At 39.5% G+C, this 57,671-nt stretch carries 36 protein-coding genes (1 of these 36 running past the window's edge); 7 read left to right on the top strand and 29 right to left on the bottom strand.

The window, feature by feature from the left end; translation table 11 throughout:
• The 13 genes from ACRD69_RS19985 to ACRD69_RS19925 all read right to left on the bottom strand — a co-directional run.
• Positions 1–535: the 5' end (the start) of a DUF4407 domain-containing protein gene (locus tag ACRD69_RS19985; protein ID WP_430816908.1), read on the bottom strand. Its footprint begins 710 nt before the window's first position; only the first 535 of its 1,245 coding nucleotides appear in the window; its start codon is at positions 533–535; the stop codon falls past the left edge of the window.
• Between the two features lie 1,172 nt (positions 536–1,707).
• A complete protein-coding gene (locus ACRD69_RS19980) occupies positions 1,708–3,609 on the bottom strand; it encodes a methyl-accepting chemotaxis protein (RefSeq protein ID WP_430816907.1) in 1,902 nt (633 codons plus the stop codon).
• A 143-nt stretch (positions 3,610–3,752) separates the two neighbouring features.
• Positions 3,753–4,454, bottom strand: a complete 702-nt coding sequence (locus ACRD69_RS19975; protein ID WP_430816906.1) for a hypothetical protein — start codon at positions 4,452–4,454, stop codon at positions 3,753–3,755.
• A gap of 12 nt (positions 4,455–4,466) precedes the next feature.
• Positions 4,467–4,988 (bottom strand): chemotaxis protein CheW, encoded by a 522-nt coding sequence (locus ACRD69_RS19970; protein WP_430816905.1) that lies wholly within the window; start codon positions 4,986–4,988, stop codon positions 4,467–4,469.
• A 475-nt stretch (positions 4,989–5,463) separates the two neighbouring features.
• Positions 5,464–6,111 carry a response regulator transcription factor gene (locus ACRD69_RS19965; protein ID WP_430816904.1) on the bottom strand — a complete coding sequence of 216 codons (648 nt, stop codon included), beginning with the start codon at positions 6,109–6,111 and terminating at the stop codon, positions 5,464–5,466.
• Between the two features lie 27 nt (positions 6,112–6,138).
• Positions 6,139–8,778 carry a PAS domain-containing sensor histidine kinase gene (locus ACRD69_RS19960; protein WP_430816903.1) on the bottom strand — a complete coding sequence of 880 codons (2,640 nt, stop codon included), beginning with the start codon at positions 8,776–8,778 and terminating at the stop codon, positions 6,139–6,141.
• A gap of 180 nt (positions 8,779–8,958) precedes the next feature.
• Positions 8,959–10,068, bottom strand: a complete 1,110-nt coding sequence (locus ACRD69_RS19955) for a methyl-accepting chemotaxis protein (protein WP_430816902.1) — start codon at positions 10,066–10,068, stop codon at positions 8,959–8,961.
• A gap of 137 nt (positions 10,069–10,205) precedes the next feature.
• Complete coding sequence (locus ACRD69_RS19950) at positions 10,206–12,806, bottom strand: response regulator (protein WP_430816901.1); 2,601 nt, start codon at positions 12,804–12,806, stop codon at positions 10,206–10,208.
• A gap of 12 nt (positions 12,807–12,818) precedes the next feature.
• Complete coding sequence (locus ACRD69_RS19945) at positions 12,819–17,417, bottom strand: PAS domain-containing hybrid sensor histidine kinase/response regulator (protein WP_430816900.1); 4,599 nt, start codon at positions 17,415–17,417, stop codon at positions 12,819–12,821.
• A 144-nt stretch (positions 17,418–17,561) separates the two neighbouring features.
• Positions 17,562–18,713, bottom strand: coding sequence for a hybrid sensor histidine kinase/response regulator (locus ACRD69_RS19940; RefSeq protein WP_430816899.1), 1,152 nt, complete (start codon positions 18,711–18,713; stop codon positions 17,562–17,564).
• A 20-nt stretch (positions 18,714–18,733) separates the two neighbouring features.
• Positions 18,734–22,117, bottom strand: a complete 3,384-nt coding sequence (locus ACRD69_RS19935) for a PAS domain-containing protein (protein ID WP_430816917.1) — start codon at positions 22,115–22,117, stop codon at positions 18,734–18,736.
• Positions 22,118–22,148: 31 nt separating this feature from the next.
• Positions 22,149–22,796 (bottom strand): response regulator transcription factor, encoded by a 648-nt coding sequence (locus ACRD69_RS19930; protein WP_430816898.1) that lies wholly within the window; start codon positions 22,794–22,796, stop codon positions 22,149–22,151.
• Positions 22,797–22,813: 17 nt separating this feature from the next.
• Positions 22,814–24,238 carry a sensor histidine kinase gene (locus ACRD69_RS19925; protein WP_430816897.1) on the bottom strand — a complete coding sequence of 475 codons (1,425 nt, stop codon included), beginning with the start codon at positions 24,236–24,238 and terminating at the stop codon, positions 22,814–22,816.
• Between the two features lie 298 nt (positions 24,239–24,536).
• Here ACRD69_RS19925 and ACRD69_RS19920 point away from each other — a divergent pair, with 298 nt between their 5' ends.
• Together ACRD69_RS19920 and ACRD69_RS19915 are read left to right on the top strand one after the other, a co-directional pair.
• Positions 24,537–24,665: a hypothetical protein gene (locus ACRD69_RS19920; protein WP_430816896.1), complete on the top strand. Its 129-nt coding sequence runs from the start codon at positions 24,537–24,539 to the stop codon at positions 24,663–24,665.
• A 367-nt stretch (positions 24,666–25,032) separates the two neighbouring features.
• Positions 25,033–27,051 carry a chemotaxis protein CheA gene (locus tag ACRD69_RS19915; protein ID WP_430816895.1) on the top strand — a complete coding sequence of 673 codons (2,019 nt, stop codon included), beginning with the start codon at positions 25,033–25,035 and terminating at the stop codon, positions 27,049–27,051.
• 217 nt (positions 27,052–27,268) lie between these two features.
• On the opposite strand, the gene ACRD69_RS19910 is transcribed toward ACRD69_RS19915, so the two are convergent.
• From ACRD69_RS19910 to ACRD69_RS19850, 13 genes are all read right to left on the bottom strand, one after another.
• Entirely contained in the window at positions 27,269–28,849 is a 1,581-nt protein-coding gene (locus tag ACRD69_RS19910) for an NHL repeat-containing protein (protein WP_430816894.1), read from the bottom strand.
• A 43-nt stretch (positions 28,850–28,892) separates the two neighbouring features.
• Positions 28,893–29,903 (bottom strand): 4Fe-4S binding protein, encoded by a 1,011-nt coding sequence (locus tag ACRD69_RS19905; protein WP_430816893.1) that lies wholly within the window; start codon positions 29,901–29,903, stop codon positions 28,893–28,895.
• Positions 29,904–29,983: 80 nt separating this feature from the next.
• A complete protein-coding gene (locus ACRD69_RS19900) occupies positions 29,984–30,604 on the bottom strand; it encodes a 4Fe-4S dicluster domain-containing protein (RefSeq protein WP_430816892.1) in 621 nt (206 codons plus the stop codon).
• A 2-nt stretch (positions 30,605–30,606) separates the two neighbouring features.
• Positions 30,607–31,542, bottom strand: coding sequence for a phosphate/phosphite/phosphonate ABC transporter substrate-binding protein (locus ACRD69_RS19895; protein ID WP_430816891.1), 936 nt, complete (start codon positions 31,540–31,542; stop codon positions 30,607–30,609).
• Positions 31,543–31,838: 296 nt separating this feature from the next.
• Positions 31,839–33,731 (bottom strand): FG-GAP-like repeat-containing protein, encoded by a 1,893-nt coding sequence (locus ACRD69_RS19890; RefSeq protein WP_430816890.1) that lies wholly within the window; start codon positions 33,729–33,731, stop codon positions 31,839–31,841.
• Between the two features lie 131 nt (positions 33,732–33,862).
• Complete coding sequence (locus tag ACRD69_RS19885; RefSeq protein WP_430816889.1) at positions 33,863–35,140, bottom strand: thioredoxin fold domain-containing protein; 1,278 nt, start codon at positions 35,138–35,140, stop codon at positions 33,863–33,865.
• A 31-nt stretch (positions 35,141–35,171) separates the two neighbouring features.
• Entirely contained in the window at positions 35,172–36,368 is a 1,197-nt protein-coding gene (locus tag ACRD69_RS19880) for a thioredoxin family protein (RefSeq protein ID WP_430816888.1), read from the bottom strand.
• A gap of 259 nt (positions 36,369–36,627) precedes the next feature.
• The gene (locus tag ACRD69_RS19875) at positions 36,628–38,328 is read right to left on the bottom strand and encodes a DUF4369 domain-containing protein (protein WP_430816887.1); all 1,701 of its coding nucleotides are present in this window, start codon (positions 38,326–38,328) and stop codon (positions 36,628–36,630) included.
• Positions 38,329–38,607: 279 nt separating this feature from the next.
• A complete protein-coding gene (locus ACRD69_RS19870; protein WP_430816886.1) occupies positions 38,608–39,678 on the bottom strand; it encodes a redoxin domain-containing protein in 1,071 nt (356 codons plus the stop codon).
• An 80-nt stretch (positions 39,679–39,758) separates the two neighbouring features.
• Positions 39,759–41,390 (bottom strand): RagB/SusD family nutrient uptake outer membrane protein, encoded by a 1,632-nt coding sequence (locus ACRD69_RS19865; protein WP_430816885.1) that lies wholly within the window; start codon positions 41,388–41,390, stop codon positions 39,759–39,761.
• A 17-nt stretch (positions 41,391–41,407) separates the two neighbouring features.
• Complete coding sequence (locus ACRD69_RS19860) at positions 41,408–45,151, bottom strand: SusC/RagA family TonB-linked outer membrane protein (protein WP_430816884.1); 3,744 nt, start codon at positions 45,149–45,151, stop codon at positions 41,408–41,410.
• 112 nt (positions 45,152–45,263) lie between these two features.
• Positions 45,264–46,427, bottom strand: coding sequence for a FecR family protein (locus tag ACRD69_RS19855; protein ID WP_430816883.1), 1,164 nt, complete (start codon positions 46,425–46,427; stop codon positions 45,264–45,266).
• 497 nt (positions 46,428–46,924) lie between these two features.
• Positions 46,925–47,476: an RNA polymerase sigma-70 factor gene (locus ACRD69_RS19850; protein WP_430816882.1), complete on the bottom strand. Its 552-nt coding sequence runs from the start codon at positions 47,474–47,476 to the stop codon at positions 46,925–46,927.
• Between the two features lie 357 nt (positions 47,477–47,833).
• On the opposite strand from ACRD69_RS19850, the gene ACRD69_RS19845 reads away from it, so the two are divergent.
• Both ACRD69_RS19845 and ACRD69_RS19840 read left to right on the top strand, forming a co-directional pair.
• Entirely contained in the window at positions 47,834–49,132 is a 1,299-nt protein-coding gene (locus tag ACRD69_RS19845) for a hypothetical protein (protein WP_430816881.1), read from the top strand.
• Positions 49,133–49,395: 263 nt separating this feature from the next.
• Positions 49,396–49,983: a peroxiredoxin family protein gene (locus ACRD69_RS19840; protein WP_430816880.1), complete on the top strand. Its 588-nt coding sequence runs from the start codon at positions 49,396–49,398 to the stop codon at positions 49,981–49,983.
• Positions 49,984–50,420: 437 nt separating this feature from the next.
• Here ACRD69_RS19840 and ACRD69_RS19835 read toward each other — a convergent pair whose 3' ends face one another.
• Positions 50,421–51,116, bottom strand: coding sequence for a response regulator transcription factor (locus ACRD69_RS19835; protein WP_430816879.1), 696 nt, complete (start codon positions 51,114–51,116; stop codon positions 50,421–50,423).
• A gap of 21 nt (positions 51,117–51,137) precedes the next feature.
• The gene (locus tag ACRD69_RS19830; RefSeq protein WP_430816878.1) at positions 51,138–52,625 is read right to left on the bottom strand and encodes a sensor histidine kinase; all 1,488 of its coding nucleotides are present in this window, start codon (positions 52,623–52,625) and stop codon (positions 51,138–51,140) included.
• Between the two features lie 126 nt (positions 52,626–52,751).
• Here ACRD69_RS19830 and ACRD69_RS19825 point away from each other — a divergent pair, with 126 nt between their 5' ends.
• From ACRD69_RS19825 to ACRD69_RS19815, 3 genes are all read left to right on the top strand, one after another.
• Positions 52,752–53,981, top strand: coding sequence for a thioredoxin fold domain-containing protein (locus ACRD69_RS19825; protein ID WP_430816877.1), 1,230 nt, complete (start codon positions 52,752–52,754; stop codon positions 53,979–53,981).
• A 151-nt stretch (positions 53,982–54,132) separates the two neighbouring features.
• The gene (locus ACRD69_RS19820) at positions 54,133–54,525 is read left to right on the top strand and encodes a thioredoxin family protein (protein WP_430816876.1); all 393 of its coding nucleotides are present in this window, start codon (positions 54,133–54,135) and stop codon (positions 54,523–54,525) included.
• A gap of 58 nt (positions 54,526–54,583) precedes the next feature.
• Positions 54,584–56,473, top strand: a complete 1,890-nt coding sequence (locus ACRD69_RS19815) for an FG-GAP repeat domain-containing protein (protein ID WP_430816875.1) — start codon at positions 54,584–54,586, stop codon at positions 56,471–56,473.
• 219 nt (positions 56,474–56,692) lie between these two features.
• Here the strand turns inward: ACRD69_RS19815 and ACRD69_RS19810 are convergent, their stop codons facing one another.
• The gene (locus ACRD69_RS19810) at positions 56,693–57,208 is read right to left on the bottom strand and encodes a hypothetical protein (RefSeq protein ID WP_430816874.1); all 516 of its coding nucleotides are present in this window, start codon (positions 57,206–57,208) and stop codon (positions 56,693–56,695) included.
• Between the last annotated feature and the right edge of the window lie 463 nt (positions 57,209–57,671).

Here is a 57,671-nt window from a genome sequence, read left to right as displayed (position 1 = left end):
GCTGTTTTATGGTATCCAGCTCTGTCAGCAGTCGTTTCCTTTCCTCACTAAATAAGGCATCCACATTACCTTCCTGCTGAGCCAGCTTAGCCAGCCTGTCTTCCTGAAGTGTCAGGTTAATTTCCCGTTCAAATAACTTCAACTCCAGGGGAACAGCAATTATGATTCCCAGGAATACAGCCATAACTAAACGCGGCATCACCCTTGAGAATAGGGTTCGGGCATTGACCTTATCAAAAAAGTGAATGGTACAAACGATGTATCGATCAAGGTTTAAAATAAGAGCTCCCCAAAACACGCCAAATACCATGGCCAATAAGTAGGATTGAAACACAGTGTAACAGGCATAACCTCCCGCCATGGCGGCCATCATTGCTGTAAAAAAAATAGTTCCCCCAATACCGAAGAACTTGTTTTTTTCAAGTGGTACTTTTCTCAAAATATCCAGGTTGACACCCGAGGTCCAGAAAAACAGCTTTTGCAGTACTGTGAACTGCTCTTTATTATTGATAACCTTCTCTTTTGATTCTGACATGGACAAGCTACTAATTATCATTAAGATATAAACCCTGCTTCAGAGCACTGTTTATTAAAATGGAATTGATCAAGATCTTAGATCCCAGCTCTTATCCCATCAACTTTCAGAATACAAAGTTGCCAAAAAAGAGAACGCCTTTAACTACATAAAAACCCTATAACACACCCCCCAAATGTACCGTTTTTACCTCAATATGAGTTTTTCATATAAGTTTTAAAGACAGGCTGTATACATTTGCAGTTCAGAAGTCAGTATTACTATAGAATAATACCTTAATAATCTCTTTTAATTATAGTAATATCATTAGCAGGTAATGGAGCGACATTTCATGATTTAACCCGTCCGGTCCACAAATGCATCCATTGCCGGCTAAAGGCTTTTTTAGGACAATGACATATTATTGTTACACCCCATACCAAATGCCTCTTCATCGGAAGAATTGGCTAATCATGCCCTTGATCTGGAAAAACAAGCCATTCAGCTCAGAAATATGATTTCATTTTTCAGACTATCATAATCTCAGAATACTATTGTATTGAATGGAAAAGGAGATGACCTCAATTAAGGTCATCTCCTTTTTTAATATTGAACAAAGGCTATAAGCTCTGGTAAAAAGGTGACACTGCCCTACCAGTACCACCCTGTTGGAATCCCGATTAGCAATAGTAGTTAGAAACTAATCTAATCCAATATATAAAAATAACCCCACAGTACAAAGTATGTTTGATTAATTTATACATCGGCTGACAAACAAAGAGTGGCTTTCGTATAATAATATCAGGCTTGACCTTGGAACGATTGAGAATACTTATGTCTTAATTATCGAGGTGCCAATAAGATAAAAGGGAAAGAGGCTGCTCATGGAGAACAGCCTCTTTACTATCTGAATAACTCTGGATGTGATTAGAATAAGGGGGATCTAATCATACGGGAAAACAAGTTAAACAAACAGATAGATCAATTAAACTAACGAATACATCGTCTTCAGGTTTTCTATGGTAGTAGCAAAAGTAATGCTCCTGATGTGTTTGCTCAAATATAAAAACCTAAGTCTGCCAGGGTAGAATTACTATTTTCAGTATAGTATTTCACCTATTCAGAATGTCGTGATATAAATAAGGCGCCCACTAAATAACAGGCGCCTCATTCTTTACAACAAATAACCGATATTAAATACTTACATATTCATCTGCCAATGCTTTTTCATCAAGTTCAAGATCAATCACTGGCTGATGGTTGGTTTTTCTGATCTCAGGCCTTGCAATTTCCCTTTGCACATTTGCCTGAAATCCATTTCCAAAACTACTCTTCTCTGTCATCTTAAAGAAATTGGTCACTTCATTTAACTCAACCGCCTGGCGAGCCATCTCTTCAGAGCTACCAGCCATTTCTTCGGCAGCTGATGAGTGCTTTTGCGTTACCATACTTAATTGCTGCATGGCATTGTTTACCTGTCCTACTCCGACTTGTTGTTCCTGACTGGCTGTTGAAATTTCTTCCACCAGTTGAGTCGTTTTCCTGATTTTAGGTAATAAGGCCTTCAATTGCTCGTTGGACTGCTCGGTGGCTTGTGTTCCTTTCTGCGTCAGTTCCACAATTTCCTGGGCTGCCAGCTGGCTTCTCTCTGCCAGTTTACGCACTTCGGCTGCCACCACGGCAAATCCTTTACCCTGATCACCGGCACGTGCTGCCTCAACAGCAGCATTGATGGCTAACAGATCAGTTTTTTCTGCAATATCAACCACCACTTTAATGCGTGAATTGATGTTACGAACCGAATGAGCACTTTCATCGGAGGCCACAGAAACCTCTTCCATTGCCTGGCTGGTTTCTCTTGATATCTGACGGGTTTGATCAGCGTTTTCTGTATTCTGCTGAATATTGGCTGCCATCTCTTCCATTGACGAGCTCACTTCTTCAGTTGATGCTGCCTGCTCATTTACTCCGCTTGATATTTCATTGGCATTGGCGCTTAACTGCTGACTGGCTGTTCTGAAGTTATTGGCTCCGGTTTTAAAAGACCCAACAATATTGGTTAAATTGGTTAAGATACTTCCCACAGAGCGGGCGAAATCACCAATCTCATCTTTACGTGTATCAAATCCTTCTGGTATAGTCAGGGTTAAATCACCATCGGCAATGCGACGCAGGTCAATGTTCAATTGTTTAAATACAAAGCCCATTAAGCGCGTGGTTGCGTAATTGACAATGATCAATACAACAGAGATCAATAAAAGGATGGTAAACAAAGTAGTTATTGATGAGCGTAAATCACCAAAGGCATCCGTCATTGTATTCATGCTCTCTTCACCCACGCGGGCTTCAAATCGTATCATCCCGCCTTCCAGCTTGTCTTTGATCTCATTGATCTCCTCAACGTTTTCGATGTAACGATTCGCCAGGTCCATCAATATTTTATTGGATTCACCGGCCTGAAGCACCATATCAACAAATTTGGTATTCCTTAATGCCTCATAATCCCTGGCTACATTAGCTTTAAACTGATCCAATACACCCAGGAGCTGATTTTTAGTGCTGATATCATCTTTCAGTTCTTCAAATAACAATTGCAACTGAAAGTTCAGGTCCGAGGCACTTTTGGCACCCTTCAGCACATTACGTTCCAAAGAAGATACTCCCGCTCTCGTTGTCTCTCCAATTAAACGATCAGTAACTATTTCAATATAACCATCGGACTGTGACTTAGCCGCATTGGTTGCATTATAATAGTCTGTTTCGATGCGGGCATTGCTTATTCGGTTTTGCTCAACCCTTTCCAGTTCTGAAACAATACCATTAACCAATAGCAATAACTCTTTATCGTCGGCATTTTGATTGGCAGAAGATAAATCGCCTTTTAATTCAGATAAGGACTTTTCTTCATTCAGGTATTTGATGATTTCAGTATTTAACTGCCCCATCTCATTCAGGTTATCCAAACCATCATTTGTACCATCCAGGATTGAACTTAACCTGGAATTAAACATCAATGCAAAAATAATGAGCAAGCCAATAAAGACAACCTGGCCAGCAATACCTAATAGTAATTTTTGCGTAATTTTTAGATTCATAATCGTGTTGATTGATCGTTGATTGTTAATTGTAAATTTGTTGATTATTTATAGTTAAACAGGTAGTGTTATAGTTTATTCATTCAAGCAATTCTCTATCCTTAATTAACCCTGGCTGCAGGAGCCACCATAGCTATTCTCTCCTATTTTGTAATGGATAAGCCAACAATGGTAAATAATTGCTTTGAATCGGGATTCAATACCATTTGTGCAAAGACAGGCAGTCCATAGCTATTTAAACTAAGGTCTCTCGTCCATTGAAAACCCGTGCTAACAAAAGCAGCTGACCTGGCCCAGTAGCCTGGTGCCGGCGTTGCTCCTGCAAAAAATTTTAATGTATTCTCTCCAAAGAAGCTTGTATGATTCAATTCCAGGTAAGTTGAATACGTATTAATTGATGTGTTGTTGAAAGTGTTATATTCCCACAAATAAACATCGGCCATAAAACCAATACTTCTGGTCAATAAAACATCGGCCTCCAGGTTGATAAACTGCCCTGTTTTCGAAGCGTCGAAATCAAAAACCCGGCTCGCCTGGTAACCAATTCTATACTCATTGGCCAGCTTTAAAATGATTGCCTCCATGGGTTGATATCTTATATACAGATCAAGCTGACTGGCTTCTCCATTGCTGGCATACCCGGTAAACAGTCCCGCAGAGAACTTTTGACTATGACCTTCTATTTCCAACTGTAAAACAGGATTATGCCGACTTAAAGCAGTACCATGTTTCACATCCTGAGAAATCAAACCGGCTTTAGCGCTGATATGTTCTGCCGATAGCTGCACTCCTATCAACAGAAAGGCAATAGAAACAAAGCATCGACCTACATGTAACTGATTCAAAACCGGTAGCAATTAATCGTTGATCGCCTCTTCATCTGTAACAATTTCTTCCTCCTCTTCATTTTTGATCTGTATGATCTCATCAGAATCAATGGCCGCCTCAATGTCGAGTACCATTACAAATTCTTCGTTGCGGTAAACCACTCCCGATACATAATCAGAGTTATAACCTTTACCTACTTCTGGTACCGGCTGGATATCCTTTTCCATGATCTCAATAACATCGACCACTTTGTCAGACATGGCACCTACAATGTGTTCTTCGCCCCCAAGGTTCAGGTTCAATACCATGACAACAAAACGCTCCTGATCTTCATAATTATCAAGGTCAAATTTCTGGCGTGTGTTCACCACAGGAATCACATTACCTCTGAAGTTAACTACTCCTTCAACGGCCTCAGGAGCCTTTGGCAGGTTAGTGATGGTATGATCTTCTGACGTCTCTATTATTTCCAATACTTTATCAACGCCTATGGCAAATAGCTCACCTTTCAGACGGAATGTCAAATATGATTTGATCTGCTGGTCTGTCATATTTACTGAATTCTAATGTGTTATATCCTTATGATTATTCCAGAAGCCTCTTAAATCCCGATTTAGTAGACTTGTTTGGACTTAATGCTCCTTAATTCTCTACAAAAGTACGGTCATAACTCTTAAGCGTTATCGCCAAATAGGATGGACTTGGCAAGACTTTAGGCGTATTTTTCACCAACCCTTTTGGGTTACTCCAAGCCGAAATAACAATTTAAAAACTACCTGCTAATTGATTAGCAGCGGAGCAACAGGCCATTTGAGTTTACCTAAAAAAAAAGGTTCATGAACCTCATTTGATCATGAACCTTTAACTATGAATCTATTAAATTGGAAGTATTTACGTTTGCTGAAAACCACTTAAATGATCACTACATTCTGAGTGGCTTCGTGCGACTCATTCAGGTTCCTTTGTAATAGTTAAGCAGTTGTGCCTTTCAAAAGGGAACATCCTTGGTTACAAAAGGCCTTAGCTTTACCCTTCAATCAAAACCAGATCCTCTTTAATCGCTTTCATCACCAGGTGAGCAGTATTACGTGCCCTGGTTTTTTTGATCAGTGTATTTCGATATTTCTCAATGGTTTTAATACTTAAACACATTTTCAAGGCAATTTCTTTATTGGTATGTCCCGTACAGATCATACCCAAGGCTGACAACTCATTAACAGTCAGGTCGTAATTATTTGGTACCTGACCAACTTCTTTATCCAAAACGAGCTGACGCATAATATCCTGGGAGAAGTACAGACCACCCTGATTCACCTCTTCGATGGCATCAAACAGGTCTGTTAAATTAACATCTTTGTTAATGTAACCTTTGACACCGTATTTTATCATGCGGGCGTAGTAATTCTTTTGGTCCAGCATAGATAATACAATGATTTTCAAATCGGGATGCATCTCAAGAGCTTTCAGTGTTGCTTCGCTCCCATCCATCACCGGCATTGAAATATCCATTAACACAATATCCGGTTTAATTTTAGCTAATTGCTGTAAAAATTCTTCGCCATTGCCACAATCAAAGGCCACTTCCATATTACTCTGCCCATTCAGCAAAGTAATAATACCATTACGAAATAATTCCTGGTCTTCAACAACTGCTATCTTAATCCTTTTTTTCATTATCAGGTACTATTTAGAATGAGTGAATTAATTACTCAAGTTATCTAAATTTAATGGTAATTCAATTGTATAGGATATACCTAATTCTTTTTTTGCCTCAAAAGCAATATTACCGTTCAGGGCTTTGACCCGGTTATAGATATTAAATAGGCCCATACCATTTCGTCCCTCTTTAATCGTATCGAAATCAAAGACATGCCCATCGTTATAAAAACTTAAAACAGCCACATTGGCTTGTTCGTTAACTTCAATATTGATACAGGAGGCATTGGCATGTTTAATGGTATTATTGATCAATTCAGCAATGATACGATAGAAAGTAAACTCAATGACCTGGGGCAGACGGCTCTTAATATTAAACGCTCCGAAACACTTTATACCCGATGCAATTTTAATATTCTTCAGCATTTGCTCAACGGCAGATTCCAAGCCAAAATCCTTTAATAATTGAGGATACAGGTTTCTTGATAATTCAGAGTTATGCTTGAGTGCCGCTTCAATATTAGCATTTAACTGACTGCTTAGTTTTCGTCGCTGAATGGGATTGATCGTCTTTAAATAGGCCTGATTCAGCATTTTTGTCATTGATAACAAAGGCCCCAATCCATCATGCAGCTCCTGTGACAAACGTTGTCGTTCTTTTTCCTCTGCCTTAATAGCCGCTTTCGCAATATTCTCCTGTAATTGCTTCTTCTCTCTCACATCTCTTATTGTAGCCACCCGCAAGTCATTATCTTCAAGTGACACCCAACGCGACTTAACCTCAACCGGAATCAGGTAACCATCTTTGTGAATGATTTCTATTTCAAAGGTATCCGTTACATCCTGAGATATAGATACGTCAAGCAGCCCATGGTATTTTTCGGGCACGCCTCCCTTTATTGCACGTAAATGCATTTCTTCCTTACTGTAACCGACAATATTTGAGATAGCCTCATTGGCGTTGACAATAACACCCCCCTTATGAATGATAATACCTTCAGAGGATTGTTCGGACAATTGCTTAAAACTGGCATTGCTCTCTTCAAGGGCATGTTCCGTTTTCTTTTGTGCACTAATGTCAACCAGGGTCACTAAATAGTTTTCCTTTGTATAGTCTGATAACAGCGAGGCCGAGGCTAAATAGTATTTTCGTTCCAGTTTCCCCTGGCTATTGACCAACAAAGAAATTTCATGTGAGGTTTTTTGACTGTCGGGTTTAATTGTATGCAATAAAAACGTTCGCAGTTCACAATCGGCACAAAAGGATGTTGTGCCACAGCCTTCTACGCTTGATCTGGCATTGGCACATTGCACAATATCACCCTTTCTGAGGCTTGAAACATGTACATCGGAAAAGTCATTGCACTCAATGGCCGTCTGGTTTACTTTTAGTACTTTTCCTTTACCATTAACAACAAACATAGTGGCAGGCGCATGATCAAAGATGGTTTGCAAACGCTGTTCATTTTCCTGTAGCTGAAGCTCCAGTTGCTTTTTCTTTGAAACATCAATTAAGGTTCCTGCAACCAAAGCCGGATTACCCAGCAGGTTGTGTTCAACTATTTTACCCCGTGCATTGGCCCATAACCAGCTGCCATCTTTTCGTTGCTGTTGAAACTCCACATCAAAATGGTCGATTTCCTTATTAATAAAGCGATCAACAACATTAACTACCGCCTCCCTTTCTTCGGGATGAATCAATTGTTCCCATTGACTTCGGTTTAGATCACAAAGTTCATTATGCTCATAGCCAAGGCGCTTTTTCCAGAAAGAATTGATCTGTATCTGATCGCTTTTAATATTCCACTCCCAGGTGCCGGCAATGGTGCCTTCGATAATATTGAGTGCTTTACGGCGTTGTTCCCTTAACTGCTCTTCCATATTGCGTTGCATGGTCACATCTTCGGCTATGGATGCCAGGTAACCCGCACAAGGTCTGAAAGCAAACACTTTAAAGTACCTGTTCAGTCCTTTTGAATAATGTATGAACTCCTCGTTAATGCCTGTTTTAGTTACATTGGCATAGCTCTTTAATTTGCTTTCAAAACTGCTGTCTTCCAATTTACGCATTATGTCACTTAAGCTGACATTTTGTAATTGTGTTTCATCAAGACCGGTAAATTTTATGAATGAAGGGTTGACTTCTTTTAAAACAAAATCAACTATATCACCATCGGCTCCTACTACAGCTTTGTACAATGCTGCACCGTTAACCATGTGCTTAAAAAAGAGACGGTATCGTTCCATAAAACCCGCCAGGTTATCCTGACTCTGACAGGTTAGCATCCCGGTTTCACTGGCAATGACTGATGGTATATTCTTTTTGGCATTAATATGCCGTTCCACCTCCCATACCCGCTTAATCAGGCGGGAAATCCCTGTATTATTCTTTAATACAAAATCGTAAACTCCCGCCTTAATGGCATCAACTGCCTCGTGCGTATTGCATATATTAGAGATAAGAATTATCTGAACAGAAGCATATTGCGCTTTGACTTTATTAACGATGTCAATGGAACAGGAGTCGGTTGCAGCAATAAGCAGATCAATGGAATACTTGCTGATCAGCAAATCAATATTATGCCATTTATCTGATTCATATATTCTACAGGGTGTTGCTTCTTCTAATTTATTGACAATAAATTCACGCTCTGTTGTATTTTGATCAATTACCAGTATCTGCATTAATAAAGTTCTAATTGCGCCCTTAAGTGTTTTAATTCAATTCTCTGATCGTCATTGAGATGATGATCGTAAATAAGCATGACGTTGTTATTATCTGTTCTTTATCGGCATGTACAAAAAGGCTATATGTGTTTTCATATAACCTTTTAAAAAATCTGTCACCAATACTCTTCAGTTATTCTACCTGATCTTAAAGATGGAGATCAATTGGTTTAACTGTTGCGCCTGCTGCTCGAGTTCATAAGCATACTTAGCCAGGTTTTGAGATGATGAAGCATTTTGCTGGGTAATCTGATTTAGTTGCTGAACGGCCTCATTTACCTGGTTCGTACCATGTGCCTGCTCACTGCTGGCAATTGCTATTTCCTCTACTAACTCAGATGTTTTTTCAACAACAGGAGTCGTCTTATTTAAGGTCTCCACTGCATCTGAAATAGTCTGATAGCCAATCTCACTGTGCTCAACAATTTCATCAGCTGCTCTTTTACTGGTCTCAGCCAGTTTGCGCACTTCACCGGCAACAATAGCAAATCCCCTGCCATGCTCACCTGCCCTGGCTGCTTCTACGGCAGCGTTAATGGCCAGCAAATCGGTTTTATCTGCGATTGAATTAATGATCTCAATGCGCTCCTTAATTGTGCTGTTTGCTTTAACTGCCTGATCTGATTTGACTGACACGTCGTGAATGCCCTCTTTAGCTTCCTTTGAATAAGAACCGGTCTGATTGGCATTGGCACTGTTCTGTTGTATATTGGTGGCCATTTCTTCCATGGTTGAAGAAACCTCTTCGACAGAAGCAGCTTGTTCTGTTGCCCCTTCCGACAGTTGATTCGCGGTACTTCGAACCTCATTACTGGCATGGGCTAATTGTTTGGCTCCATTTGTGATATCAGCAATTGTCGTTTTTAAATTAGATACTAAAGAAGAAATAGAATTCGTCAAATTCCCAAGTTCGTCCTGTTTAGCTGAGCGACTGGCCTGAATGGTCAGGTCGCCGGCTGCCACGTTTTTAAGATTGGCAATGGCATCTTCCAGCGGCTTCTGCACATTGGTTTTAATAACCTGGTACATGGATAAACCTACAATATAGGCCATCGGCAATGTCCAGAACAATGCTTTCAATCCTGCCTGACCAGTGTAAACCCCCAGCCAAAGAATCAATAAAACATAGACCGTAACGGCAAAAAATACATTGGTCAAAAATGACTTTTTGAACATGGCCTTTAAAATAATATAACATACAGGCAAATTGGCAATTAACAAAAGTGCTAACAACAGTAGATCATTCATGGGTGAATTGCTATAAATTAAATACTTTGCAAATATAGCGTAGCCCCACACATCTACTATACCAATAAATAGCCGTTTTAACCAACCTAAAAGTAGGGTATTAGCAGATGGCCAATAGCAATTCTATGTTCTGATATTTATGAACTTATAGCCTCCATACGTTCCTGCAGCTGCTGTTTCTCAACCAATAACCAGGTTGTCTCCAACAACAAACTCACCTGCTCCAATTCAAAGTGCTCAAAAGCATGACTTTGGCGACCTAACCATATTACCGCCTCCACCTGATCTTCAAATACAACAGGAATCGCTGCCGTAAAATAATGGGAGTTATCCTCTTTGATTTTGCTCAATTCTTCATTTCCAAACACGCCACTGTCAATAATGATTTTCTTTTGAGCTACAGCTCTGCTAAGAATACCGGTTTGTTGAGCCTCCGTATCACTGTTGAAAGTATGTGTTAGCTTAATGTCTTTATCAAATTTACTTAATACAAAAACATTACTCGTTTTTTGGTACATAAAAAGACAGGCACGATTAGCTAAGGTGTATTGCTTTACTTCATCAACTGCATAATCAAGCAAAGCATTAATAGATGATGCATTATAGTGTACAATGTTATCTAATCCTTTTAATCGCCGGTTCACCTTCAGCAATTCATTTTTTGATTCAAATTCCTTGGTTTGATCAATCACTATTGAAAATAACACATCACCCTGTACCCCTTTGATCAAGCTAAAAAACACCTCTGCATGAATGTTTCTTTCACCATCTGCCTGCTGTACAAACCTAAAGCTGGTATTTTTCCCTTTTACCACTTCCTGCAATTTTTGTATTGTAGAGCGCCGGGAGCTCTTATTCAGATTGTAGAAATAGCTTCCAATCAGTTGTTCTGTCGTCTTGTTATAAAGCTTACCTGCTGCCTCATTCCCATTGGTAATTACTCCGCTTGACGGCTCAATGAGTAACATGGGCGTTAAGCTGTTTTTGAAAATGTTTTCAAATCGCTGCTCACTTAACTGCAGCTCCTGCTCGGTTCGTTTACGTTCAGATGTTTCTCTGTACCAATCAATGATGCGATCGATCAGTAAAATATCACCATGAGTAAATCCGTTTTCTTTATTACAAAAATGCATGATAGACACCACCTGGCCTGACCTGATAACCGGATACAACAAGCTATGGGTAAAACCGGATGATGCATCGGAATTGTTAATAATAACCGGCTTTTGCTCTTCCAGACATCTGTCAGTGTACTTTTTAAAATCCTTTGATAAATAAACACCTTCATTATGTGAGGCACAAAGGCTTAACGCTGAGTTTGACCATGTTTGAATTGTACTGTAATATATCGCTTCTTTAAAAGGTAACAGAATGGCAGCCTGGCAAGCAGTGATCTCCACCAGATCATCGAGAATGACCAGCAGGAGTTTTTCTAAACTAACTTCAGGATATAACTCCAGTAGCGACAGGCGTTTTTGGGTTAATAATTGCTCTTGCTTTTGAGCAGTAATGTTTCGGAGGGCCACCAGGCGCATGTTTTCACCCATATAGTGAATAACATTGGTTTCCAATTCATAATTCCTGTGTTCTCCATTCTTTTTCTCAATGGTTATTTCGGTAATACCCACATACTGGTTTTTCATGTTTTGAATAACCGTATCTCTGTAGGCTGGTAATACTTTATCAATTGGAACAGGACTACCAATAATGGATTCTTTTGAGTCCTCTTCGAGCATTTTCACAAATGTATTGTTACATTCAACGATAATGCCCTCTTTGTGAATAAAGATACCTTCACTGGTGAAATTGGATAATATTCTGAATTTCTTTTCACTATCAGCCAATGCGGACTCAAACTCCTTTTGTTCGGTCACATCCATAATGATGGCATTGATCTTTATTGGTTCGTTCCTTACCGAATAAATTACTTTGCCTTTTACATTACACCATATCCAATGACCGTTGCAATGCAAAATTCGATAGCAAAGATTAAAGTCTGGATTGGTTCGGGATTTCTCTATATCAAGAACATCATTTACAGGACCTACATCATCTTTATGGATCAGGTTCACCCAATAATCAACCTCATCTTCTCTCTTATCTTCCGAATAACCAATCATGGTGGCTGCCCTGGAATTGTAGGTAATATGCCTGGTAGTCAGATCAACTTCAAAGGTACCCAGCGAAGCACTCTCAATAACCATCTGCAGGCTTTCTTTTCCCGCTTTTAATTCTTCCGACAGGTGACTCAATTCTATATTCTTATTTATCAACTGCTTATTGGACGCCTGAAGCTCAAGGGTACGTTTCTTAACTTTCTTATCAAGTTGTTTATTTAAACGTTCAATTTCGGCTCTGTATTTTGCATTTTTTAAATGAATATCAATGCGCATTAAGAGCTCCTCATCATTGATCGGTTTCGGTATATAATCGACACCACCGCTTTCAAAAGCTTTTACCTTATCGAAGGTATTGCTTAGAGCAGACACAAAGATGACGGGAATATCAACATGGTTTGGGTTGCATTTAATGGCTTTACATGTTTCATAACCATCCATACCAGGCATCATGATGTCCATTAAGATCAAATCTGGTTGAATGGCATCTATCTTCGAAACAGCTTTCTCGCCTGAAGTTGCTATTGCCACCTCATAACCTGCCCTGATAAGAATCTCTCTAATAATATCAATTACTGACGGTGTATCATCAACAATGAGTATTTTATCATTTACATTCATCTTCAACACTATTTAATTCAATGACATTGAACACAATTCAATAATAGCATCATCATCATATTTGACAATGGCATCGTTAATTTTACTTATAAATACAGAGTATTGTTCAGTATTTAATTCTTCAAGTATCTTTTCGATGGAATTGAAATCCCCTACTATAGCGAAGTGCCTGATGGATTCCAGCAACTCATTTTCAGGAAGTAGAACATCTCCCGACTCTTCTACTACCTCGTTGTTGTACTTTAATTTAATAGGTAATAGATGCTCAATTTTTCCTAAAAGTACTTTAAGGTCGATCGGTTTTGGCAAAAAGGCATCACATTGATTCTCAAAGATCTTACGTCTACCCATACTTGTCAGGGTTGCTGAAACCCCCAATACCTTAGGACGCTTTAAAGGTAATTCCCGCAACAAATCAAGGCCGTCCTGGTCCGGCATCATAAAATCAAGGATCAACAAATCAAATACCTGTTCTTCCAATACCTTCAATGCTTCATTGGTATCTGAAGATAAGCAGATGTTGAAACCCAAGGGATTAAGGAAATCCTTGAGTAAGGCTACATTGGCCTGGTTATCATCAACAATTAATACGGATTGCCGTTCTCCCAGATATCCAACAATCACATCAGCCTCGTTCGATGGTTTATCCAGTACATAGTCACCAACAAATTCTATGGGTAAACTGACTTTAAATATACTGCCCTTGTCCTCTTCAGAAGTAAGGTTAATTGAACCTCCCATCAGGTTAATTAACTCTCGTGTTATTGGTAATCCTAAACCTGTTCCTTCTATGTACTTATTTGTCTTATCATTTTGGGTAAAAGGTTCAAAGATTTTATCTACATGTTCCTTTTTAATTCCAATGCCCGTATCAGCAACAATTAATTCAAGCCGGGGCTCAATACCCTTTGAAATTTCTATTTTAAGCGTTATCCCTCCTGCATTAGTGTATTTTACAGCATTTCCAAGAAGGTTGAATAATATTTGCTTTAAACGCCTGCCATCTAACCTGATCAGTAAATTAACATTCAGGGCCGGTTCGTAATTAAGGTAGAGCTGTTTTTCTTCGGCTTTAATTTTTATGATCTCCAATACGGCCTGTATCAGATCTGACAAGTTGACCACATCTTCTTCAAGGATCAGCATTTTGGCATCCATCTTTCCAAAGTCCAGTATTTCATTGATCATATCCAATAAATGCTGACCACTTTGATGAATTGTCAGAAGATTTTTCTGCTGTTTAGGATTGATATTGACATCTTTCTGAAGGATATGGGCATAGCCTAAAATGGCATTCAGGGGAGTTCTTAGTTCATGACTCATATTGGCTATAAAATCACTTTTTGCCTTACTGGCCAGTTCTGCTTTTTCTTTGGCAAATTGAAGCTCTGTTGTTCTTGTTTCAACTAATTCTTCCAGATTTTCTTTGCTGTGCTCAAGCTCTTCATTGACCTTTTTATACTCCTCGTTTAAGCATTCATATTCTATCATTTTCTGGTGCAACTTCATTTCGGCCTGCTTCTTCTCTGTCAGATCAATGATAATGCCACTCATTCGAAGCGGATCGCCATTAGGCGACCACTGCACTACTTTGGCACGGGAGCTTATCCAGAACCAATACCCTTTTTGATGCCAGGTCTTATACTCCACATCATAGCACTCCGATTGGCGGGTATAATTTTTATACAACTCCTCCTGAACCCTGCCAATATCCTCCTTGTGAATTAAACTGCGAAGTTCTTCTTCGGGTATAATCAGTTTATCTTCAGACAAACCCAGTATGCTCAGGAACTGTTTATTGACTATGAACCTGCCTCTTTCAATATCCAGATCCCAGGTTCCTGCATTGGTTCCCTCAATAATAAAGTTATTTCGAAGTTTTGATTCCTCTATCTGACGATAGGAAGTTACATCAGAAGTGATCTTTTTAAAGATAGCAGCAAAGTATCCCCTACGCGGGCAGTATAAACTGATCTCATAATAGTCTTCATTATATGGATCTTTTCTCACCACCTTGGCACTAATCCCTTCCAATGCCACCTGCTCTATCAGCTCAAGCCATTCATTCTCCAGGCCTGCACTTCCAGGAATCAGCTCACTTTCCCTTAGATTTAAAGCTTCTTCTTTACTTTTTTGCAAATAATCGAGGTAAACAGAATTAATATCTTCCGGCTTATAGTCAATAATCTTACCGGACTCATCACAAATGACTTCATACAAAGCAAAGGCATTATTCATATTATCGAATAAGCTTCGGTAGCGTTCTTCACTGTTGCCCAAGCGTTCATTGGTCAGGTATAATTCCTCATTGTTAGCTTTTAGCTCCTCTTCAGTGGCCAGTAAGTCATTGTTCTTTTGGTGCAGGTCTTCACTAATGGCACGATACTCTTCATACAATGATAAATTCTCATCAACCTGTTCACGCAAGCGTTTTTGAGACTCGTAGCGCTCTGTCAGGTCATGGTGATTACCAATAATCCTATAAGCTTTGCCGTTATCATCCCTTAACAGGTATCCGTTGGCTAAAACAGGCACATAGTGTCCTTTTTTATGTCTGATGCGAAATTCAACTTTATAGCGTTCCTTATTTCCATTGATATACTCATATACTGAAGACAGGACATTATCAATGTCATCTTCATGAACCAAAGCACGCAGATTATCTAAACTGGCATCTAACTCATCTTCCTTATATCCAATATTTTCCTTGTAACGTTTGGACCAAAAAACCTTATCCGTTTCAAGGTTCCAGTCCCAGATACCATCATTTGACGCTTCAATGGCCAGACGGAACAGTTCCTCTTGCTCTTTAAGTTCCTGAGCCGCTTGTTTTTGCTTGGATATATCGGTATGAACACCACTTACACGAAGAGGTTTTCCATCAATCGTCCATTCAACAACCTTTCCCCTTGATTCAATCCAGACCCAATGTCCCTCTTTGTGCTTCTGACGAAACTCAACATCATAGTTTTCAATTTCCTTATTGAATAATTTATCCAGCTTCTTCCTGGCATGCATCAAATCATCGGGATGTAAATGATCCTCCCATGTTTTGATGCTGATTGGCTCCAACTCATTTAAAGAATAACCAATTATTTCGGCCCAACGTTGATTGATAACCAGATCACCAGTTTGAGTATTCCAATCCCAGGTACCCGCATTGGTTCCTTCAATAATGAACTCATTGCGCTTTCTGATGTTATTTATTTCACGATGAGCCATCACATCATTGCTTATATCGTGAAAAACAGCTGCTACGAAGCCTTTTTTAGGACAATATAAATTGCCTTCATAATATTGTCCGTCGTACTGCGCTTTGCGAACTATCCCTGCCGATATACCTTCATGGGCAACCTGTTGCATCAATTGCAGCCATGCTTTATCCAGCTTCTCAGAATCTGATACCATCTGACTGTGCTTCAAGCCAATTACCTCAGACCTGCTCCTGTTCATATAATGAATATACATACTATTGGCATCACGCGTCACATAATCCATGATCGTACCTTGTTCATCGAGCACTATTTCATACAAAGCAAAAGCCTCACTCATATTGTCAAACAGAGCCCGGTACTTATCTTCACTTTCGGCCAGCTGTTCGTTGGTACAATACAACTCTTCATTATTAGCACGAAGCTCTTCTTCAATGGCTAACAAGTCATTGTTTTTTTTGTGCAGCTCTTCATTAATAGTCCGGTATTCTTCATAGAGCGAAAGATTTTCGTCAACCTGCTGACGTAACTTACTTTCCATCTCATACCGCTCTGTTAAATCGATATGGGTTCCAACCACCCGATATACCTTTCCATATTCATTGCGCATTAAATACCCCCTGGCCATGATATTGACCAGGTGGCCATTTTTATGCTGCATTCTAAATTCTGTCTGGTATGTATGGCTTTCACCATTAATGTACTCTTTCACCTGGGCGAGTACTCTTTCCAGGTCTTCAGGATATAAAAGAGATTCGAATGTGCTCAGCTTACCCGGCAGTTCACCCTCTTTATAACCAAGCATTTCCATATAACGTGCTGAGAAATAGACCTCGTTGGATTCCAACTGCCAGTCCCACACACCATCATTGCCAGCTTTAACCGCTAAACGGTAAAGTTCCTCCTGTCTGTCTAACTCAAAAGATGCTCTTTTTTGATCGCTTATATCAATTTGAGTACCCCAAAGGTAATGCAGGTTATTATCCTCTATTTCGCCAACTATATTATTCCTGAAATAAAGGATGTTGCCTATTATATCAGTTTCTTTCGTTTGAAAATTGATCCATCGGTATTTTCTGCTAACCAGGTTGCGGATTAAAGTTCTGGCTAAATCTTCATCCCTTAATAATTCAACAAGTGTTAATCCTATAATCTGATCGATTCCATCATAACCATAAGCCTTTGCAAATTCATGATTGCAATCTGATAAAATCATATTTTTAAGGCATAACTCTACCTGCTCGTTATCACTTTTATCTAAACAAATAGCCTCTTTAAATTGCCATAAATGAATTCCTTCAGCGCTTAATTTGAAAAACTGTTGATAACGTCCCAGAGAATATTCCAGCTTCTTGTTCTCCTGCTCAAGTTGTTGTATTCGTTCTTGTAATTCTTTCATTCCGGCAAATCCTTTATTTTTGAGCTATCGATTCTTTATGATATTCAACTTATACGAGTACCATTCCCTATTAACTGATAAGATCAGCCCAGGCATTATTTTGTCAATTCAATGGATACATGTCTAAAACCAATATGATGATAATCAGCTTACTTCGGGCAACATAACCTTTGTAATCACACCACTATTGTCCTCTTTATTATTAAAAAGTAAAGTACCACCATGTACCTCGATAATAATTTTCGCCAGATACAATTCCATGGCATTGTTTCGTTCAAAGTTGTAGTTCTGGTTATTAATTGAATCGAAAAAATGCTCAACATTATGACCATTGAATAAACTTCCGGTGTCTTCCATTTTCATTACCAACATTCCTTCATCCCTATACATATCTATATTGATCTGCCCGGAATCGGTAAAGATGATACCTGAGTTTATTAGTGCCTCCATTGCAGATTGCAGGTATTGAAAATCGGCCTTAACGATGGCCGGTTCCTCATTTCTGTATTCAATCACAATTTCTTTTTCCTCGGCTTTAACAGATAATTGTTTAATGCAATCTCCAATAATTACCCCCCAATCGACCTGTTGATGGTTTAGCTGAGTATTACCTCTTAGTTGAAGGTTAGCAATCTGAAGGGCTGCGTAAGAGTATTTTTCGAGATTGGAGACTGAACGATCCAGGAGATCAATCACTTCGGTGAAATAGGATTCTTCTGAATAACCTTTTAACAAATTCAATGACCCAACTATGCCGTTAAGCGGGGTTCTTATTTCATGACTGATTGATTTGAGGAAGTCATTCTTAGAATCATCTAAACGCTTAAGTTTCTCATTGGCTTCCCTTAGTTCAATCGTTTTTTTATCTACTTCTTCATTAAGCCATTCATTAAGATCTGCCAGTTTCCTTCGTGACTCTTTCAGTTCAATATGATTAGCCAAACGGACCAGTAGTTCCTCATGATTAAAAGGTTTGGTCAGGTAGTCATTGCCGCCAACACTGAATCCGGTTGTAATACTCTCAATATCTTCACGAGCTGTAAGAAATATTATTGGAATGTCTTTACAATGGGTCAGTTGTCTTATCTGCTTACAGGTTTCAAAGCCATCGATACCCGGCATCATGATATCAAGTAAAATAGCGTCAAAGAGCTGATCCTGCATCCAGGCAATGGCATCTGATCCATTTAAAGCCACTTCGATAGTGTAGTTATTCTCTGTTAAAAGGCTAGCTAATACCTGTAGGTTTTTAGGATTATCATCAACAATGAGAACTTTATAATTAGATTTGGTCATTTGTCTGTTGTTATCGGTAATTAGTTAATTAGCTTGTTTAGTATAGACTCATAATTATTCAGCAGATTCTGGATAGATTCAAAATCGAATGATTTAATGGCTATGTCAACCTCTTTTTGATAATTCATTACAAAATGAATGGGTATCATTTGGGTACACTCTTCCAAAGCCTGGTTAAATGCCTTTAGATCAGAAGTAGAAGTACGTTGTTTTAAGCGCTCACAGATTTCCGTTGTTTTATCATCCAATAACTTATATAGTTTTAATCCATCTTCCTTATGAAAAGTCAGTTCTTCATCAGGAACATTCACTTGCTTCGTATTATCTGCAGAACTTATGCAATACTTTCCAATAACATCAACTATGCTTTCTTCAGATATTGGTTTTGTAAGTATATCATCAAACCCGGCATTCATTATTTCTTCAACTTCCTGGTCCAATGTAGATGCAGTAACAGCAATATTTATTAATTCCTCTTTTTCATCAAGCTGCTTCACTCTTTCCAGAACCTCGAATCCATTCATATCAGGCATATTGATATCACACATCATTATATCAAACTGTCCTTCTTCAATCATCTTCAAGGCATCATTACCATTGTTGACTGCTTCTACTTTCAATCCCAGATTGACTAATAAAAGTTCCAGAATATCCAGATTCGACTCCACATCATCAATAATTAAGACTGATTTTTCACTTAATATAACCTCACTATTATTCTGCACAGGCGCTTGCTCATCAACAATATCATCACAGGCTATATCGGGAATGTGAATTGTAAACTGACTACCTTCACCTTCTTTACTTTTGAGGCTTATGTATCCATTCATCAGTTTTACCAGTTTATTGATTATAGATAAACCAAGACCTGTTCCCTGAACATGTTTATTAATGGTTTTTCCTTCCTGTTCAAACGGCTCAAAAATGGCCTTTTGCCTGTCTGCTTTAATGCCGACCCCGGTATCGGCAACCGTAATAAACAGATCACCTTGCTTTTGCCCGTCCTTCTTATTGAAATAATAGATGATGTTTATACTACCCTCATTGGTATACTTTACAGCATTATTCATCAGGTTTAAGATGATCTGCTTCATTCGGAGTTCATCAACATAAAGTCTGTCAGGCAGATTATCCGGATGAATAAGAGTCATTTCCAAACCCTTTACATTCGCACTGTACCTGAGTGTTTCAGACAGGTCGACCAGCAGTTTCTTTATATTGACCGGCTCATATTTCAGAATTACTTTACCGGCTTCTATCTTTGAAACATCCAAAATATCATTGATCAGTGACAATAAGAGTTTGCCACTTGTTTTTATGGACCTGAGGTAATTTTTATAGACCGAATCCTGCAGGTTTTTACTCATTATATCAGAAAAACCAAGGATTGCATTCATTGGGGTTCTTATTTCGTGCGACATACTGGCAATGAAGTTCGTCTTTGCATCATTGGCAGCCCTTGACTTTTTCCGTTCTATCTCAAGCTCAATCAGTAACTCTTTATGACGGGTAATATCCTGAATAATACCTGATACAGAAGTGGATTCTCCCTGAATTTTATTTATATGTACACTCAGCCATAAGTACTTTTGATGGGCATCCAGAAATCTAAATTCCATTTCATTGGTTGCCAGTCCTCCATGAGTCAGTGCTACAACCTGATCTGTTAAAACAGGCAGGTCACTCGGGTGAATACGAGATAACAACCACTCTTTTTCAATACCCCGGTCAATTTCAATTCCTATAATATCTTTGACGTGACTATTGGTTACAAATTCATTTTGTTTCAGGTCATATTCAAAGAATGCAATGCGACCGGTTAACATTGATAATTCCAGTTGCTGATTGAGCAAACTGATCTTATTTTCTATTTCAATTCGGTCGGTAATATCCACACGAACCATTGCCATGTTCTTTTTGCCATCGCTGTTTATATATGGAAATGTCGTTACCTGGTAATTGATTCTGTTATCCTTTTGTGAGCTATGGTACTGGGTTGATACTTCTCCAACTGACGAAATATGCATGGGGCAATCTGCACAGATTTTTAATTGACCTTTCGTATGCACATAGCACTTTTCATTTAAACCTTCTCCCTGTATACTATTGTAAATAATGTTATGGTCTTCATCAATAATGAGAAGCTGGGTATTGGTTACATTTAATAGAAACTCTAACTGCTGATTTAACTTTTGTGACTCACGCTCCAGTTCTTTGATCTTTGTGATCTCAACAGAGGTACCACACAGGTTTTCAACTTCCTTTCTATCATTCAACACTGGAAAATACGAGGCATAAAACCATTTTTCTTTCCCGGTTTGATCATTTAATGAATACTCAAAGTTAACTGCAACCTTATTTCTTATTACCTCTTGTTCTTTCTCTCTGAGCAGACTTGCGGTCTTTGAAGGCACAAAACCATCCAGTGTTTTCCCTAATAATTCATGCTTAGGCACACCATAGAATTTTGTGTAGTATTCATTGACGTTTAACCATCTGCCTTCCACATCTTTCATAAAAACAAAAGCCTCGATGGAGTCTATAAAATTATTGAGAAGCTGCTTTTCATTTTCGAGCAGGGCATTGGCTACTTTTTGCTCTTCTTCATTGGCCTTAACGTGAGTGATATTGATCATAAAACCAACCAACTCGGCGATGTCGTTATTCTCATCGCGCTTAACAATAACAATATCGCGCACCCAGATAATCTTCCCGTCCTTTTGTATCAGGCGATACTCAAATACATGATCAAGATCCTGTACACTGCAGTTATAACAGTAATTGGTTGCCCATTCTCTATCATCTGGGTGGATACATGCGGCCCATTTTTCAAATGTGGGCCAATCGGCATGGTTATAGCCTAAAATCCGTTCTCCTTCATTTCCTACATATTTAAATTCATTGGTTTTAAAATCCATCCGCCAGGGAACACCATTCATGGATTCAAGCAGGAAATTCATTGTTCTTTGATCGAAAGTTTTTTGAGTTGTGGATGAATTATACAACAGCTTCAGATCATTGCAAAAATTACCTGTCATGGTATCGAGCACTTCCATTGCGTCTTGTGCCAGGTCTTTTTCACTACTACTAATAAGAATTAAATACCCCCATTGAGAAGAGCAGTCTTTTTTTACGGGCCTAATGTCCAACAAGAACCCAGCTGATAAATTATTAACAATACAGCTACGAAGTTCGTCAGTCAGATCAAAGCCTTTAACATGATTGCCAATTATTTCTAAAATTTCTTGCTGATAATTACTGTTAACGCCATTAGTTTTTGCCTCACTAATTATCTCTATATTTTGCGATTGCTTTGATATGATGCAGGAATAATCACAATCAATAACCTGGTTGATCAGTTTTAATTGTGTATTCCACCGGGTTAGAATATCAGTATTTACCATCTGCACAAAAAAATTAGATTAACGACTATTACTAAAGTTCGATGATTTTATTTTTAATTGCATACATAACTAAACTGGCACTGTTACGACAATTGGTTTTTGACAGCAAATTACTTCGGTGACCTTTTACCGTTTGTGCACTGATAAAGAGTTTTTCTGCTATTTCATCATTTGTTAAACCATTACATATTTCAACTAAAACTTCCTGTTCCCTTTTTGACAGATCGGATGTATTAGCCACCTCTTTCTTATCAGGATTGTTAATATTGGTAATGATCCTCCTTAATAATTCATTCGAGAAGTAACTATCGCCATCTAAAACCGAGTCAATAGCCCTTTCGATTTCTTTAATACCACTGTCTTTTAAAAGAAAACCTTTAACGCCTGATTCGATCATTTTATAATAATATTCTTCATCACCATGCATTGATAAAGCAATCACCTTTATGTCAGGATGGCGCTCAACAGCAAACTTTGTTGTTTCAATACCATTCATCACCGGCATTGATATATCCATTAATACTAAGTCAGGAACATTATCTTCAATGGCAGTTAAAAATTCTTTTCCGTTGGAGGCTTCCCCGCATACTTTACCAACGCCTTCCATCTCAATTAAGCTTTTCATTCCTTCTCTGAAGATACGATGATCATCTACTAAAAATATTTGCACCTCTTTCATTTCTTAATCAGGTTATATTAAAATTTTACGCTCATTACAACACCATGGCCCTTCCTTGATCTTAAGTCAAAAGAACCTCCCAGCGAATTAACTCTCGATTTCATATTAAATAGGCCGTTTCCTTGCCCGTTCATTACCATATTATCAAAATCAAATCCAATACCATTGTCTTTATAACACAAGTTTACCCCATTGTTTGCTTCCTTAATAGTTATATCAATCTGACTGGCATTGGCATGTTTAATCGTATTATTAACACACTCACATAGCAGGCGATAGAGCGTTGTTTCCACCTCAGTGATTAATTGTTTTCTAACCATCATGTGGTAATTAACTTTTATGCCAGAGGCATTACGTATTCTATCCAGAAATGTTTTAAGTGCTGTATCAAGTCCAAAATTATTTAATGTATTGGGACTTATATTGTTTGATATTTCGCGGAGTGAAGAAATTGTTTCTTCTAATGTTTCTTCTGCCTTTCTTATTACTTCCTCTTTATCAGCCTTTGAATCAGGTTTATTAAACCATTGCAGATAAAGCTTTGTAGTAGACAACAATGGGCCTATTCCATCATGTAACTCCTGGGCAAATCGTCTGCGTTCCTTTTCTTCCGTATTAATTATTGAAGTTAAAACCCTTTTTTCCATTTCTTTTTTCAGGGAAATATCCCTGAATGTCAGCAAAAAAGCTTCTGTATCCCGGTATTCAAACTTAAAGGCTGAAATATCAAAAATTACCTTTTCATCACTTACCTCACATTCAATTTCGCAGGTATTAGCAGTTTCTCCTCTTAATAATAAATCAAAATAAGCAGATAGTTTTTTAACAGCACTACCACTAAAACAATTGATAAGCAATTCGTTACTTCCACATTCTTTCAAACCTGGAAAAGTATTCAAGGCTCCGGGATTATACCTAAGAATGTGTCCGTTATTATCAACAATAAACGTAGGTTCAGGGCGGGTTTCATATATGGACCGAAACTTTTCTTCCTCTTGCCTTAACTGTTTAACGGTTTTTTTTAAGCTATCCGTTTTTTTTCGAAGACTGAGAATTAGTTTTTGCTGTTGATACTCTAAATTATACTGTTCAAAGGCTCTTTCAGTTGCAACCTGTATTCTATGTGGCTCAATTGGCTTTACAAAATAGCTATATATACCATACTTATTGACAGCATCCTGTATTAAATGATGATCATGAATATTACTTACTAAGATAATCTTAAGAAAAGGAAAATTCAGCCGTAATTGTGAGAATAAGTCAGTAATTGAAGCGTTTCTAATTATGTTTTCAACAATTACAATTTTGATTTTCTCAGAGCGAATAATTTCAATAGCTTTTTCACATGCATTTGCATATTTCAGAATATATAAATTGCGAAAGATCAACTCATACAAGCGTAAGGTTTCTTTATCATCATCTATAAGCAGTATATTTTCCATATAATAAAGTTCTTTATCAATGCCCGATGTTATTATACTCGAGTTGATCAGCATTATAAGTTAAGGGAAAAAACGCATTGAAAATACCTTTTTGCGTAGCGCTAAAATAATAATTCATAACAAAGTATTTAAGTATTCCGAATGATTATTTTTTTAATACTGGCATTTGTAATAAAACAGCTATAAAATACCCTACTAAAGTAGCATGCAAATTCAACCCTTTATGACTATTTTCTTAGTGAATAATTAAAGTGACATTTGTAATAACTCACATATGATCATTTAATAATTTACCATTATGAAAAAAATAGCCATTGCACTACTCATTCTACTAAGTATCTTTACATTTGCATGCAGCTCATCCAATCGTTTAGGAGCTATAGAATGCCCGCAGTCATATTATGGTTCAGGTCATCGCTCATTCTAGGCTGCAGAGCAGGTAGAACTATTATGGGGGTCTACCCCCTACTTTCAGGTTATCGTCAATAGTATCATTTGATTTTTATTTTAACACATTCTACCCATTAGATCGGCCTTTTTTCATCTATTCCCATCATGAAGGAACCATTAGTTTTGGCATCCATAAACCAAGACAAGCCCACAAGAGTTATTATGCAGCCATTATATTTGAACGCACTGCAAAAGTAACTCTTAAGAGCACATGATGCTAACCATTTTAATGATATGATTCAGAAGTTGTGCAAAATCAGCTTTTAAAGTTTAGCTGATCACAAATGGCTTTTTTACAAATGCTTTATTTATTCTCATAATAACTCATCCCAACAACCAGACATATGAACAGCAACGACATCTCTAAGTTTAAACAGCTATTTATTAATGAGGCCACTACTTTGCTTAACTCAATGGAAGGAATCATTCTTGAGTTAGAGAATAATCCAAAGGATATAGATCTGATTCAGGAAGTTTTCAGAGTCATGCATACCATAAAAGGCGTAAGTGGCATGTACGGCTTTGACCACATGAGTGAACTCACGCATAATATAGAGAATGTTTATGATATGATTCGCAATGGTATCATCCCGGTCTCTAAAGAAATTCTTGATTTAACATTAAGTGCCGTAGATCAACTGTTCATTCTTATTGATGATAAGGACTTAAAGGATAGTAAAAACATTAATAAACAAAAGGCATTATTGAATAAGTCTGAGTCTATAATCACAACAATTAATAAAACAAAAACAAATCAGCAGGTAAAACAAAATACCTCCTCCATGGTAACCTACAATATTGTTCTGAATACACCGCAAAGTATTGTAGACAGGCGGATCAATTTGTTCTACACAATTAAAGATTTAAGTGAAGTTGGTGAAATACGGGCGATCAAACGTTTACCTGTTTCATCATCAGATGAAGAGCGCTGGAGTATATTTATTGTCGGTGAACTGGATGATGAAATTATGGAAGAAGCGCTGATGTTTGTATACGAATATTGCATCATCAGAAAAGTCGCTGATTTTGATGTTTTTGATAGCGAACAGGCAGATAAATATGAATCTGAACTTAAAGCCAACGATTTAAACCATGATGGATCATTAAGCCCGGAGGCTTTTCCTGAGACTGAAGAAATCGCTACAGATATTAAAGGTATTGAACAGGAAAATACCAATAAATCATTATCGATCATTGAATCCATTCGTCAGAATACGAATCGAATTTCCGTTGATTCAGAGAAGCTGGACCATCTGATGTATTTAGTAAGTGAGCTGATCACTACGAGTTCGCAACTAAATTTAATGACCAATGATAAAATATATGATTCAATAAAATCTCAAACGGAAAAGATCGACAAGCTATCAAAAAGCTTTAGAAACAACGCCCTGGAAATTAGGCTGATTCCCATTCGTGACATGGTACCCAAATTTAGCCGTTTGGTAAGGGACATTTCAAATGACCTGGGTAAAGAAGTTGAGTTTGTTACTGAAGGTATGGACACAGAACTTGATAAAAGTTCAATTGACATGATTGCCGAACCATTGGTTCATATATTGCGCAATGCTGTTGACCATGGGGTTGAGTTACCTGAAGAAAGGCTGGAGCATGGCAAGGAAGGCAGAGGATTAATCAGGTTAAAGGCCTATAATTCAGGTAACAATATTTATATCGAAGTGTCGGATGATGGAAAAGGGCTCGATAAAAACAAAATATATAACAAAGCCCTTGACTCAGGCCTGATAGCTCATGGTGAAAAGCTTAGCGATAAAGAGATATACAATCTGATCTGTCATCCTGGATTTTCGACAGCATCTGAAGTCACATCAATCTCCGGCCGTGGTGTTGGAATGGATGTAGTTAAACAGAAAATAGCCAAAATGAGAGGTGAGCTGGATATTAAAAGCCAGATAGAAAAAGGTTCCACCTTTAGCATTAAGCTACAGCAATCCATAGCTATCATCGATACCCTTCTGATCAGTGCAGAAAGACTGATGTGTTTACTGCCCATATCAGATATCGTAGAATGTGTCCAAGTTTCATATGAGCAGGTAAAACAGCGTCTTCGTCACGGCACTTTATGCTATGAAGAGAAACTGATTCCATTTGTTTCGTTAAGAAATTTATTTGAATTGGAAGCCAACACTCCTCAACAAGCTAAGGTTGTTATAATCAACAAAAACGACAGTAAAATGGCTATTGTAACCGATGTCATTATAGGTCAACACCAGGCTGTTTTAAAACCAATGGGAGAGCTGGTAAAAAAACAACGAGAGTTTTCTGCAGCCAGTGTCTTGGGAAATGGTGAAGTGGCCTTTTTACTTGATATTAATGCACTGGAAAGCAGCTTACATTCCAATTAAAAAACCAGATCAGCAAATGGAGGAGCTTACCCTTTCTATTTCAGCCATTATTGCATGTAAGCCTCCTCTTCAATATTAGCTGTTTGGCATAATGTCAACATACGACCAGGCAACAGACTCAATGATATGCAGCCAAAAAAGGGTGCCGTAAACGACACCCCATCCTACCTAACACAATTGAGACAAACTATTGCTTGTAGTCAGTTTAATGTAAATTTTAAATGGCAATACACTTAACCATGCCCTTGGTTGGTGATGCCAGGTACAGGTTATCATCCGCGTCAACTATCATTGGAATATAGCTGCAGCCTTTCACCATCTCCTCAATACCTTCAATCTGTTTAGCTCCATCTTTACTATATATCTTTACGCGTGTAGGATCTTTTTCGACTGTCACAATAGCACCATTGGATAAGTATGCTACACTTACCGGATTACAGCATCCATGAAAATCGTCAACCTCCTTACCGCGCTTTCCAAAGGCCAGTAGTTGCTTACCAGTCATGTCAAAGGCCTGTACCCGAAAAGCTCCCAGGTTAGCCACTAATATTTCGTTCTTGTCATTGACGCTAAAGTCAAGAATCATACAACAGGGACGCATATCTTCCAGGGCTGCTTCTTTGGCTCCGGTTTTAGGATTGAAGACACCGATAATGCGGTTTTGCCAATCGGCCACCATCAGCTTGTTATTGGCTACGCGTGCACCCGTAGCAGTTTTTAAGCCATCCAGGTCCATGGTTCTTATTTGCTCGCCTTTGGTATTGAACACAGCACATTTATACCCTGTTGTTTCCATTGCTTTCATGGTTTTACCACGAAACTTACGGGTCACTTCTTTTTGCAAAGGCAGCATGATGTATATGTCATCGTTACCATCAATGGCCATTGTAGTAGGCGCAATGTCAAAGGCAGGTTTAAAGCTGTTGATCTGCTTACCGGCGCCATCTATTATTTTGATACTTCCCTCCTTAGTGAGTGCACATACATGGTTGTTGCTTAGAATGCCCATATATATCACATCGAGGTAGGCCGATCCCTGAAAGGTATTCTCCACCTTGTAGGATACATTGCTGGCTGAGATGGCCTCTGAAATATTCACGTCTTTCGAGTTGGCAAGTTGGTCTTTTAATTTACGGACATGCGATGTATTAAGTGAAGGATCAAGCAGCGCCAGCACCTCCTCTACCCCTTTACTGTCCATTCCATGAGTTAAGCGTGCAGCCACTATACCTGAATAAAAGGCATTGGGGTATTTCTTAATAAAATCGGTTTGTGCCTTTTTTACTTTAAGCTCGCGCTCTTCAGCCATTTTGGTCACTTCCTCCTCTGACATGTTGCGAATAGCGTTAATATCGCCATAGCTCGCACGCATTGCTTCATTGAATTCTTTTTGGTGATCATTGGCCACTGACCCAACGATCACTTCATTATCGATCTGCATAAATTTTCGCGGTGGCATATCGCCCCAGGCCGGCATTTCCTTTTCGACCAATTGGCCTGAATAACTTGATTCCCCATTTTCAACAAAAAGTCCGAATCGCACATCCTTGTCTTTGATCTCAAGAAGAATTCGTGTTGGTTCGCTAACAGCAGGACCCGTAATGGTAAACTGTCCGGCTGTCATTTTAAACTCCTGCGGTTGAGGGTCATTCATATCTTTTTTAAGACAGATAACGCCATCTCCAATACCTTCGAGCGTTCCGTTAACAGTCCACCCTTGTTGCTTTTTCGATTGATTACAAGCCAGCATAGTTACCAGCAGCATCAATGCACTCGTTACTTTTAACGTTTTATTCATGTTCATATTTGTTTGGAATAATGATTAAGTCTATTCTATGGAATTACACGATTGCCTCTTTTTTGCAGCTCTCGTTACACTTATTACACTGTATGCAGTCATAGTTTGATACAACAGCCAGTTTTGACTGACGATCAATGGTGATGGCCTGTACCGGACATACCTTAGAACACAAACCGCAATACACACAGTTATCTTCTTTAATTGTACGACGTTTAATGGCAAACATTGAAATAAGCCCCAGTAGCACACTATATGGGCAGATAAAACGACAGAACGGACGAGGAATAAAATAACCGACTACCAGCATTACTCCCATATATATCCATGTAGCCAGTAAACCACCGATCAGTAGTTTCGCCTCCATTGGCTGCCCCATAATATAGGCCAGAGCTTGCTCAAACCATGACTGACCTGTAAAAAACAATGCTTTGTAAGGATCGAGCTCACAGGCAAAAAAGCATACCGATCCGTTGGCAGCGAAATACACCGTCAGTATCAGAATAATAACAGGTGCAAGTTTTAAGGCCGTATTCAGTTTTTTAGGCAGGCGTATCCACTTTTTATGTTTTTTGGCCTTGCCAATATTCTGAACGGCTCCCATTGGGCAGGCGGTGGAGCAAAAAACACGTCCCCCGACCAGTGCCACCAGCATTGGCCCTATAAACACCACAAAAGCAGTAAGACTCACCAGAGCAGGCTCAATAATACCCATGGTGGCATTGGTGATGGCACCTACAGGACAAATACACCCTCCCCTTATGAGCGCCAGGTAGATAAACGTGAATAACATCAGTATATTCATCGGGCGACCGCTCTTACGTTTTAACACGAAGAAAAGGCCCAGGCCCAACAAAAGCAGTAATATGCCAAGGTCAACAAACGACATGTACTCCGGCAAAGCATGGTATTCAACCGGTATATAAGCATCTTTAAATTCCCTGATATTCCCCCTTGATAAGTCATCAATTGAATGAGCATCCTGTGCAAAGGAAGAGCTCATCAAAGAAAATAAGAAGCCGAGGACTATAGTTATTAGTCTAATCTTTTTCATTTTTTTGATTCAAGATGTAAGCATGGGTTTAAAGGATGGCAGACAGGTTGAATGCCTCCCAAACCCAATAATCTACACAATTACATATTCATTCCTTCCAACTCATAGATGCCACGGAAGTTATCCTCCGGTCCGTAATACAGGCGCTCAATAGCACCATCGGGACAGGCTGAGGCAATATTGCAGCCATTGCAGTTTAGGCATAGATCGGGGCGAATGATCAGAAACATGGATTTCGTTCCTTTATCATTACATCCTTTAGCACACTTACCACATCCGGTGCATTTGTCATCATCGATGTCGTAAATAAAGTAGCCGTCTTTTCCACCCGAATAATTGACTCGTGTTACAGCATCATGAGGACATATGCGAAGACCATCGCTCATTATCTTTTCAGAAGGGATTTCCTTATTGGTAATATGCCCGTAACAAACTACACAGCATGAACATTTCTTCTGGTCATTAACGGCTTTTACGGCCGATGGCGTGCGATTGCAATGTGTCTCGCACTTTCCACAGAAGGTACATTTATCGGGATTAATGGCCCACACATATCGTGAGCGTGGTCCTGCCGTCTCTTCATCCATGTGTGCGCTGATAACACGGTAAACCAAACCACCCAATGCCAATCCAAATGCAGCACGCCCTGCATTTAACAGGAAACTGCGACGGTTAATCGATTTATTAGTATTCTGAGCCATATCTACAATGTTTTTGCATATGGAGCGGGCGTCCACTTAGCAGGTTTAACAAAACCATCACTCAACATTGTTTCAGGTGAGTTTTCGTTGGAAAGGTTTAACAAGGCTTCCTGAAGTCGCATGGTATTTTCTTTACTGACCTTATCACGATCGATGATCAAAGAGGTCAACGGACTTGCCTCTGTTTCATGGATAATACGGTAATCATCGGGATTGGCAACATCGACAGCACACGAGGCAAACATCACATAATCGGAAACAACTGCCACCTCTGCTTTTTTATCCATTAGCTCGTTGATGCACTCAAGGCAGCTTGACTTGTGATAGATTTGACCTGCTTGTATACCTTTCTCATCTAAAATGGTCAATGGCTGATGATATTTCTCGTAAGCATCCTTTTCACCTGCAACCAATACCTTACCCCTGATGTCTTCAAGTGTTTGAACCGGCGAATCTTTAGGTACCAGAAACACGCCTTTTAACCACTGGTTATTAAAGGCATCTTTAATATCGGCAACACGCTCATAGTTTAGATCATGGGTCTTACTGAGCATGTAAACGTTCCAGGGTTTACAAATGACGCCGTCAAACTCTTTGCTTTTAATTTTGTCCTCAAGGTGGTATATTTCCTCAAAATAGGTGATCTCCAGGTTAATATTGTGCTTCTCTTTCAGTTGCTGTTGCAGATCTTCATATTCGCGCGCTGCTACGTTATGAATGCAAACACAGGCAGTAGCCTTACAATAAGTATCATTAACCGCGATGCGGAGTGTTAATGGTTCGGTGTCAGGTGCAGGTTCGCCACAACATGGAATAAAAGCTGTTTCTTCAAATCCGATGTCGGGCTTTTGATTGTGCTTATGCTCTGTCACCGATATACAGGCAAACAGGCTAAAGGCTAGTAATAAGCCGGTTAATGTTTTTAGTGTTAGTCTCATTTTGTCTCAATTTAAATTAGTTAATCCACTGTAATTAAGGTGATAGTAGATGCTTCAAAATAAAAGAAAGCTTTCTTCAATTCAGGTTAATAGTCGGCTAATCAGGGTTAATTAAGGTTAATGGATGTTTGGATGTGCGATGTGAGGATGTTTGGATGTGCGATGTGGGGATGTTCGATGTGACGATGTTCAATTCGATTCCCGGCAACTATCGGGATCGACTGTGAAGAAATAACAAAAAGATCCCTGCAAAACATAGCTATACAGGGACCCTCATTATTAAACCAACCCCTTGGTTAGAACATGCTGATTGCAGCAGTAATCGTTTCTGTAATGGTTTCAGGCGGCAGACACATGTCATTGTTACAGGTCTGAAACTTAATAGTAACCTTAACTTTCACCTCTTTCAAATGTTTAAAGCCTTCTGTCATATACTCCTCACGAGTAGGCGAATTCAGTTTAAACTTTTGGATAAAGCGAATATCATTGCCTTTATACACGACCATACCTCCCTTAGGATGTTCCTTTGGTTTAAGCATGTCTGCTGTTTTCTCTACTTTATCACTTTCAAATTCAACACTTACGACGGTCGGAATAAAACCGGCAGCTACATTCGCTTTATTTTCAGAATACAGATACCAGTCTTTCTGCAGTTTAAAATCAACCAGCAATTCCATTTCCTTTCTATACTTTACCCGCTCGGGAAAACTTATTGAGTAAGCTACAGGCCCGTCAAGTTTGCTTGATTTTACCTGCTCATTTTTCAATACTTTTAATTCAGCAGACGGCGCAGCCACAGCTTTCGTTGCTGTTGCTTTCTCAGGGTTTTTCTTTCCTTCGATTATAAAAACGTAACCACGGTGACGCATCGTCAGGTATTTATAATCGTCTAAATTACCCATGTACATCCGCTTTGTCCAACCTATGGTATCAGCCTCAATTTTCTCAATGGCACCTTCAACACCACCCGCGTATTTAATGGTTCGTCCTGCATCTTTACCCGGCATTTCAATACCCATTTCTTTGGTCCAGCGCCAGGCTATTTCAGGCACTGCTTCATATCCGTTAATGGTCGGGATAGAAATTCCCATAACAATATCATTGACTCCATCATTATTGTAATCAACCACCGTGATCATTGGCTGGCATCCCGGCATGGCTTTTTCACCATTCACTTCAGTAAATAATGGTCGCCCCTGCTCAAAACGAAGCCCCTTGTCGGTATTGACCCCTCTGAAAAACTCGATTGGATGATGACCTTCCTTATAGTACTCATGCGTAACCAACAGATCCAATACACCATCTCCATCCCAATCCACCGGTGTCATGTACCCCTTACCAACGCCTGACATATTAGGGTATCGTCCTACCTTATGCTCCTCTTCTATTTGCTTTTTCGATGGTTTATCAATATTCAGGATATCACCATTGATATGGTATAAATAGCTTCGGATACCAAAAGCAGGCTTTTCCCTGGTCCCAACATTTAATGCCACACGAAAACCATCGGTACCACCCACAAACAGATCCAACAGCCCATCACCATTGAAATCGGCAAAATCGGCAGATGTATAATTCCAATAAGCCCATGATTCTTCACTCCACGGCTCCCTGTCTTGTGCAAAACGCTTACCTTCCTCATAACCTTCCTGAGGAATAAACTCGTGAGGCAGAAAACCGTTTTCTGATCCACGCCACATAGAAATGAGGCCCGGGTTATACTGTCCTGACAAAAGATCAGGGTACCCGTCGCCATCCATATCAACCAATCGCGGATGAATACCGATACAGCACCACTGATGATTGGTTATCGTATCGCCATTAACATCGCTTGCATAGAAATACTCACCTGAGTATTTTGGCTTTTTATCAGTCCCTTCATTTAAATATACTTTTATGTATGAACCCGTATCGCCTGTTTCAAATTCCCCAAGCATCAGGTCTTTTTTGCCATCCCTGTTCCAGTCAAAGAAAGCAGGATATATTAAGCCATGCTTTTCAACGCGTATCTCGTTTTTTGTTCCTTCCAGGTACTGAGGCTGCCCAGGTATCGGTGCTCCTGCTATATCTGTTGCCTCCATCTTTCGCATTTTGGGAAAGTTGGATGTTTTTTCAGTGTCTTCCGCCCTGTTTTGAGCAAATGACCCCATGACTATCGCTGATAATATAATGGTGATAAGTAGTCTCATGTTATAAAGTTTTATAGTAATAAGTAGTGAGCTGTCAGTGGTGAGATATGAGCAGTGAGAAAGCTCTGTTGATTTTTTGCGATGTGCTGCTTCTCTCCGCTCTCCTCTCACCTCTCATCTTACATCTCTGCCTATTTTAAAGCATTGATCTTATTGGTCATACTCTCCTTATAATAAGCAGCTGAGCGTGCATTATCTTTGGTTAGTTCAATTACGGTATTGTACTGTTCTATTGCTTTTTCATTTTGCCCTAATAAAGCATAGCAGTCACCCATATTATCAATCAAGGATGTTGCTTCCGGATCTAACTTTAAGCCTTCTTTAAGGTAGCCCATCAATCGCTTAACCTGTTTATCGCTTATATACTCCTTTGAAGCATGCAGGCAATTACCCACAAAAGCCATATAACTTCGTGCATCCAACTCACCTCTTTCTTTCTGATAAGCTTTAGATTTCTCATTCCAGTCGCAATAACCGTCAACATCTTTCTGTCCATACAAACAGTATCCTGATTCACATACATACTTCATCACCATATACGTGTCATCAGCATCGGCATCGGGTGTATCTTCATACACTTTTGCCAAACGTCCGTGAACAGCCGCCAGGTATTCTCTGAATTTCAGATTACCATTACGGTATGATTCGTGCATTGACTGGTTATTGGTGCGGAAGATAAACATGGATAAATCTTCATTTGGAATAAGCTTTGCCCATGCCTCATAATTGTTATAGATATGCTCAACAAAAGGATTCCCGTTATTGGGCCCATCCAGGTACATTGAAATCAGACGAAAATCGTCTTTATTCATCATTTCATGCGGCTGTTTGGCAACAAAATACCAGGCTGCCATCTCTGCAAACTTCTCGTACCAGGGACCTTGTTCCTCGCGGGGTAAAGTAGAAGCATAAACCCCACCACTCAATATTAAACCACGTACAAAATCCAGGTTACGGTTGCCTTTTTTGTAAGCCTCATATTTCTCAAGGAAAGGCGTTTCTTCGCCGGTAACCTGTTTGGCAAAACTTAAGAAGAAACCGGCATCGGGTGTTGCTCCTACTAATCGCATATTTTCCGTTCCATCAGGATTAAAGAATATCATGGTTGGAAAGCCCTTTACTTCATATTTCTTGGATATTTCTGGACCTTCGCCTTTTTCTGCATCTATTTTAAGCGAGATAAAGTTCTTGTTGAAGAAAGTGCCAATTTCTTCGCGTGGAAAAATATCCTTACTCATCTTTTTACATGGGCCGCACCATGTTGTGTAAAAGTCTACGAACAGTAATTTGTCTTCAGCCTTTGCTTTGGCCAATGCTTCGGCAAATGTGCCGTGTTCAAATTCTATTCCCTGGGCAAAGGCACTCAGGCTCAATATGGCCGCCACAGCCACTAATACTATTTTTTTCATTGTTTTGATATTTGATTATTTAACGGTCTTTTTAATAACTCAATGGAAGTGGAGCTTCATCATTCAGTAACTTTTGAATGTTATTGTAGGCCCACGCCGATTTTTTGGAGTCTTTGTATTTTTCAGCTTCTTTCGCAAAGCGTTGAGCTACTTTTTTAGCTTCATCGGTTTTTCCTGCTTTGTAAGTCAGGTAGGTATATGCTCCAACAGAGAAGAAATGCACCGGCTCACTATTCATGCCCTCTTCATATTTGCCACGAATATAATCAGCATGCTCCGGCTTTAACTGTTTGGCCTGAAGTGCAGAAAAACCAACCATAAAATCGAATTGCAAAGGCTCACCATATTTCTCTTTATATGCCATCATTTGAACCACATGCTCCGAATTTTTCTTATTAAAACGCAACTGATCAGCATCAAACAGTTCTTTGGCCTGATCGGCATAAGTCGGAAAATCAGCTTTTATCCCATTGAAAACTTCATCCAATTTAGTCGGTTCTCCCATGGCTTCATATAGCGATGAGTTAATCCATCCAACAGCATTATGACTGTCTGTTAACAGTGGAAATTTCTCCTTGTTATTTTTGACCAATTCATAGAATTTATTGCCATAGCGCGCCTGCCAGAATGCAATTTGAAGTGGTTTACCATTCCAGCGCTCTGCTTCGGGATAGGAATTATATAAGTCCCACATATCATCAGGTGAAGGAGGCATGCTCTTCTCAGCCATACGTGCATTAAAGTATGCTTCTAAGAATTCGGTTTTGCGGTTTCCGTTGTTGTATTCTTCTTCGTACCACGCCCATGTTTTCTCTTCTAAACCCAGGGCGAGTCTGGCCAATCGCAAAAAACCTTCCTCATCGCTGGCGCCAATTGATGATCCTTCATAAATAGACTGACCTTCAGCATCGGCATAGATAAATGTCGGAAAGCCCTTTACCTCATATTGTTTAGCCAAAGCAGGCCCTTCGCCCACTTCAGCATCTACCTTATAATTGATAAAATGCTGGTTATAAAACTCACCAACAGCAGGTAAGGGAAATACATTTTTAGCCATTGCACGGCATGGACCGCACCACTTGGTGTAAAAATCAATAAAGATCTTCTTGTTCTCTTTTTTTGCTTCGACCTTGCATTCTTCCCATGTACCATGGAAGAACTCCATTCCCTGCGAGAATGCATTGAAGCTTATCAGGCCTGCCACAGCCAATAGTAGTAATTTTTTCATTGTTTCAACATTTGATTATTTAACGCATTCAAGTAAATGATTTTCAGAGATAAAGCAGGTTAAGAAATGGCCAATTAGGGTTAATTTAGGTTAATGGATGTGGGGATATTGGGATGACAATTCAACTTATCAACTAATAAACTCTTCAACTCTCTCAAGAATAAGGCAGTTCAACTCTTAAACTACTAAACTCATCAACTTCCAATTGCTATCGCGATCAACAAATCAATTCATCATTAATCACCCCCACTAATATCTATCAGATCACCACACACTTGACAAGGCCTTTCTTAGGCGAAGCCAGGTAGATATTGTCTTTGCTGTCAGACATCACCGGAATGTGGAAGCACCCTTCCACCAGCTCTTCAATACCTTCAACATACTTTGCCCCTTCGCGGCTGTATACTTTTATACGGGTCGGTGCTTTTTCGACCGTAATAACTGCACCATTATGCAGTCGTCGCACACTAACAGGGTTACAGCACGAATGAAAATCATCAATACCCCTGCCACGCTGGCCAAAAGACACAATTTTCTTACCTTCCATGGTATAACCATCAACGCGGAACGAACCCAGGTTAGCAGCCAATATCTCACCTTTTTCAGAATCGACATCAAAGTCAAGAATGGAACAACAAGGGCGCAGGTCCTTAATGGTCGAGATAAGTTTACCATCTGCTGTATTATATATGCCCAGGGCTCCTTTACCCACATCAGACACAAGTAGTTTATCCCGGTATATGCGGGCACCTGTGGCATATTCCCTTCCTTCAAGTAAATATTCGTTTTGTTGTTCACCTTTGGTATTGAATACATAGCACTTGGCACCTACCTTTTCCATGTAAACCGTTTCACGTCCACGGAATTTGGTTTTCTTTTCTTTCAATAGAGTCGTTAAAACATATATGTTATTATCCGCATCGGCTGCAATACACGATGCCAGACCTTCAGCCTCTACCTTAAAACGATTTAATTCTTTGCCTTCAGTGTCTATTATCTGAACATTAAAGGCTTTAGGTTCTTCCTTTTTTCCTCCATGAGCATTATAATCATCATGAATACCAAACTCACTTGACAGGGCTACCAGGTTATCGTTATTTAACACGGCCAGGTATTTTACATTGGTATGCGCCGCTCCTTTATATGTATTATCAACCTTGTATTTGACATCATGTGCATCGGCCACAAACTTATCCAGTCCTGCCTCTGTTTCCAGCATACTGTTCAGCATATTAAACATCTGAGCTACAAAAGGGTGCTGACGAATGGATACGTCAATTGGCTCTGCCCATTTGGCCAATGCCTGTGCACTTTGTCCTCCTGTTTTAGATGTTAATCGTACATAAACGATCTGCGCAACATAAGGGTCTGTTGCGTTTAAACGGATATACTCTTTATAAAAGTCTTCTAACTTATTATTATAAAGTACCTTCTCTTCCTCTATCTTCTTTTTATCTGCGTCGGTTTTAGCTGCATATATACGTGAATCAAAACCATATGGATCACCATGCTCGGCATAGAATTTCTTAATCGTTTTACCGAATCGTTGCGCACCATCCTGCACCACACCACCTGTAACAGTTGATTCATATGAGCCTTTTTTGCCATTTATGGTCATATTGGCATTTTCTGCATAAAAGCGTGCGAACCAACCGTCCATTCGTTCGCCAATACTCAGGCTTACTTCCATAGGAACCGGGAAATCATAGTTAAAAGAAAACTGCCCGTCCTGGATCTCAGCCTCAGCCAATACCTTGTTATCACCGTCGATGTATGCTTCCATTTTCACTGTCCCTGAAGTATAGCCTTCAACAGTACCAACCAGGTTAAAGCCACCTCTTTCACTGGCTTGTTTTGAAGCGGTGCCACCACAGCATGTCATAGTTATTGACAGCACCAATAGTGCCCCATACAAACGAAGACTATCGATCATTCGTTTTTCCAATTTAAAGTTTTTCATTTGTTTGTTTTATCTAGGTTATTTAACGTAACTAAATCTGTTTCGCAACCATAACACCTTTCGTTTTTACATGGGTGACAAACAGGGAAATTGTTTAGGTTAATTAAGGTTAATGGACGTTAGGATGTACGATGTTCGATGTGGAGATACTAGATAAATAGAATTCCGGGTAACTAACGGGATCAACAATTGAGCAGTTCGACAATTTGACGAATCGACTCCCGGATGACTATCGGCATAAGCAGTTTGAATATGAGATGTGGCTATTTCAATCTCCAACTATTTACCACTGCCAATCAACTCTTCCATCAGTTCCATCAAATCCTTAGCTGGTATATTGTTTCCGATGATCTTACCATTCTTATCAAGCAGAAAATTATCAGGTACCTGGTTAATACCGTAGGCTTGAGATATGGTGTTTTGATAGCTTTTCAATTCAGACATATTGATATGATCCTCCATACCATCCTGCCTGATGGCTTTTTGCCAGGATGACATCTTACTGTCATATGAGATACTAACCAACTGAAATCCTGACTCTTTGAATTTCTCATAAACCTTATCGAAATACCGGTATTCTTCACGACATGGCCCACACCATGATGCCCAGCAATTAACAAACAGGTAGCCGTGGCCGTAAAAATCTGATAGCCTTGCTGATTGACCATCGGGCAAATGAGCCTTGTATTGAATAAAATATGAGCCCTCCTGTCGCAGAGCTGTCGCATTGGCAAAGTATTGCAATTGCTTAAGTTCCGGTTCTCCCTCAAATGCAGGTCTTAAGAGGTCAACTATCTGTTGAAGTATATCAGCAGATCCTTGTCCAGTGTTAAGGTACTTCAGCAGGTGCCTGGTTCCCATCAACGATACCGGATGCTGAGGATACGCCTTAACCAGTTTTAAACTATGCTGCAATAGATGGGCCTGTGTCTGTTTGTTCAGCTTACAATCATTGGCCTTATAGCAATGATCGAAGGTAGTAAGGTATTGTTGAAACAGCTGATTGGAGAAGGAGCCTTCCACCACTTCACTCGCATTATCGGCAATACCAGATCTATACCGTATTTTAGTATTCTCAACAATCAGATGCCCGTTGAAGGTCTTAAAATCTTTAGAGTAAAAATCCAATTCAGCAGGTTCACTTACCTTCCCTTTTAAGGTGAAACGTTCATTCTTCACTAAAAATGAATCTTTCACGGTTATTACATCCGAGTGAAAATCGCGATCGAAATACAGATACTGATCGCTCAGACCTTTGATACGTCCTTTAATGATAAAACCATCTTCATGGCAAGGTGAAGAACAAGCAACAAATACCAATAGTAATATTGAGACAGAAAATAGCTTCATAAAGAAAGGAGAAAAAGGTTAATGAAGGAGGAGTAAAATCCCTCCCAGACGGGAGGGATTGAGCATCTTTTATTGATCTGTTATTGGTCTGCCGGATATGAATTCTGCTTCATATCAACACCATAAACAGCAACCTGATCAATATCTTTACGTGGTATTGGGAACGCAAATTTTTGTTCTTCAGAAGCTGGAGTAAACGTATAGGTTTTAGGAGCGTCAGTAAATACATTGTTCAGATCAAACTCATAAAAATTACGTGTAATCGTTGAAGGCAAGTATGTTATTGCTTCCCCGTAACCAGATATACGTGCCATATCATTCCAACGGAAAAAGAATGGCATTTCTCTTCTTCGTTCATCCAGAATCTGTTTAATAGCATCTTCTACACTGTCAAACGTCAAGTTTACTATTGATGCATCAGCTCCAGTATCAAAGCGCGTTTCACGCAACATATTAATTGTTGTTTCAGCACCACTTACATCTCCTGTTCGTGCCTGACATTCTGCTTTGATCAAGTACATTTCAGCCACTGATGGACCAATATCACTTCTGCCATTCCATACCCCAATTTTCTCAGCGGGAGTAAAAACACCTGTCCACCAATTCATACCACCACGGTAATCTGATTCGGTGTAGGAATAGTTTTCAATGTAATAATACTTCCAGCGTAGATCCAGTTCACGAGTAGCTTCATCTGCTCCAAACAAAGCAATTAAATCTTCGCTTGGAACAAGCCATAAGCCGCGGGGAGCACTTGTTGTTCGCTTATAATATGTTTCTTTCCAGTCGTAACGCCGAAAAGTTTGGCTCGACGTAAGGGGGTATTGGATCGTAACCTCTGTACCTGGATCTGTTTCTGATGTATAGATTGTTTCAGTTCGCTCCATTTCATCGGCATAACTCATTTCTGTGGCATAATTCATCAAGCGTGCTTCCCCATTATTATCCAATGCCTTCTGAGCATAGGTCAATGCATTGTCAAAGTCACCCATTGTTAAATAGATACGTGCATATAAAGCATATAAGGCCGGTGCACTGGCTCTCCATTGCATGATATTCCCAACCTCTGCTATTTCCAATGGTTGATCTTTTAAAAAGGCTTCTGCCAAAGCTAATTCTTCAAGAATCAGATCATATACTTCGCCAACGGTTGCCCTATTGGGAAAATCCTCGAGATTGGTATCGGGTTTGATCGGCACGCCCAATGAAGAACGGGTTGAACCACCTGGTTGATAAGGCAATGCATAGTTGGTTATTAAATAATAATAATTGATAGCTCGCCAATAATGTGCATCAGCAGCTGTTCGCGCCTTTTGTTCTTCCGTACCCATTACTTCGGGCAAATACTCAAGCATTGTATTTGCCTTGTACATATAATCATAACAATTTCGCCATGGGCCTGATTCATAATCTGAGACGGTGATTGTATTCATACTCCAGGTAATAGGCATTTGAGACTGGCTCCCACTGTAATGCCATGCATTACGCTCCTGAAAAGTATTTAAGGCTACATAATCATCACTCATCAGTATCTGAGCATCCATGGTTATGGATTGTTGATTGTTATTTGATAAGAAACCATCCAGATATTCAACTTTTGTCGGAATGATCTCCTGTTGTTTACTCGGTATTTCCTCCAGCATATCTTCACAGCCAATGAACATTGGTGCAGCCATAAATATGAGTAGGAATAATTTATATAAATGTCTCATTTTATTTCTCCTTTACTTTAGAAATTAGTCTTTAAACCAAATGTAAATACGGCTCTGGGCTTAAAAAACCTGTATTCAGGATCTTCATCATAATCGTTAAATAAGATGGTTCCAACATTGTTAACCTGTCCATACAGTCTGAAGTTTTTCAGGCCTGTTTTACCCAGGATACTTTTCGGAACAGTATAACTCAGGTTAATTTCCTGGAAACGAATATGTGATGCATCTGTTGTTCGGTAATCCATATTCTGCGATGCTCCATATAAGCTGTTAATATATGGATGATAGCCTTCTGATGGTAATGGAATTGTTTCATTAGGATCAGCATCTAAAGCTTCATGGTATAAGTTTGAGACAGATGCATTATTATCTGGTAACCAGAAATTATATACGCTTCTTTGGAAAACATGTCCAAACTTACCCATGATAATGAATGAAAGATCAAAATCATAAAGCTTGATATTTGAACTTAATCCGGCTATATACGGGGCAATCGTAACGCCTTGTTCATATGAGTAATCAAGCGCGTCTCCGTCAAGTCCCCAGATATTTGTTGCATCGTGCTTGTTACCGTCCTTATCTTCGATCATTGGAACGCCATCTTCCATTCCTGCATACTTATAGGCCCATAATGTGTTTGCATTATACCCTTCAAGATAAGATTGAGGTGCTCCTTGCGTTAATGCACTTACCCATGCCGGTTTCGAATACAGTTTAAGAATCTCGTTATTGTTATATGCAAAATTCAGATTACCCGAGAAGACAATATCTCTGCCTTTGATCGGTAAAGTGGTGCCAATCTCAACTTCAATACCTGAATTACGCATTTCAACAGCATTGAGGTTAGCTGAGTAAGTTCCCTGGAATGAAGGTAAGTTAATTGGGGTAACCAAATCTTCACTTTTCTTATTGTAATACTCTAATCGACCAAACAGCTTACCATTCCACATCGAGTAATCGATACCCATATTGGTTTGTCCGATCAATTCCCAACGAAGTGTCGGATTACCATGTCCGCGGAAGATGGTGGTCGCATATTCACCAGAATCAGGATCTTTTGTCTGCTCAATGCTAACTACCGTTTTGGCATAGGTTGATTTATTGGGGTTACCATTGAAACCATAACTGGCCCTTAGAGCAAAGCGATCCAACCATTCCAAACCAGACATAAAATCTTCTTTATGCAGCTGCCAGTTACCACCTATGGACCAGAATGGCGAATAGCGATATTCCGGATCAGCTGAAATAAAGTTGGAAGCATCGGTACGAACCGACCCTGTTAAGCTGTATTTTTCATTGTAAGTATATGAGAAATTAGAATACAATGAAAAATATACATCATTAAAGTACCCTGGTACAGATGTACTTCTGAAGCCATCAAATGAAGACACAAAGCTGGCACCGGTACCTGATGGATAAGGCGTTGTAATACGACGGGGAGCCCCATACCAATCCCTTATAAAAGAATTATATATGAATCCGCTTGCCACATTACCAGGACCGTTAGGTAATACCTGTGTGGTTCCTCTTTCATGATCGTAACCATATGCACGTGGCAACACCCAAATATCTGTTGTCCGTCGACTTATTTCCTGACCTAACAACATACTTATCTGGTGCTTACCAAAGGTGCGGTTATAATTGGCCTGGTTACGCCAGTTCCATGCTTTGATACTACGATTGAATTTATCAACAAACTCGCCTTTAGGCAGGTTTGGCACAACATTTCCTGCCACCGCATCATCGAAAGTACCACCTGATGTTTGATTAACGGTCATACGTACTTCAAAAGAATCTTCAAAGTATCGTTCTGTATCATCGTAATCATACATCTCGTACATAAACTTTGAATCAATATCAAAGCCTTTGAACAATTTGATGTTTAATCCGGCATTAATACGGGCGTGTATTGTTTTAGCCCTGAATTCCCTGGCACTGATCTCTTCTATCGGATTGTAAGTCCAGTCTTCATACGGATAAAGGGTCGGATCAACAAAACGATCGAAATTAGGCTGATATATCTGGGATACATTACCATATGGTCCCCATGCTGTTACTGGTCCGTTTGTCCATCGGGCCAGTGAACCATCATTATTCACCAATTGCTGGTATGGAGCAACGCTTATAGCGTCCTGAAATGGTGAATTTGTATAGTATATTCTGGCATTTGAGCCATTATAGGTATCATCCTGATAGTTGAAGTTTGTGTTTAAATCAAAACGAATGAAGTCGGTAAAATTATAGCTCATGTTATAATTCACCATGTATTTTTGCTTATCGTCGCCTTTATAATCCGTTTTACTATCTTCAAACATCAATGATACACGATTACGCATTTTGTTAGTGGCTCCTGAAATAGCCAGGTTATATTGCTGTGTAAACGGATTCTGTAAAAGATGATCTTTTATCTGTTTAGTATTGTCAATTGAACCATACTTTGCCAACTGTGCGTTTAACTCTTCTTCGGTAATGTTTCCAAGGCGAAACTCATTAAATGCGGTTTGAGTGGCAGATAAACGTGCTTTTGCGATATCATTGGGAGAATTACCAGGAAGCCCCCATGATGATAAATAAGCAGGAGATCCCCAATCATTTGTTGTCAGCCAGGTAAACTTTTCCAACTCTATCTGGTCGGCTGCACTTACCCTGTTCAATTCTTCCTCAAGGTTACGTTTATTCTGGAATCGCCAGAATGAGCTGAATTCAACCGTGGTAGGTTGCGCTTTACTGGCTTTTTTAGTGGTTATAACAATAACCCCGTTGCCCGAGCGGGCTCCCCAGATTGATGCTGCAGCCGCATCTTTCAAAATAGTTACACTTTCAATATCATTGGGATTAACACTCTCAAACTCACCCTCAATAGGAAATCCATCTACAACGACCAGCGGCGAAGCTACAACGCCGTATTCCGGCTTAAGTGATGATTGACCACGTATTTCAAATCGCTTGTTACCCTGCTCATCAACAACCTGTTGAACTCCTGCAAGCGTACCTACTAATCGCTCTGAAATATCTATAGCCGGTTTGTCAATAAGTTCATCACTAAGCTTACCAAAAGAACCTGAAGAACGTTCACGTGAGATTTGCGTGAAACCTGTTACCACAACTTCATCCAGCCCTTGTATTTCCGACACCAATATAATATCAATAACCGTTCTTCCATTAATTTCTATTTCCTGTGTTTTATAGCCCAAACTCGATACTTCAAGCATTAATCCATCTTCTATTGGTGCTTCCAGCACATAATGCCCGTCAACAGCCGATACACAGCCATAGGTTGTTCCTTTGAAACAAACCGCAGCAAATGGCAAAGGCTCGCCCTTTTCATCGCGCACAGTACCCGTAATTTTTACTTTCTTCTCTTCCTGCACCTCATCAACTACAACGGGAGTTGGTTCTGGAGCCTTACGTTGAATGACATACACCCCGTTTTTCAATTCAAACGACAGGTCCTTATCAGCTAATATTTCATTCAAAATATCCTCGATGTTCCCCTCAGTATTAACATCAATATTTGAAAACGCTTCAACATCCTCATTGCTAAAAGCAAAGACAAAGTCAGTCTGGGACTGAATTTTCCAGAATAATTCAGCCAATGTGATGTTGCTCTCTTTAAGCTTTACCCGGTTTCCCTGCGAGTAAACAGATGCAGATACCTGCAACATCCCGATTAATAAAAGTACAACAGACAGTTTCATAATCCTGTACAGTTTTAACATCTTTCTTCCCTCAAGAAAGATGGGTTCTCGATTTTTCTTCATAATTTTGAAATTGATTATTTAACGAATGAGCTGAGTGCCAATCAGCTTGTGATTAACAGGGGATAGTGCCAATATCCCCTGTTTCTTTTTGTGTTCTGTAGTTTTCTGTTTCTTAATTTATGGATTTAATTACAATATTATCTTCAAATATTTCAAATTTAACCTTATTGGTTGTTTCCAATATTTCAAGCATCTCTTGTATAGAATCGTAACGGTTTGTATATAAAGAGAATCGCTTATCTTTCATGGTTTCGTTCTGGTAAAAAATATTGAGCTGATACCAGCGTGCCAGGTCTTTCATAATGGTTTCCAGCTGGGCATTGTTATACACGAACTTACCATCTTTCCAGGCCGCATAAATATTAGCATCCACTTTATTAACGTCTATCGTACCTGCATTCGCTGCTATGACCGCCTGCTGATCGGGTGTTAAAATAACGCTCTCCTGCATAGCATCCAAAGCAATGCTTCCTTCTACCAGTGTCACTATATCTGATGATTCATCATTATAGCATCGCACATTAAATTCGGTACCCAAAACCTTAATGCGCTTATTATTAAAATTAACAAAGAATGGACGGTTCTTATCTTTTGCCACTTCAAAATAGACTTCACCCTCAACAAATACCTCACGTGTATTGCCAATAAACCGCTCCGGATAACGCAACTGTGATTCGGCATTCATCCATACTTTGGTTCCATCCTCCAGTGTAAGGTTAAACTCACGGCCCCGTGAGGTAACCATCGTATTGTAACGCTGCTGATCGCTTAAGGTATTCGGATCAACACTATAATCAGCACCCGCTGAATCGATATTAATGTTGGTACCTGATTTAAGTATATTAATAAGTGTATCAGCCGTGGCGACTTCGACCGTACTGCCATCATGTAAGGTTAATAACGCCTTATTCTCACCGGGCTTAATCTCGTAAACTTTTGCATAATCGTTGCGCTTACGGGCGTCGTCAGATATTTTATATACACTAAAAAATAAAACCAAAGGTACCAGGACTGCTGCCGCATATGAGATCCATCGGCCAATTGTGCGCCGGGGACTGATTTTGCCGCCAACTTTTTGCCAGGCAACATCACTTGGGAATTTATCGAATAATAGCGATTGATTCAGTAAGTTTTCCTTATTCACTATTTTCTCAAACAGCTCTTGGTTTGTATCATCAGCCAACCATTTCTCGAGTACCTGCCGATCAGTATCGGACAGCTCACCCTTAAGGTGGCGGGTAATTAAGTCTGCTATTTTTTTGTTGTTGGTATGCATACAATTTTCCTTGTTTGCAACCATAACACGGAGCGGGTGAATGTGGGTGACACTTTTTTAGCTTTTCTTTAACCTAAATTCACTCTCACTGCCTTATTAACTGATAATGTACCACTTAACAAATCAACAATTTAGTAATTCGATAGTTGGGAGGTTTGGATGTGCGATTTGGAGATGTGCGATGTGGTGATAGCTATTCGTGCACAAGCTCACAACCCATGATAGAATTGCCAGACCTTAAGGTTTTCAAAACCTTAAGGTCTTTGAGTACTGCACACGCCAAAACACTGCTATAAAACCTTTGAACCACCCTTAAGGAATCCATTATAACTTCTGATCAATGACAGTTCAACTTATAAACTAATAAACTCAATCAACAATTCGACAGTTAGGCAGTTAGACAGTTAGACTATGTGAGGATGTTCAATTCGACAGATTGACTCACTCGAGAACTATAGGATAAACTACTCGACTCTTCAAGTTCTATACCAGGTTCACTACACAAGCACAATTAAAACCCAGTGCATGCCTCCCAGCTTTTCGCGAAGTGTTTTATATGCTCGTTTTTTCAGTGTTTTAACGGTATTGACCGATACATTAAGCTCATCGGCCACCTCATTGTTGGTAAGCCCGTTCATTGAATGTATAACAACCTCACGGGCCTGTGGCGACAAATGTTGAATAGCCTTGTGAACCTCGGCATAAACCATTGCTTCAATTTCATGCTCATCTGTAGTATCAGTCTGCTGAAACTCGGCCAGCTCTCCCCTGTTGCGCTCTTTGACCTTTTCATGACGAATAATATTCAAACAGCTATTTCGAACCGATGTAAACAGATAAGAACGCAATGTACCCTCATTTGAAAAGTTAGCATGATTATTCCAAAGCGCCAGAAAAACCTCCTGCACCACATCAGCACTACCTGCCGTATCTTCCAGGTATCTGTATGCAAATGAACACAAAGGCGTATAAAACTCATCAAATATCTCTTTGAAAGCCTTTTTACTGCCTGATTGCATTTTTAATATAGTGTCAGTAAGTTGGTTCACCGGGAAATGTTTTCGTCAAAAAAAGGAAAATGTTTTTGTTTATACAAATGTGTTTGTAATACAACATGCCCTTCTTATTAATATTAATGATGAGTAATGACTTACTAATGATTAAATTTCAATGATATGCACGCGGGTTCCCTCCTTAATGTTTCAATCCAAAATCCCACATTCCCTATGATGATTCGTCGAATTGTTGATCCCGATAGTTACCCGGAAGTCGAATCGTCGAATTGAACATCTCACATCCTAACATCCAAACATTCATTAACCCTAATTAACCTTGATTAGCTGAGTGTTAACCTCTTTTTTACAGGGCAACATGTTCTTTTGCATTAAACGAATTACCAGGGAAATATGAAAAGAACAAAACGATATATGAAAGCCATACTCATTCTCATTGCCATTGCATTAAGTGGCTTTTATACAAAGGCGCAACAGCCCAATATACCACGATTAAATGTGTACCTTGATTGTACCATGTGTGATATGACATATTTACGACAGGAGATGAATTACCTGAATTTTGCACGTGATCAAAAAGATGCCGATGTCTATATTATGGTACTGACACAGAAAACCGGTAGTGGCGGCACCGAATATGAACTAGAGTTTTCGGGGCAGGGTAAATTTGATGAACTGTTTTACCGCTCATCGTATAACATGGATATGAATGCCACCGCTGATGAATTGCGTGAAGAGCTAAAGATGCACCTTGAGATGGGATTGGGTAATTTCTGGAGTTATATGTTTAAAAAGGTAAGACCATATAACCACAGTGATTCAACCCAAACAACAACAGAAGTAAATGAACCTGTTGAAGATATCGATAAGTGGAATTCGTGGGTGTTTAGCCTGGGTTTAAGCGGTAGTCAGAGTGGTGAAGAAACATCAACCATTACCAATATAAATGGTAGCTTGTCTGCCAAACGCGTTACTGAGAAGAATAAGTTTTACCTGAGAGCGAGCTGGGACAAAAACTCATCGGAGTTTACCTACGAAATGCCTCCCCCCAGTCCGGATGGCGAACCGATAACACTGACAAATGAATACGTTAAGGAAAACCGTTCATTGGATGTACGAAATGTGTTTAGCATCTATAACCTGTGGTCATTGGGAGCCTTTGCTGAAGCTGGCAACTCGGTTTATGGCAATACCGATTTATACCTTAAATTCAAGCCAGCATTGGAATTTAGTGTTTTTCCTTATGAAGAAGCAACACGCAAGCAAATAACTTTGTCATACCGGGCAGGTGCCGTTTACAATGAATATTTAGAGTCAAGTATATTTAATAAAAACGATGAATTACTGTGGGAACAAAGCCTTGAACTTGGTGGCAGCTTCAAGCAGAAATGGGGTACCATAAGCGGTTCTGCTACATACGACTCCTTTTTGCACGATAGCGAATTATATGCCCTTAACTTTAGTGTACACGCCAACTTGCGCATATTCAAAGGCTTCTCATTTAATTTTATGTCGTCCTATAACATTACCCATAACCAGGTTCATCTGCCAGGTGGAGGCTTAAGTATTGATGAGTTGTTGCTCCGCCAGAAACAAGCGCAATCGGGTTATAACTATTATACCAGTATTGGATTCAGCTATACTTTTGGCTCAATGTTTAACCCGGTTGTTAACCCACGTTTCGGATTTTAGAATAAAAGCCTAATTGCAGATCAATATAATCAGTTCGTTAATGCTAAAGGGCGATGCTTCTGTGCCAGGAAGAATCGTCCTTTTTTTATAAGCTGTATGAAGTGAAGGAATGAATGCCGAAGATCAGTCACATTCTCAGTCACCATTCACTCAAATTAACCTTAACTAACTTTGATTCACACAGTTTTAACCAGGCATTAACCTGAATTACAATGACGATCATATTACTTTGTATCTATAATTAATTGATAAAAACAACGGATATGAAAAACGTATTAACCTTAACCATTATCGGGTTACTAACCGTATTGAGTAGTACTGCTCAAAATTGCACTTTTGATGATTTGCAATATGAAAGTATGTATAGTGATTATACCAATTCAGGAGGATCGGATGATAAAGACGGATGTAGTTTTAGCTCTGCAATGACTAATGACAATATAGGAAACAAGGCCATTCCTTTTAATGTAAAAGACATCAATGGTAACCACTATACGTTGGAGGAATTAAAGGGCCAAATAGTTGTTATCAATTTTTGGTTTATTGATTGTAATCCATGTACAAGTGAAATACCGGAACTGAATCAAATGGTCGAACACTTTAAAAACGATGATATCGTCTTTTTAGGAATGGCTCTTGACTCAGAAGAGCGCTTAAAGACGTTTTTAAAAACAACTCCATTCGATTACAACATCATTCCCAAGTGTAAAGATATTGTGACAGCTTATGGCATAAAAACTTCTCCCGGCCACGTAGTGATAGATAAAAACTCACAAATAGTTTATAGCTCTGAAGGCCTTACTCCTGAAACGGTAAAAAACCTGCAAGCCGCCATCGAAGCACAGCTGTAGATAGGGCTTATGATTTATGCATGATGATTGGGGGCTGATGATTGGTAGTGGATAGTACCAGGCTGATGACAAGGTTCAGACATAAATGACCGGTACTATGGAAGTACTTAAGAAAGTCGAATAGCAAGACTAATTTCATTCACCAGATACCCCTTAATCGCCCTGAGAACTAATTACCATGACATGGTATGCCTGCATACCATGTCATAATAAGCATACATACCATGACGTGGTAAGCATACATACCAAGTCGTGGTAAGCCTGTGTACCATGTCGTGGTAATATACAATTACGCCCCATTGATTCTTAACAACTGGGTAGATTCAGAAAACACATGCGAGCTGGCAGAGGAATTGTTAAAAAAGCAGATGTTTATTTGTCGAATTGAACATCGAACATCCTCACATCCCCACATCGAACATCGAACATCGCACATCCTAAGCTCTGACCAAAAATAAATACCCCTTTCCCCTCAAGGTCTGAATTTCAATATTCTCATCTTCGCTAAAATAATTACGTAGTTTTTTAACGTAAACATCCAGGTTGCGGGAGTTAAAGAATGAATCATCTCCCCAAATTTTCATCAAGATATCCTTCCGCTCAATTATTTGAGAACCTTTACCTGCCATCATCTGCAATAATTCACCTTCGCGACTTGACAAATTTATGGTACCTGAAGGTGCTATCAGCTCATAGCGCTTAGGCAGGTATTTATATTCACCAATAATGACCTCTTCATTATCATTATTTGATACGGTAGCTTGAACCTGATGAATGGTCAGCTGGTTTTTTATTCTGACAATCAGCTCCTGAATGCTAAAGGGTTTACGCATATAATCGGTACCACCAGCCTCAAACCCTTTAACCAGATCATCAGTATCTGTTTTTGCTGTTAAAAAGATGATTGGTAATGCCGGATACCGACTCTTTATCTGCTGACACAGCGATAATCCGTCCACATTGGGAAGCATAATATCCAATACACAAAGATCAGGCATAAATGCATCAAAATGATCCATAACCTTGCCGCCATCGGTTTCCCATACTACCTCAAAACCTTGCAGTTTAAGTGTATCGTATGTTATCTTACCCAGGTTTGGTTCGTCTTCTATGTAAAACACTTTAGTTTTCATCGCTTTCTCTTTTGATTATCATCATTGTACAAGTGGTAGTTTGATCGTAAAGCTACAGCCTCCGTTCGTATTGTTTTGAGCCTTTATAGTTCCTCCGTGCTGTTTGATCACCAATGCCACAAAACTAAGCCCCAAACCAAATCCTTTAATATTGTGCTGATCACCTTTGGGCACCCTGAAAAACTTATCAAAGACTTTATTAATATGATTTTCAGGTATACCAGGACCATTATCACTTATGGATATGCACACCTGTTTTGGTTCCGTTTTCATATCAATGGCTATCTGCGTATTGTCGCCGCCGTATTTAATGCTGTTATCAATCAGGTTTTTCAATACCCCCTCAAAATACAAGCGATCTATATCTATGGTGATATCCTGTTCTGCCATTTTAAAGCTCACATCAATATTCTTTTCAACAAAAAGGATATGCATATTTTTAAGACATTGTTCTATAAAATCACCCAAATCGGTGGATTCCAGTTTAAGATTCTTCTGGTTTTTCTCCAGCTTTGAGTGATCCAGAACGCGCGATGTAAGCCCGTCAAGCCTGTTCATTTCATTGGCAACCATATCCAGGTATTCGCCCATTATTTTCGGGTCGGCCTGCATGCCAAAGCTACGCAGGGCCTCAAGGGCAGCCTTGGCTGTAGCCACTGGAATTTTAAGTTCGTGCGTTATATTATTGATAAAATCACTTCTTAATACACTAAGATTTATCTGACGCAAATAGCTATGATAAGTAAAGATTAATGCAAAAGCAGTAATGCTTAGCAGTATAAATGCAAAGATCAGTTGAAACGAAATAACACCTAACAGGTACAACTGGTAATTGCTAAATAAGATGACCATCTCATACATTTCCGCTTCATTATCATACCGGTATATACCCATTACATGTTCAACCGAATCCACTTTAACAACCGGTTCCTGCCAATTGGCTTTAACATGTATGTTATTGTATTCGAGACGCAATAAGTACAATTCCCTGAACAATTTCTCATCAAGCTTTATTTCAAAGGTCTCACCTTCCTCTTCCCTGTTCCAATAGTTTCCAAAACGGATACCAGCCTGAAAAATATAGTTTTGAATGGTGAATATTAAGTTACGGGTTCGGTCATCAGGTCGTGTGCGCGGGTAAACTGATGTATAATACTCGAATAGTTTATCTAAACCTTGCTCATTCTCATTGAGCACTTCAATAATCGACTGTGAAAGTTCAAGCTTCTTCTCATCCGTCAGTTCAATATCCTTAAACTGTATACCTGACAAGTCTGATTTATCCTGATTTTCAATAATTGGAGTAATAATCGCTTCGTAAATCAGGCGGTCAAACATTTCATTTTTCACATCGTAATAATGACCGCGTAATTCCCTATTGAGAAGCTGTTTTTCATTCTTGTATTGTGTTACCAACCAATAGCCAACAAAGGCAGAAAGTAAAAGCTGACTCACAATCATCAGCAATACAATACGCGTTTTCTTTTTCAGGTACGGATTTTTTTCCATAACGTAAATATAAGTGCTTTAATTGATGTGCGATAAAACTATTAACCTTAATTAACCTTGATTGGCCTATTGTTAACTCACTATTTCTCAGCAATCAACTTCATTTGTATGCTATAATCGCCATAGATGAGAATTGCTGTATTACTCATAACGTTTTTAGTAATTTCCACTGTCCTGGCTGCACAGGGAACAGAATGGATGAAACCGGAAAGAGATTACCGTGAGGCACTTGAGCTCGCACGTAATCAAAACAAACCGGCTTGTTTTGTGATCTATGCTGACTGGAGCAGGCAAAGTGAGTTACTGCTTAACAACTTGCTGGTATCAGACCAGGTGGCAGACTTTTACAACAGGCATTTTATAAATGTTAAGATCAATGTGGGTGAATTAAGCGGACGAAATTTCTTAAGTCATTATAATGTCAGAAGTATACCTGCTATTGTTTTTGTCAGTTCCAATGGTCAATTGCTCAGAGTGACCAATAATAAAGGTTTAAATAACAGCAAGGCATTATTAAAGGCGGCGCGACTGGCTTTAAATTTTCCCGGAGAGAAAGAATGGTCTTATTACCGGCACAAGTATGAAGCCGGGCAACGTGATTGGAATTTTCTGGAACACTATATCGAAGAGCGCCAGATTGAAACGGGATTACCAACCCCTTACAAGCTCATACTGGAATACATCAATGCTCTACCCTCAACAGCTATCAATACGCGTGAAGATGTTCGTTATCTCATATACCACCACGCGCATTTGAATAACGAGCTCTACAGTTTATTAAAAACTAACCCGCATGCGTTTGTGGAGTTAAACAATGTTGAGACTTCCATACCAGTATTTACATCTATTTTACACCGTAACAGGCATCAGTTTAAACATTGCACAGATGGTTGCAAAAAGCAGTTAAGGAATGATTTTGGTGCCCTGGTTTATCCCGCACTGGAATACTACGAATTAACCCATTTGTTACACTCAGCTAAAGCTGCTGCTTTTATTGATGAATACTTCTCTTTCATAACTAAATATGACTTGCCCCCCTCCTATAATCACCGGATTTTAATGGTTGTTTTGCAAACTGATAAGGTAAAAAAACAACAAATTGTGCAATTGATCGATGAACTGAACACCTATGCGGAACAGCATGAGCCATCCATCATATTACAAGCCATCAGGGTCAGGTTATTGGTTAAGGCAGGTTATAAAAGGAAGGCGGTTGTAAGTGCCCAAAATTCGGTTTTGGGTATTGATAACTTACCCCGGTCAAAGGCTGAAGAGCACAGCTACAGCTATTTACAACAGGTTGCCAATGGCTATGTCAATGAAAGTTTTTCCCGATTGATGCAGTATTTAAAATAAGTGTTGTTGAATCGAATAATCCGATAACCTGATATTGATTTATTTCCTGAATACGATTTAATATCGGATCAAGAGGTGTTTTATACAATTTATTGTCACCCATTTTGAAAGCTTGGGTGTTATGGTATAAAAATCACTAAATATCAGATGTATGAGAACTATTGTAATTGCAGCCTTTGCCATGCTTTTATCGGTGAATACAATGGCACAGGGAATTGAATTTTTTCAGGGTACATACGCCGAGGCACAGGCTAAGGCTAAAGCAGAAGGGAAAACCTTATTTATGGATTTTTATACTTCCTGGTGTGGTCCTTGTAAAATGATGGCTAAAAAATATTTCACCCTTGAATCGGTTGGCCAGGTATACAATGCAAAGTTTATTTGCCTGAAAATAGACGCTGAAAAAGGTGAAGGGCCGGCCTTAGCTGAAAAATACGGTGTAAAGGCCTATCCTACTCTTGTGTATGCCAAGGCTGACGGAACACAAACGAAGAAAGTCATGGGTGTTCAGGATGAAACCAAACTGTTGGGTTTAGCCAAATAAGAAAGCATTGTCGTATTGGCACATACGCATTTAATATCATTCGTTAAATAATCAAACTATGAAACATGTAATCAATGCCATGCTATGCCTGATGGTTATAGCATGTAACGCGCCACAATATCCTGTTTACAAGGATGCGCAACATATGAAAACACAAAATATGCCTGGCATACCCGAATTGGTTAATGCCGATATTCCGGGTGCCCCTATCCTGAGCCAACCGGTGCATATTCAGGGTACCATTGATGAAATCATCACTGAGAAGCATGGTTATGCTTATCCCGCCTTGTTCGATTGGAACCGCGATGGCCTTAAGGATTTACTGATCGGTGAATTTGAAACCGGTAAAACAGGCTCATTTTTGCAGGTTCACCTCAATGAAGGAAGTAATGAGCACCCTGTCTATTCCGGTAAATTTGAATATGCCACCGATCTGGCCGGCGATACAATAACAGCTTATTACTGGTGCTGCATTGGCCTGCACCCCCGCTTTGTTGATCTAACCGGCGATGGAATAGATGACCTTGTAACGGGTTCGTACAACCCGGGTATTATATCCATGTGGGAAGGTACTCCTGAAGGATTTAAACCTGTCGTTGAAGTGCTGCAGGAGGGTGATCCGCACAATTACATCAATGGATTGCCATTTACTGACAATCGTAGCCTGGATTACTGGAACTACACCTCTGCCAGTTTTGCCGATTTCAATAACGATGGCTTATACGACCTCTTCGTTGCCGGCTCAGGTGGTTTGCGTGTCGCCTTAAATATTGGTACTAAAACACATCCGAAGTTCGGCTATCGCAGCCTGCTGCTCGATCCTGAAGGACAGCCACTTTTGCTGCAGGATAAAGAACAGATCGATGCACATACGGAAAAATACGGCTCTGCAGGATGTATTGCCGGCGACCTGAAAACCTACATAGAACCAGTTGACTGGGATGGTGATGGTATTATTGATCTGCTGGCTACCTCAACCTATTCATACGAAGGACAAAACCCGGTTGAATTCTTCAGGGGCGTTCAAACGCCCAAAGGTATTCGCTTCGAACAGCGTCAGCCCCTGTTTAGTCGCAAAGACGGTTTGCCCCGCCCCTTACCAGGTTCTGGCACCCAGGTAAAGGTTGAAGACTTTAACAATGATGGCATCAAGGACTTACTGCTGGGTATCAGCATTATCTCTGTTGGTGATTATCGTATTGTTGATTCTCTGGCATGGCAACACCTCGATCATTTTGGCCTGCCGCGCATTGGTAAAGACCTGGGCCATGGCTACGGTGATCCTGGTCGTCATGCTCAGACCATGGAAATGCAAAAGAAAATGATTGAATGGCAGCCCGGATATAAGATCCCATGGTATTACCAACGTGAACTGGATGATCAGGTTCGTGATATCTATTCATCCCGGCACCGTGGCTATGTCTACGTTATGTACGGAAAGGCACCCGAAACGACGGCAAGGGTCAAAGTGGTTGATGAAGCAAAAGATTTTGAGTTGCCGCCAATCTATCAGTTAAAGACCAGTGAAGCAGGGAATCATAAAACCGAACAGGTAAGCATAAGCTTTGAATCGACCAAAAATCCTAATCCCTACGAAACGCCTATGCTCATCAAGGTGAAGTTCAGTATGAAGCCAGGATGGTATTTATACGCCGATACCAAACACAACAGAGAAGAAGGCTATTTTCCAACTACTATTGAGTTCGAGCCATGTCAAGGCGTTGTAATTAAAGACGACCTGCGTACACCCATCGTTGTTAATCCGGAAGGCCTTGCCCGTTATGAAGACATGGAGATGGAATTTGAGCAGGTGTTTTATATGACGCGTGACTTTTATAAGGTCAAAGCCGAAGACAAAAAGGTGAAAGTAACCGTCAATTACCAGACCTGTAATCAGGATATGTGTTTACCTCCTGTAACAGTTGAGGAAGTCATAAAATTCCAGTGAGTTCCAAAAGCACTTAAATGCCATTGATCCTGAGCTATTGATAATGGCACTAACACATCTTAAGGGCTGACCAACAAGTATTGATTTAAACGCTTCTCATATGATGAGTGGCGTTTTTATTACTTGCCATGAACTTGATTATAAGCTAATCTTTCTCAATCAAAGCGGCAGTTAATACTGTGCAATGGCCGCTCCAATTGAGCAAACATACCATATAATTTAATCCAAAGGTTGATGCTCCTGCTCCTTACTAAAATACAGTGCATATAAGTTCTGAGGACCTAAATGACTGCGAATAACCCAAAAGGCATTGAAAATAAAGAAGGTCAGGAACAGGACAACCATTGTAGCCAACCCTTCCATGGATATGGTATGATGCAGGTTACTGCCTAGCGCCTCCAATAGCCCTTCCCCATGTATAAGCCCCATAATTCCATGCTCAAGAAAGGTAAACGCTATGTATCCCAGTAAATAGATCAAGCTGCGAAAAAGTACCCTATAGATATTGGCGAGGTGATCAAGCTTTTTTGTTACACTTAAATGATCAAGGATCACAACCACTTTACCCAATACCAATGCTCCGAAAGCAGCAGATAAAAAACCCTGGTATTTAATATCATATTCAATAAGGAAGGCCTTTTTTAATAGCACAAAAACTAAAAAACAAATAAAAAAGAACACCGAAATGGCTAATACTTCCTTAAACTCTTTAATAAATGCTGACTTTGAAACCATAATATTGTTTTATGAGATTAGTAAGTAATGAATAACACTGAAACTTATGACCTTAACATCATTTTCACTTCAAGTTAAATCATTGATTTACATTTATCAAGGGATAGCTATTGGGCAATGTCATTAAGTTAAGACACTTCAACCTGCATAAAAGACTGATTAAGGTACATTCCATGTCAAATACTGTCAATGGAATATACCTTATAGCTCAATCGAAAAATGCGCTGGAGGCACAACTCAAATCAGCCACAGAACTATATAATGACGTCACTGATTGCTGTTGCACCGGTTTGATGGGCGTTGGGTAACCCGGGGCGTCGCTAAGCTTTGCCCACGAGTGTTCGAAAAGAAGTTTTATAAACGTATAGATCTATGCATCATGTAAATCAGCTCTCCTCCTTACAAAAAGCTACTCTTTACTGTTATTATTGTTCAATATGCTCATAGCAAGCAAATAACCTTC

The sequence above is a fragment of the Carboxylicivirga agarovorans genome, assembly GCF_050589845.1.
Classification (GTDB): Bacteria; Bacteroidota; Bacteroidia; order Bacteroidales; family Marinilabiliaceae; genus Carboxylicivirga; species Carboxylicivirga agarovorans.
The sequence above is the reverse complement of the archived record's forward strand: the minus strand, read 5'-3'. Positions and strand labels throughout refer to the sequence as shown.

What these genes read in the sequence shown, in the direction of transcription:
- ACRD69_RS19830 (WP_430816878.1), bottom strand. Translation starts at nt 52,625, where the DNA reads ATGGAAAAAAATCCGTACCTGAAAAAGAAAACGCGTATTGTATTGCTG.
- ACRD69_RS19840 (WP_430816880.1), top strand. Translation starts at nt 49,396, where the DNA reads ATGAAAAACGTATTAACCTTAACCATTATCGGGTTACTAACCGTATTG.
- ACRD69_RS19970 (WP_430816905.1), bottom strand. Translation starts at nt 4,988, where the DNA reads ATGACAGACCAGCAGATCAAATCATATTTGACATTCCGTCTGAAAGGT.
- ACRD69_RS19825 (WP_430816877.1), top strand. Translation starts at nt 52,752, where the DNA reads ATGAGAATTGCTGTATTACTCATAACGTTTTTAGTAATTTCCACTGTC.
- ACRD69_RS19905 (WP_430816893.1), bottom strand. Translation starts at nt 29,903, where the DNA reads ATGAAAAAGATTAGACTAATAACTATAGTCCTCGGCTTCTTATTTTCT.
- ACRD69_RS19950 (WP_430816901.1), bottom strand. Translation starts at nt 12,806, where the DNA reads ATGAATGTAAATGATAAAATACTCATTGTTGATGATACACCGTCAGTA.
- ACRD69_RS19890 (WP_430816890.1), bottom strand. Translation starts at nt 33,731, where the DNA reads ATGAGACTACTTATCACCATTATATTATCAGCGATAGTCATGGGGTCA.
- ACRD69_RS19925 (WP_430816897.1), bottom strand. Translation starts at nt 24,238, where the DNA reads ATGGAAAATATACTGCTTATAGATGATGATAAAGAAACCTTACGCTTG.
- ACRD69_RS19870 (WP_430816886.1), bottom strand. Translation starts at nt 39,678, where the DNA reads ATGAAGCTATTTTCTGTCTCAATATTACTATTGGTATTTGTTGCTTGT.
- ACRD69_RS19955 (WP_430816902.1), bottom strand. Translation starts at nt 10,068, where the DNA reads ATGAATGATCTACTGTTGTTAGCACTTTTGTTAATTGCCAATTTGCCT.
- ACRD69_RS19945 (WP_430816900.1), bottom strand. Translation starts at nt 17,417, where the DNA reads ATGAAAGAATTACAAGAACGAATACAACAACTTGAGCAGGAGAACAAG.
- ACRD69_RS19865 (WP_430816885.1), bottom strand. Translation starts at nt 41,390, where the DNA reads ATGAGACATTTATATAAATTATTCCTACTCATATTTATGGCTGCACCA.
- ACRD69_RS19875 (WP_430816887.1), bottom strand. Translation starts at nt 38,328, where the DNA reads ATGAAAAACTTTAAATTGGAAAAACGAATGATCGATAGTCTTCGTTTG.
- ACRD69_RS19930 (WP_430816898.1), bottom strand. Translation starts at nt 22,796, where the DNA reads ATGAAAGAGGTGCAAATATTTTTAGTAGATGATCATCGTATCTTCAGA.
- ACRD69_RS19940 (WP_430816899.1), bottom strand. Translation starts at nt 18,713, where the DNA reads ATGACCAAATCTAATTATAAAGTTCTCATTGTTGATGATAATCCTAAA.
- ACRD69_RS19855 (WP_430816883.1), bottom strand. Translation starts at nt 46,427, where the DNA reads ATGCATACCAACAACAAAAAAATAGCAGACTTAATTACCCGCCACCTT.
- ACRD69_RS19895 (WP_430816891.1), bottom strand. Translation starts at nt 31,542, where the DNA reads ATGAGACTAACACTAAAAACATTAACCGGCTTATTACTAGCCTTTAGC.
- ACRD69_RS19845 (WP_430816881.1), top strand. Translation starts at nt 47,834, where the DNA reads ATGAAAAGAACAAAACGATATATGAAAGCCATACTCATTCTCATTGCC.
- ACRD69_RS19885 (WP_430816889.1), bottom strand. Translation starts at nt 35,140, where the DNA reads ATGAAAAAAATAGTATTAGTGGCTGTGGCGGCCATATTGAGCCTGAGT.
- ACRD69_RS19935 (WP_430816917.1), bottom strand. Translation starts at nt 22,117, where the DNA reads ATGGTAAATACTGATATTCTAACCCGGTGGAATACACAATTAAAACTG.
- ACRD69_RS19880 (WP_430816888.1), bottom strand. Translation starts at nt 36,368, where the DNA reads ATGAAAAAATTACTACTATTGGCTGTGGCAGGCCTGATAAGCTTCAAT.
- ACRD69_RS19820 (WP_430816876.1), top strand. Translation starts at nt 54,133, where the DNA reads ATGAGAACTATTGTAATTGCAGCCTTTGCCATGCTTTTATCGGTGAAT.
- ACRD69_RS19980 (WP_430816907.1), bottom strand. Translation starts at nt 3,609, where the DNA reads ATGAATCTAAAAATTACGCAAAAATTACTATTAGGTATTGCTGGCCAG.
- ACRD69_RS19860 (WP_430816884.1), bottom strand. Translation starts at nt 45,151, where the DNA reads ATGAAGAAAAATCGAGAACCCATCTTTCTTGAGGGAAGAAAGATGTTA.
- ACRD69_RS19960 (WP_430816903.1), bottom strand. Translation starts at nt 8,778, where the DNA reads ATGCAGATACTGGTAATTGATCAAAATACAACAGAGCGTGAATTTATT.
- ACRD69_RS19915 (WP_430816895.1), top strand. Translation starts at nt 25,033, where the DNA reads ATGAACAGCAACGACATCTCTAAGTTTAAACAGCTATTTATTAATGAG.
- ACRD69_RS19810 (WP_430816874.1), bottom strand. Translation starts at nt 57,208, where the DNA reads ATGGTTTCAAAGTCAGCATTTATTAAAGAGTTTAAGGAAGTATTAGCC.
- ACRD69_RS19920 (WP_430816896.1), top strand. Translation starts at nt 24,537, where the DNA reads ATGAAAAAAATAGCCATTGCACTACTCATTCTACTAAGTATCTTTACA.
- ACRD69_RS19910 (WP_430816894.1), bottom strand. Translation starts at nt 28,849, where the DNA reads ATGAATAAAACGTTAAAAGTAACGAGTGCATTGATGCTGCTGGTAACT.
- ACRD69_RS19815 (WP_430816875.1), top strand. Translation starts at nt 54,584, where the DNA reads ATGAAACATGTAATCAATGCCATGCTATGCCTGATGGTTATAGCATGT.
- ACRD69_RS19965 (WP_430816904.1), bottom strand. Translation starts at nt 6,111, where the DNA reads ATGAAAAAAAGGATTAAGATAGCAGTTGTTGAAGACCAGGAATTATTT.
- ACRD69_RS19835 (WP_430816879.1), bottom strand. Translation starts at nt 51,116, where the DNA reads ATGAAAACTAAAGTGTTTTACATAGAAGACGAACCAAACCTGGGTAAG.
- ACRD69_RS19900 (WP_430816892.1), bottom strand. Translation starts at nt 30,604, where the DNA reads ATGGCTCAGAATACTAATAAATCGATTAACCGTCGCAGTTTCCTGTTA.